The organism is Bradyrhizobium sp. LM2.9 (assembly GCF_054056555.1).
Genome location: NZ_JBSRYJ010000002.1, coordinates 1,091,513 through 1,149,183, shown reverse-complemented (window position 1 = coordinate 1,149,183; position 57,671 = coordinate 1,091,513). Strand labels below are relative to the sequence as shown.

Annotated in this window: 43 protein-coding genes, 10 pseudogenes and 2 riboswitches (2 of these 55 running past the window's edge); of the genes and pseudogenes, 33 read left to right on the top strand and 20 right to left on the bottom strand. The window is 64.6% G+C overall.

Features of this window, described 5'->3' with window-relative positions:
* From ACVWW3_RS06765 to ACVWW3_RS06690, 16 genes and pseudogenes are all read left to right on the top strand, one after another.
* Window positions 1-35, top strand: the 3' end of a protein-coding gene (locus ACVWW3_RS06765) for an ABC transporter ATP-binding protein (protein WP_247340943.1). 748 nt of this gene lie to the left of the window's left edge; only the last 35 of its 783 coding nucleotides appear in the window; the start codon falls outside the window, past its left edge; its stop codon occupies window positions 33-35.
* Window positions 28-2,239: pseudogene (locus ACVWW3_RS06760) on the top strand (Tm-1-like ATP-binding domain-containing protein). Before ACVWW3_RS06765 ends, ACVWW3_RS06760 begins: the two are co-directional and overlap by 8 nt.
* A 3-nt stretch (window positions 2,240-2,242) precedes the next feature.
* Window positions 2,243-3,076, top strand: a complete 834-nt coding sequence (locus ACVWW3_RS06755; protein WP_247340947.1) for a phosphoenolpyruvate hydrolase family protein — start codon at window positions 2,243-2,245, stop codon at window positions 3,074-3,076.
* A gap of 25 nt (window positions 3,077-3,101) precedes the next feature.
* Window positions 3,102-6,005: a flotillin domain-containing protein gene (locus ACVWW3_RS06750; RefSeq protein WP_456650527.1), complete on the top strand. Its 2,904-nt coding sequence runs from the start codon at window positions 3,102-3,104 to the stop codon at window positions 6,003-6,005.
* A gap of 9 nt (window positions 6,006-6,014) precedes the next feature.
* The gene (locus ACVWW3_RS06745) at window positions 6,015-6,452 is read left to right on the top strand and encodes an SRPBCC family protein (protein WP_456650528.1); all 438 of its coding nucleotides are present in this window, start codon (window positions 6,015-6,017) and stop codon (window positions 6,450-6,452) included.
* A 5-nt stretch (window positions 6,453-6,457) separates the two neighbouring features.
* Window positions 6,458-6,908: pseudogene (locus tag ACVWW3_RS06740) on the top strand (SRPBCC family protein).
* Entirely contained in the window at window positions 6,905-7,723 is an 819-nt protein-coding gene (locus tag ACVWW3_RS06735) for an FAD binding domain-containing protein (protein WP_456650530.1), read from the top strand. Before ACVWW3_RS06740 ends, ACVWW3_RS06735 begins: the two are co-directional and overlap by 4 nt.
* A gap of 5 nt (window positions 7,724-7,728) precedes the next feature.
* Window positions 7,729-8,205, top strand: coding sequence for a (2Fe-2S)-binding protein (locus tag ACVWW3_RS06730; protein ID WP_354044079.1), 477 nt, complete (start codon window positions 7,729-7,731; stop codon window positions 8,203-8,205).
* A gap of 11 nt (window positions 8,206-8,216) precedes the next feature.
* Window positions 8,217-9,806 carry a xanthine dehydrogenase family protein molybdopterin-binding subunit gene (locus ACVWW3_RS06725; RefSeq protein WP_456650531.1) on the top strand — a complete coding sequence of 530 codons (1,590 nt, stop codon included), beginning with the start codon at window positions 8,217-8,219 and terminating at the stop codon, window positions 9,804-9,806.
* 1 nt (window position 9,807) lies between these two features.
* A complete protein-coding gene (locus ACVWW3_RS06720) occupies window positions 9,808-10,830 on the top strand; it encodes a xanthine dehydrogenase family protein molybdopterin-binding subunit (protein ID WP_354044086.1) in 1,023 nt (340 codons plus the stop codon).
* 7 nt (window positions 10,831-10,837) lie between these two features.
* Window positions 10,838-11,719, top strand: a complete 882-nt coding sequence (locus ACVWW3_RS06715) for an AAA family ATPase (protein WP_456650532.1) — start codon at window positions 10,838-10,840, stop codon at window positions 11,717-11,719.
* A pseudogene (locus ACVWW3_RS06710) lies at window positions 11,716-12,839 on the top strand (vWA domain-containing protein). Before ACVWW3_RS06715 ends, ACVWW3_RS06710 begins: the two are co-directional and overlap by 4 nt.
* Window positions 12,836-13,720 carry an amidohydrolase family protein gene (locus ACVWW3_RS06705; RefSeq protein ID WP_456650534.1) on the top strand — a complete coding sequence of 295 codons (885 nt, stop codon included), beginning with the start codon at window positions 12,836-12,838 and terminating at the stop codon, window positions 13,718-13,720. The pseudogene ACVWW3_RS06710 and the gene ACVWW3_RS06705 overlap by 4 nt, the downstream one beginning before the upstream one ends.
* 42 nt (window positions 13,721-13,762) lie before the next feature.
* A pseudogene (locus ACVWW3_RS06700) lies at window positions 13,763-14,612 on the top strand (MBL fold metallo-hydrolase).
* A gap of 17 nt (window positions 14,613-14,629) precedes the next feature.
* Window positions 14,630-16,205, top strand: a pseudogene (locus ACVWW3_RS06695) (isochorismatase family protein).
* Between the two features lie 3 nt (window positions 16,206-16,208).
* Window positions 16,209-16,835, top strand: a complete 627-nt coding sequence (locus tag ACVWW3_RS06690; protein ID WP_456650537.1) for an FMN-dependent NADH-azoreductase — start codon at window positions 16,209-16,211, stop codon at window positions 16,833-16,835.
* Window positions 16,836-17,009: 174 nt separating this feature from the next.
* Here ACVWW3_RS06690 and ACVWW3_RS06685 read toward each other — a convergent pair.
* From ACVWW3_RS06685 to ACVWW3_RS06675, 3 genes and pseudogenes are all read right to left on the bottom strand, one after another.
* Window positions 17,010-18,160 (bottom strand): annotated as a pseudogene (locus tag ACVWW3_RS06685) (ABC transporter substrate-binding protein).
* A 983-nt stretch (window positions 18,161-19,143) separates the two neighbouring features.
* Entirely contained in the window at window positions 19,144-20,169 is a 1,026-nt protein-coding gene (locus tag ACVWW3_RS06680) for a glycoside hydrolase family 5 protein (RefSeq protein ID WP_456650538.1), read from the bottom strand.
* Window positions 20,166-21,476 (bottom strand): O-antigen ligase family protein, encoded by a 1,311-nt coding sequence (locus ACVWW3_RS06675; protein WP_456650539.1) that lies wholly within the window; start codon window positions 21,474-21,476, stop codon window positions 20,166-20,168. The genes ACVWW3_RS06680 and ACVWW3_RS06675 overlap by 4 nt, the downstream gene beginning before the upstream one ends.
* A 223-nt stretch (window positions 21,477-21,699) precedes the next feature.
* On the opposite strand from ACVWW3_RS06675, the gene ACVWW3_RS06670 reads away from it, so the two are divergent.
* Window positions 21,700-22,839 carry a GNAT family N-acetyltransferase gene (locus ACVWW3_RS06670; protein WP_456671910.1) on the top strand — a complete coding sequence of 380 codons (1,140 nt, stop codon included), beginning with the start codon at window positions 21,700-21,702 and terminating at the stop codon, window positions 22,837-22,839.
* A gap of 30 nt (window positions 22,840-22,869) precedes the next feature.
* Here the strand turns inward: ACVWW3_RS06670 and ACVWW3_RS06665 are convergent, their stop codons facing one another.
* Window positions 22,870-24,093: an FAD-dependent oxidoreductase gene (locus ACVWW3_RS06665; RefSeq protein ID WP_456650541.1), complete on the bottom strand. Its 1,224-nt coding sequence runs from the start codon at window positions 24,091-24,093 to the stop codon at window positions 22,870-22,872.
* 463 nt (window positions 24,094-24,556) lie between these two features.
* On the opposite strand from ACVWW3_RS06665, the pseudogene ACVWW3_RS06660 reads away from it, so the two are divergent.
* Window positions 24,557-25,904: pseudogene (locus ACVWW3_RS06660) on the top strand (lipopolysaccharide biosynthesis protein).
* A 54-nt stretch (window positions 25,905-25,958) separates the two neighbouring features.
* On the opposite strand, the gene ACVWW3_RS06655 reads toward ACVWW3_RS06660, so the two are convergent.
* Entirely contained in the window at window positions 25,959-28,052 is a 2,094-nt protein-coding gene (locus ACVWW3_RS06655; RefSeq protein WP_456650542.1) for a Wzz/FepE/Etk N-terminal domain-containing protein, read from the bottom strand.
* A 283-nt stretch (window positions 28,053-28,335) separates the two neighbouring features.
* On the opposite strand from ACVWW3_RS06655, the gene ACVWW3_RS06650 reads away from it, so the two are divergent.
* Both ACVWW3_RS06650 and ACVWW3_RS06645 read left to right on the top strand, forming a co-directional pair.
* On the top strand, window positions 28,336-29,511 hold the full coding sequence (locus tag ACVWW3_RS06650) for a glycosyltransferase family 4 protein (protein ID WP_456650543.1): 1,176 nt from the start codon (window positions 28,336-28,338) through the stop codon (window positions 29,509-29,511).
* A 30-nt stretch (window positions 29,512-29,541) separates the two neighbouring features.
* Window positions 29,542-31,077 carry a glucosamine inositolphosphorylceramide transferase family protein gene (locus ACVWW3_RS06645; protein ID WP_456650544.1) on the top strand — a complete coding sequence of 512 codons (1,536 nt, stop codon included), beginning with the start codon at window positions 29,542-29,544 and terminating at the stop codon, window positions 31,075-31,077.
* Between the two features lie 58 nt (window positions 31,078-31,135).
* Here ACVWW3_RS06645 and ACVWW3_RS06640 read toward each other — a convergent pair whose 3' ends face one another.
* Window positions 31,136-32,059, bottom strand: a complete 924-nt coding sequence (locus ACVWW3_RS06640; protein WP_456650545.1) for a LysR substrate-binding domain-containing protein — start codon at window positions 32,057-32,059, stop codon at window positions 31,136-31,138.
* A 108-nt stretch (window positions 32,060-32,167) separates the two neighbouring features.
* On the opposite strand from ACVWW3_RS06640, the pseudogene ACVWW3_RS06635 reads away from it, so the two are divergent.
* The 11 genes and pseudogenes from ACVWW3_RS06635 (at window position 32,168) to ACVWW3_RS06585 (ending at window position 43,049) form a co-directional block, all read left to right on the top strand.
* Window positions 32,168-32,493: pseudogene (locus ACVWW3_RS06635) on the top strand (Dabb family protein).
* On the top strand, window positions 32,490-33,569 hold the full coding sequence (locus ACVWW3_RS06630) for a maleylacetate reductase (protein WP_456650546.1): 1,080 nt from the start codon (window positions 32,490-32,492) through the stop codon (window positions 33,567-33,569). Before ACVWW3_RS06635 ends, ACVWW3_RS06630 begins: the two are co-directional and overlap by 4 nt.
* Window positions 33,570-33,573: 4 nt before the next feature.
* Window positions 33,574-34,938 carry an amidohydrolase family protein gene (locus tag ACVWW3_RS06625; protein ID WP_456650547.1) on the top strand — a complete coding sequence of 455 codons (1,365 nt, stop codon included), beginning with the start codon at window positions 33,574-33,576 and terminating at the stop codon, window positions 34,936-34,938.
* A 20-nt stretch (window positions 34,939-34,958) separates the two neighbouring features.
* Window positions 34,959-35,861 (top strand): NAD(P)-dependent oxidoreductase, encoded by a 903-nt coding sequence (locus ACVWW3_RS06620; RefSeq protein WP_456650548.1) that lies wholly within the window; start codon window positions 34,959-34,961, stop codon window positions 35,859-35,861.
* Window positions 35,862-35,876: 15 nt separating this feature from the next.
* A complete protein-coding gene (locus ACVWW3_RS06615) occupies window positions 35,877-36,761 on the top strand; it encodes an intradiol ring-cleavage dioxygenase (RefSeq protein ID WP_456650549.1) in 885 nt (294 codons plus the stop codon).
* 57 nt (window positions 36,762-36,818) lie between these two features.
* Complete coding sequence (locus ACVWW3_RS06610) at window positions 36,819-38,216, top strand: FAD-linked oxidase C-terminal domain-containing protein (protein WP_456671909.1); 1,398 nt, start codon at window positions 36,819-36,821, stop codon at window positions 38,214-38,216.
* Window positions 38,213-39,739: a sugar ABC transporter ATP-binding protein gene (locus tag ACVWW3_RS06605; protein WP_456650551.1), complete on the top strand. Its 1,527-nt coding sequence runs from the start codon at window positions 38,213-38,215 to the stop codon at window positions 39,737-39,739. The genes ACVWW3_RS06610 and ACVWW3_RS06605 overlap by 4 nt, the downstream gene beginning before the upstream one ends.
* On the top strand, window positions 39,732-40,682 hold the full coding sequence (locus ACVWW3_RS06600; protein WP_456650552.1) for an ABC transporter permease: 951 nt from the start codon (window positions 39,732-39,734) through the stop codon (window positions 40,680-40,682). The genes ACVWW3_RS06605 and ACVWW3_RS06600 overlap by 8 nt, the downstream gene beginning before the upstream one ends.
* Window positions 40,679-41,658, top strand: a pseudogene (locus ACVWW3_RS06595) (ABC transporter permease). The gene ACVWW3_RS06600 and the pseudogene ACVWW3_RS06595 overlap by 4 nt, the downstream one beginning before the upstream one ends.
* A 41-nt stretch (window positions 41,659-41,699) precedes the next feature.
* Window positions 41,700-42,686, top strand: coding sequence for a sugar ABC transporter substrate-binding protein (locus tag ACVWW3_RS06590; protein ID WP_456650553.1), 987 nt, complete (start codon window positions 41,700-41,702; stop codon window positions 42,684-42,686).
* Between the two features lie 75 nt (window positions 42,687-42,761).
* Window positions 42,762-43,049 carry a YciI family protein gene (locus ACVWW3_RS06585; RefSeq protein WP_456650554.1) on the top strand — a complete coding sequence of 96 codons (288 nt, stop codon included), beginning with the start codon at window positions 42,762-42,764 and terminating at the stop codon, window positions 43,047-43,049.
* On the opposite strand, the gene ACVWW3_RS06580 is transcribed toward ACVWW3_RS06585, so the two are convergent.
* The 3 genes and pseudogenes from ACVWW3_RS06580 to ACVWW3_RS06570 all read right to left on the bottom strand — a co-directional run bounded on the left by ACVWW3_RS06580 (window position 43,021) and on the right by ACVWW3_RS06570 (window position 47,254).
* Window positions 43,021-43,308 (bottom strand): hypothetical protein, encoded by a 288-nt coding sequence (locus ACVWW3_RS06580; protein WP_456652140.1) that lies wholly within the window; start codon window positions 43,306-43,308, stop codon window positions 43,021-43,023. The two genes, ACVWW3_RS06585 and ACVWW3_RS06580, sit on opposite strands and share 29 nt — an antisense overlap.
* Before the next feature lie 118 nt (window positions 43,309-43,426).
* A complete protein-coding gene (locus tag ACVWW3_RS06575) occupies window positions 43,427-44,896 on the bottom strand; it encodes a PepSY domain-containing protein (RefSeq protein WP_456650555.1) in 1,470 nt (489 codons plus the stop codon).
* 11 nt (window positions 44,897-44,907) lie between these two features.
* A pseudogene (locus tag ACVWW3_RS06570) lies at window positions 44,908-47,254 on the bottom strand (TonB-dependent receptor).
* Window positions 47,255-47,367: 113 nt separating this feature from the next.
* Window positions 47,368-47,569, bottom strand: a riboswitch (cobalamin riboswitch).
* Between the two features lie 70 nt (window positions 47,570-47,639).
* Between ACVWW3_RS06570 and ACVWW3_RS06565 the strand changes: the two are divergent.
* Entirely contained in the window at window positions 47,640-48,212 is a 573-nt protein-coding gene (locus tag ACVWW3_RS06565) for a histidine phosphatase family protein (RefSeq protein ID WP_354105830.1), read from the top strand.
* Here ACVWW3_RS06565 and cobT read toward each other — a convergent pair whose 3' ends face one another.
* The 8 genes from cobT to cbiE all read right to left on the bottom strand — a co-directional run bounded on the left by cobT (window position 48,213) and on the right by cbiE (window position 55,429).
* A complete protein-coding gene (cobT, locus tag ACVWW3_RS06560) occupies window positions 48,213-49,265 on the bottom strand; it encodes a nicotinate-nucleotide--dimethylbenzimidazole phosphoribosyltransferase (protein WP_247350189.1) in 1,053 nt (350 codons plus the stop codon).
* Window positions 49,266-49,280: 15 nt separating this feature from the next.
* Complete coding sequence (cobF, locus tag ACVWW3_RS06555; protein ID WP_456650557.1) at window positions 49,281-50,039, bottom strand: precorrin-6A synthase (deacetylating); 759 nt, start codon at window positions 50,037-50,039, stop codon at window positions 49,281-49,283.
* A gap of 46 nt (window positions 50,040-50,085) precedes the next feature.
* Window positions 50,086-50,763: an energy-coupling factor ABC transporter permease gene (locus ACVWW3_RS06550; protein ID WP_247350185.1), complete on the bottom strand. Its 678-nt coding sequence runs from the start codon at window positions 50,761-50,763 to the stop codon at window positions 50,086-50,088.
* 37 nt (window positions 50,764-50,800) lie between these two features.
* A riboswitch (cobalamin riboswitch) is annotated at window positions 50,801-51,020 on the bottom strand.
* Between the two features lie 45 nt (window positions 51,021-51,065).
* Window positions 51,066-51,797, bottom strand: coding sequence for a uroporphyrinogen-III C-methyltransferase (gene cobA, locus ACVWW3_RS06545; RefSeq protein ID WP_456650558.1), 732 nt, complete (start codon window positions 51,795-51,797; stop codon window positions 51,066-51,068).
* Entirely contained in the window at window positions 51,794-53,104 is a 1,311-nt protein-coding gene (locus ACVWW3_RS06540) for a cobyrinate a,c-diamide synthase (protein ID WP_456671908.1), read from the bottom strand. Before ACVWW3_RS06540 ends, cobA begins: the two co-directional genes overlap by 4 nt.
* Window positions 53,104-53,886 (bottom strand): precorrin-4 C(11)-methyltransferase, encoded by a 783-nt coding sequence (cobM, locus tag ACVWW3_RS06535; protein ID WP_247350180.1) that lies wholly within the window; start codon window positions 53,884-53,886, stop codon window positions 53,104-53,106. The genes ACVWW3_RS06540 and cobM overlap by 1 nt, the downstream gene beginning before the upstream one ends.
* Window positions 53,883-54,251, bottom strand: a complete 369-nt coding sequence (locus ACVWW3_RS06530; protein WP_456650559.1) for a cobalamin biosynthesis protein — start codon at window positions 54,249-54,251, stop codon at window positions 53,883-53,885. Before ACVWW3_RS06530 ends, cobM begins: the two co-directional genes overlap by 4 nt.
* Window positions 54,248-55,429, bottom strand: coding sequence for a precorrin-6y C5,15-methyltransferase (decarboxylating) subunit CbiE (gene cbiE, locus ACVWW3_RS06525; protein ID WP_456650560.1), 1,182 nt, complete (start codon window positions 55,427-55,429; stop codon window positions 54,248-54,250). The genes ACVWW3_RS06530 and cbiE overlap by 4 nt, the downstream gene beginning before the upstream one ends.
* Between cbiE and ACVWW3_RS06520 the strand changes: the two genes are divergently transcribed.
* Window positions 55,428-56,174 carry a cobalt-precorrin-6A reductase gene (locus tag ACVWW3_RS06520; protein ID WP_456650561.1) on the top strand — a complete coding sequence of 249 codons (747 nt, stop codon included), beginning with the start codon at window positions 55,428-55,430 and terminating at the stop codon, window positions 56,172-56,174. The two genes, cbiE and ACVWW3_RS06520, sit on opposite strands and share 2 nt — an antisense overlap.
* On the opposite strand, the gene cobJ is transcribed toward ACVWW3_RS06520, so the two are convergent.
* The 3 genes in view from cobJ to ACVWW3_RS06505 are tightly spaced (at most 2 nt apart) and all read right to left on the bottom strand, a layout consistent with a single transcriptional unit that may run on beyond the window.
* Window positions 56,150-56,884, bottom strand: coding sequence for a precorrin-3B C(17)-methyltransferase (cobJ, locus tag ACVWW3_RS06515; protein WP_456650562.1), 735 nt, complete (start codon window positions 56,882-56,884; stop codon window positions 56,150-56,152). The two genes, ACVWW3_RS06520 and cobJ, sit on opposite strands and share 25 nt — an antisense overlap.
* Window positions 56,881-57,612, bottom strand: a complete 732-nt coding sequence (locus ACVWW3_RS06510; RefSeq protein ID WP_456650563.1) for a precorrin-2 C(20)-methyltransferase — start codon at window positions 57,610-57,612, stop codon at window positions 56,881-56,883. The genes cobJ and ACVWW3_RS06510 overlap by 4 nt, the downstream gene beginning before the upstream one ends.
* Before the next feature lie 2 nt (window positions 57,613-57,614).
* On the bottom strand, window positions 57,615-57,671 hold the end of the coding sequence (locus tag ACVWW3_RS06505; RefSeq protein WP_456650564.1) for a precorrin-8X methylmutase. It continues 573 nt past the right edge of the window; the window shows 57 of its 630 coding nt (coding positions 574-630); its start codon lies off the right edge, out of view — the gene reads right to left on this strand; the stop codon is at window positions 57,615-57,617.

Here is a 57,671-nt window from a genome sequence, read left to right as displayed (position 1 = left end):
TGCAGGAGCTTTACCTCGGAGGCGGCCATGAGTGAGGCCCGCCGATCCGCAGCCGCGCTCGAAGTCCGCGGCCTGGACATCTACTACGGCCATTCGCATGCGCTGCAGGGCGTGGACCTGACGCTCGAGGCCGGCGTGTTCTCGGTCGTCGGCCGCAACGGCATGGGCAAGACCACTCTGTGCAAGGCCATCATGGGGCTGGCGCCGGTCAGCGGCGGCTCGATCCGAGTCCGCGGCGATGATATCACCCGGCGGCCGCCCGCCCACATAGCCCGACTCGGCGTCGGCTACGTCCCGCAAGGACGGCGCCTGTGGCGTTCGCTCAGCGTCGACGAGCATCTGCAGCTTGCTGCAGGCTTGCGCCGCGGCGCCTGGACAGTCGAGCGCATCTACGAGACGTTTCCGCGATTGGCCGAGCGCAAGAATCACGGCGGCGGCCAACTCTCCGGCGGCGAGCAACAGATGCTCGCGATCTCGCGCGCATTGCTCACCAACCCGCGGCTCCTGATCATGGACGAGCCCACCGAGGGGCTTGCGCCTGTTATCGTCGCCCAGGTCGAGGAGATGCTGCTACAGCTTGGCGAGGACGGCGACATGTCCGTCCTCGTGATCGAGCAGAATATTGGCGTGGCGACCGCCGTGTCGCGCAACGTCGCCATCATGGTCAACGGTCGCGTCAACCGCATCATCGATTCGGCGCGGCTGGCCGCCGACCGCGAACTGCAGCAGCGCCTGCTCGGCGTCGGATTGCACGCCGAGCTCGAGCTCGACCTCGACGTGCCCGCGGGTACGGAGGCGAAGCCCGCCCCGCGGCAAGCGCGCCCAGGCGGCGCGATCCGCATCTACATGTCGAACCCGACGCCGCCGACGCGCTGGTCGCAGCCGGTGCCGATCGCTCACATCGAGGCGGCCGCCCGTACGTTCTCGACACAGGCGATACGTCTCGACGAGACGGCACGGCGCAGGCGCGAACCGGTCGCGGCGCAAACGCAGGGCCACCCGGTCGTGCTCGTCGTCGGTACGCTCGACACCAAGGGCACGGAGCTCCGCTTCGTCCGCGACATCATCACCGGGGCCGGCCTGCGCACGCGATTGGTCGATGTCTCCACCAGCGGCAGGCACGCGGCCAGCGACGTCTCCGCTCAGGAGATCGCCTTGAATCATGGTCGGGGCGGATCGGCGGTGTTCGGATCCGGACCGCGGCGCCGCCGTCACCGCGATGGCCGAGGCCTTCGCCAGCTGGCTGCGGCGCCAGAGCAATGTTGCCGGCGTGATTTCGGCGGGCGGCTCGGGCGCGGCCTCACTGGTCGCACCGGGTATGCGGACTCTTCCTGTCGGGGTGCCGAAGCTGATCATCTCGTCCGTCGCCTCCGGCGACGTCGGGCCCTATGTCGGCGCCGCGGACATCACCATGATGCATTCGGTCGCCGACGTGCAGGGCCTCAACTCGATTTCACGCGCCGTGCTCGCCAATGGCGCCAACGCGCTGGCCGGCATGGTCAAGGCGCGCCTCGAACAGCATGCACGCAAGGATCGCGGCGACAGCGGATTGCCGTCGGTCGGCATCACCATGTTCGGTGTCACGACGCCGGCGGTACAGAAGATCGCGGCCGGCCTCGGCGGGGATTTCGAGTGCATCGTCTTCCACGCCACCGGCGTTGGCGGCCGCTCAATGGAGAAGCTCGTCGATTCCGGACAGCTCGCGGGCGTCATCGACCTCACGACCACGGAGGTCGGCGATCTCCTGATGGGCGGCGTGTTCCCGGCAACCGACGACCGCTTTGGCGCCATCATCCGCAGCCGGGTGCCTTTCATCGGCTCGGTTGGCGCACTGGACATGGTGAATTTCGGTGCCCCCGAGACCATCCCGGAGCGCTACCGCGGCAGGAAATTCCACGTCCACAACCCGCAGGTCACCCTGATGCGGACCACGGCGGAGGAGAACGAGCGCATGGGGCAATGGGTCGCCGATCGGCTCAACCGGATGGACGGCCCGGTGCGCTTCTTCCTGCCCGAGGGCGGCGTCTCCGCGCTCGACGCGAGAGGACAGCCATTCTGGGATCCGGACGCCGATGCGGCGCTGTTCCGCGCGCTGGAGCGGAACGTGCGGCAGACCGCCAACCGTCAGCTCATCCGCGTCTCCAAAAACATCAACGATCCCGAGTTCGCCTCCACCATTGTCGGCGCGTTCCGAACATTGTTCGGCCGCACCGGGGCGCGCCGGAGACTAGCGAGGTGACCGATGGCCCGGTTTGAACGCGCAGCACTGTTGAAACGATTCCGCGACATGGCCAGGCGCGGCGAGCCCATCGTCGGCGGCGGCGCAGGCACCGGCCTGTCGGCCAAATGCGAGGAGGCCGGCGGTGTCGACCTCATCGTCATCTACAATTCCGGTCGCTACCGCATGGCCGGCCGCGGCTCGCTCGCGGGATTGATGGCTTACGGCGACGCCAACGCAATCGTGCTGGAAATGGCCGGCGAAGTGCTGCCCGTCGTAACCAGGACGCCAGTGCTCGCAGGCGTCAACGGAACCGATCCGTTCCGCGACATGGATCTTTTCCTGGATCAGTTGAAGGCGCTCGGCTTCGCCGGCGTGCAGAACTTTCCGACCGTCGGCCTCATCGACGGTGTGTTCCGTGCCAACCTCGAAGAGACCGGCATGTCCTATGCGCTGGAGATCGACATGATCGCAAAGGCGCGTGAGAAGGATCTGCTGACGACACCCTACGTCTTCAGCGAGAAGGAAGCCGCCGCGATGGCGATCGCGGGCGCAGATATCATCGTCTGTCATCTAGGCCTGACGACCGGGGGCACCATCGGCGCGCAGACCGCGCTCAAGCTGAAGGATTGCCCAGCGCACATCGACACCTGGGCCTCCGCCGCGCTCAGCGTCAATCCAGACATTCTGGTGCTCGCTCATGGCGGACCGATTGCCGATCCGGACGATGCCGATTTCATCATGAGGAACACGCGCCACTGCCACGGCTTCTACGGCGCCTCCTCGATGGAGCGGCTGCCGGTCGAGCGGGCGCTGACGGATCAGGTGCGCAAATTCAAGGCGATCGGCGCGCGATAACGCCGGAAGGACGAGGGAGAGAAACATGTCAGGGACTTTAGTCGGTGAATTGATCCTCTGGCTGATCGTCGCGGTCGTGGTGATCGTGGTCGGCGTCTACATCGTGAACTGGCTCTATCACCGCTCGTCCAAGGAGACCTCATTCGTCCGGACCGGCCTGCTCGGTGAGCGCGTCGTGATCAACGGCGGCGCGTTCGTGCTGCCTTTCATTCACGACTACACGCCGGTCAACATGAACGTGCAGCCGATGGGCATCGTGCGCTCCCGGCAGGACGCTGTGATCACCCGTGACCGCATGCGCGTCGACATCGAGGCCGATTTCTATGTCCGCGTCCAGGCGACCCGCGAAGCCGTGTCCATCGCGGCCGCCACGCTCGGCCGCCGCACCATGGAACCCGAACAGCTCCACGCCCTCCTTGCCGGAAAATTCATCTCAGCTATTCGTTCCGTTGCCTCGGAGATGACCCTCGAACAGATGCACGAGCAGCGCGGTGAGTACGTCGCCCGCCTCAAGGCGAACGCGGCAGAGGCCCTCGCCCAGAACGGACTCGAGCTGGAATCGGTCGCGATCACCGATCTCGACCAGACCGATCTCGAATTCTTCAACCCCTCGAACCGCTTCGACGCCGAAGGTCTGACACGCCTGATGGAGGACATCGAGGCGAAGCGCAAGCTGCGCAACGACATCGAGCAGGATTCGATGATCAAGATCCGCTCCCGAAATTTGGAGGCAGAGCGGCAGGCCCTTGAGATCGAGCGCGAAAGCGAAACGGCGCGCCTCGAGCAGGAGCGCGACATCGAGATGCGCCGCGCCCTGCAACGCACCGAGGTCGCGCGTGAGCGGGCCCTGCGCGAGACCGAAGCCGAGCAGGCGCAGATTTCCGCCCGCGAGACTATCGAGAAGGCGCGCATCGCCAACGACCAGGCGATCGCCGAAGCCCGCATCGCCTCGGAGCGTGAGACCCGTCAGCGGGAGATCGAGCGCACACGCACCATCGAAGAGAAGGAGTTGCTCGCACGGGAGGAGATCGAGAAGACCCGGATCGCCAACCAGCGCTCGATCGATACCAGCCGCATCGCCTCCGAGCGCGAGGTGCGCCAGCGCGAAATCGAGCGGATGCGGACCATCGAGGAAGCCGAGATAGCCGCCCGCGAGGCGATCGAGAAAGCGCGTATCCAGCAAGACCGCGTGGTGACCGACGCCCGCATCGCCAACGAGGAGGAGACCCGGCGCCGCGAGATCGAGCGGACCCGCGCGGTGGACGAAGCCGAGATCGCCGCCCGCGAGGCGACCGAAAAGGCCCGCATCGCCCAGACCATGATCGTCAATGTCGAGCGTATCGCATCTGATGAGCGCACCCGCGCGTTGGAGATCCAGCAGGTGCGTATTATCCAGGAAGCCGAGATTGAGGCGCAGCGCGCCGTCGAGAGCGCGCGCATCACCCGTGAGCACAGGCTCGCCGCCGAGCGCATCGCGGCCGAGCAGAATACCCGTCAGTTGGAGATCGAACGCAACCAGACGCTGGAAGTCGCAGGGGTTGCAGCGCGCGAAGCGACGGAAGCTGCCCGCATCACCCAGGAAGAACGTGTTCGTTCCCTGGAGATCGCCCGCAACCGCGTCGTCGAGGAAGCCGACATTGCCTCCCGCGAAGCCATCGAGGCCGCCCGGATTGCGCAGGAGAAGTCCGTTGCAGCCGAGCGTATTCAGGCCGAGCGTGACACGCGCACGCTCGAGATCGAGCGCACCGCCGTGCTCGAGGCCGCCGAGTTGAAGCGTCGCGACGCCATCGAGCGACAGCGCATCGGCGTCGATCTCGCGCTCGAAGCCGAGCGGATCACTTCCTCCAGGAAACGCGAGGTGCTCAATATCGAGCATAAGAAGGCGATCGAGATCGCGGATGAGGACCGCGTCATTGCGCTCTCGACCAAGAAGTCCGAGCGCATCGACGCCGACCGCCAAGTTAAGCAGGCCGAGATCGTCGCACGCAAGGAGCTCGAGACCACGGACGTCTCGCGCGAGCAAGCGCTGGAGGCGGCGCGGATCGAACGCCGCCGTTCGATCGAACAGCTCGAGGTCGCCCGCGTCCAGTCGCTCCAGGAGTCCGAGATTGCCGCGCGCGAAGAGGTCGAGCGCGCCCGCATCGCATCCGATCGCGGCCTGGACGAGGCCCGCATCGGCCGCGAGCGCGAGCTGCGCAAACTCGAAATCAATCGCGAGAAGGAGGTCGAGACCGTTTTGATGGAGAAGGCGATTGCGATCCACCTGAAGTCGTTGGAGGAATCCGCGGCCAAAACCTCGGCCGAGGAGGCGCGTGTGCATGCGACCGAAGCCACCGAGCGCGTCATCACCGCGCGCGAGAGCGAGATCGCGAAGCGCCGGAAGACCGTGGAGATCCTGATCGCCGAGAAGCAGGCTGAGGAAACGCGAATTGCCGCGGAAGCCGAGCGCATCCGCGCCGCGGTCGAGGCCGAGGCGCAGCGTATGCTCAACGAGGCCGAAAATGTACTGACCGACCAGGCACGCTACTCGCTGTTCCGCAGAAAGCTGCTCGACCGCATCGAGGGCATCGTCCGCGAGAGTGTCAAGCCCATGGAGAAGATCGAGGGCATCCGCATCCTTCAGGTCGATGGCCTCAACGGCAACGGCCATGGCGGCAATGGCGGCCGCAGCGCCACCGACGAGGTGATCGACTCGGCGCTGCGTTACCGCGTCCAGGCGCCGCTGATCGACTCGCTTCTGGCGGACATCGGCGTCGAAGGCGGCAGCCTCGCCAAGATGCCAGGCTTGATCCGGGAAGCGCGCGACATGCAGGGCATCAAGGAGTCCGCGCGCAAAGGCGGCGGTGGCGGCGAGAAGCCGGCTGCTGCGCCCTCGCCTTCGGCCGACGGCGAGCCGCCCGCCGAGCGCAGCCCCCGGAAGAAGGGCTGAGGTCGCACCATGGCCCGCGTCTACGTCTCAACCGTCGTCAACGCGCGCAACGACCGCGTCTGGGCGCGGGTGCGCGACTTCAACGGTCTGCCGAACTGGCATCCCGCGATTGCGGAAAGTCGCATCGAGGGCGGCGAGCCCTCCGACAAGATCGGCTGCGTCAGGGATTTTCGCCTGCGCAACGGCGATCGTATCCGGGAAAAGCTGCTCGGCCTGTCCGATTACGACATGTTCTGCACCTACTCGATCCTCGAATCCCCGATGGGGGTCGAGAACTACGTCGCGACGCTACGGCTGACGCCGGTCACGGATGGCGACCAGACTTTCATGGAATGGACCGCCGAGTTCGACTGCGCACCCGAGCGGGAGGCGGAACTCGTCGGAAATATCGGCGGCGGCGTGTTCCAGGGCGGCTTCGACGCCCTCAAGCGCCAGTTCGGAGGGTGAGCGCCGTGCCGCATGTCGTCAAGAGCACGGTCCTGGATGCGCCGACCGCCTCCGTGTGGGCCGTGCTGCGCGATTTCAACGGGCACGATCGCTGGCATCCGGCGGTCGCGGCCTCCACGATCGAGCGTGCGCAGGCCTCGGACAAGATCGGCTGTGTCAGGCGCTTCAAGCTGCAGGACGGCTCGGAGCTGCGCGAGCAGTTGCTGACGCTGTCGGATCTGGAGCAGACCTTCAGCTATTGCCCTGCTCGATACGCCGGTCCCGATGTTCAACTACGTGGCCCATGTCCGCCTGCTGCCCGTGACGGACGGCGACCGCACCTTCTGGCACTGGGAATCCCGCTTCTCGACGCGGCCGGAAGACAAGGACCGCATCACCCACATGGTCGCGGAAGACATCTACCAGGCGGGATTCGAAGCGATCCGCCGGCACCTCAAGGAGGCTGTGTCAACATGACTGTGACGGTGAAGACCTTCACGAGTTCAAGCGAGGCCGCCGCCGCGCTGTCGTCCGATCGCAACGCGCGCTATCTCGGCGGCGGCACGCTCGTGATGCGCGCACTGAACGAAGGCGACATCTCGCTCTCGACCGTCGTGCGCGCCAATGACCAAGCCTTGACGCGCATCGAGCCATCCGGCCCGCGGATCACCCTGGGTGCTGGCGTAACTTTCGCCCGGATTCTGGGCGAGCGCGACCTCGCTTTCCTACACGCCCCTGCCCGCTCGATTGGTGGCCCGGCGGTCCGCAACATGGGTACGGTGGGTGGCAATCTGTTCGCGCCCAATCCCTATGGTGATTTCACCGTCGCCCTGCTTGCACTCGATGCCACGGTGACCCTGCAAGGCGGCTTCGGATCGCGCGACATTCCGATTGAGGAGTTTTTGCAATCGCGCGAGAGGCAGGCGGGCACGCTCGTCTTGTCGGTATCCTGCACGCGGCCGACAAGCGCAGAAGCTTTTCACTACCGCAAGATCGCACGGATCAAGCCCAAAGGCGGCTCGATCATCACGCTCGCCGCACATCTGCCGATCAGTGGCGGACGGATCGCCGGGGCGCGCATTGCATTGGGATCGATGGCGCCGACGCAAATACGTGCGCGGACGGCCGAACGCGCGCTGGAAGGCCGCTCGCTCGACGCCGCGACTGTCGAGGCCGCAGCCGCTGCAGCCGCGGAAGGGACATCGCCGTCTGACAACGCGCTCAGTAGCGCCTGGTACCGCCGCGAGATCGTCGGCGTGCATCTGCGTCGTCTTCTCTTGGGTCAGGAATAGATCGTATGGCCAAGACTGCCCTGCAATTTCGTCACAACAGCAGCGATGTCGCCATTTTCGTTGATGGCGGAACCAACCTGCTCGTGGCGCTTCGCGAATTGATCGGCGACATGACGCCGAAGTTCGGCTGCGGACAAGGGGGCTGCGGCACGTGCAGTGTCCTGATCGACGGCGAGCTCCATCTCTCCTGTCTGACGCTGGCCGAGACCGTCGCCGGCCGCTCCGTCGAGACGCTGGATAGCCTGAAGCAGGGACCCAACCTCCATCCGCTGCAACGCGCCTTCGCCGAGAATTTTGCCGCCCAGTGCGGCTATTGCACGCCGGGCATGCTGATGGCGGCCAAGGCGTTGCTCGACCGCAATCCCTCTCCGAGTCGCGCCGAAGTCGTCGAGGCGATCTCCGGCAACATCTGCCGCTGCACCGGCTACGAGCCGATCATCAACGCCATCCTCGCCGCCTCCGGCGGCCGGGCAAGCGCCTAAGGGACCAGACCATGCTGGAATTGCGCAAGGATATTTTCGCCGACGAGCGCGACGACAATCTCAAGGAGATCGGCAAGGGCACCCAGCGCCAGGACATGCTCGGCCATGTCACGGGCACGTCGAGCTATTTCAACGACCACAAGCTCCAGGGCATGCTGCACCTGAAAGTCGTCCGCTCGACCCATTCGCATGCAAGAATCCGGAGAATCGACACCGCGGACGCCGAGCGCTCAGCCGGCGTGCGCCGGATCATCCGTGGCTCCGACGTGCCCCGCAATCTCAACACGCTCTTGAGCCTGATCAATTTCGGCAAGGACGACGAACCGTCGCTGGCCATCGACAAGGTCCGCTACAAGGGTGAACCGATCCTGGCCATCGTCGCCGACAGCGAGCGCGAGGCCTTCGAGGCGATCGCGAAGGTGCGGATCGACTATGAGCCCCTGCCGGCCGTGTTCGACGTCGAAGATGCGCTGAAGGCCGGCGCGCCGATCGTCAACGATACTTATCCGAAGAATGCCTTCATTTACCACGACGTTTATGACCACCAGAAACTCCGCTTCGGCGACGCCGATGCCGCCCTCGCGACCGCCGATCACGTGCTCGAACAGCGCTACCAGATGTCGCCTATCGAGCACGCGCCGACCGAAACCAACGGATCGATCGCGGCGCCCGACACCAACGGCCGCTATGTCGTCTATACGTCGACGCAGGCGCTGTTCTTCTCGGTTGACACCTGCGCCAAGATCCTCGACGTCCCCTCCAACACTTTTCATTTCATTGGCGGCACCGTCGGCGGCGGCTTTGGCGGCAAGGTGGACACGCTCACCGAACCTTTATGCATCCTGGGCGCGATGCTGACGGGACGTCCCGTGCGCTACGTGTTCGGACGCGAAGAAGAGATGCAATATGGCCCGCCGCGCGGCGCCGAGCGCATCTACATCAAGGACGGCGTGATGCGCGACGGCCGTGTCGTCGCTCGCAAGATCCGGGCATATTTCGACAGCGGCGCATATACGCGGCTCTCGAGCTATGCCGCGGTGAAATGCGCAGCCCACCTGCCCGGGCCCTACACCATCCCGAACGTCTATGGCGACGTCTACTGCGTCTTCACCAACCGCACGCCGGCGACCGCAATGCGCGGCTTCGGCGTCACTGCAATGGATTTTGCGATCGAGTGCCAGATGGACAAGCTGGCGCATCTCGTCAGCATGGACCCGATGGAGTTCCGCATCCTCAACGCCTATCGCGACGGCGACATGAAGGCCCATCGGCGCGAGGCCAAGAACACGGCGCTGATCGAGTGCGTCCAGGTCGCGGCCGAGAAAGCCAAATGGCCGATCCGCGACGAGTTCAAGCGCGCCTCCTCCCGCAAGGACGGTGGCGGCAGCCGCGCCGCCATCCCGCGGACGCCTGCCGACACCAACGCGGGGACAACCGCGCCGGCGCAGCAGCGCACGAGCTATGATCGCCTGCCAACGGCCGCGTCGCGCGAACCACCGCGCGAGCCGCCACCACCCGCACCGCCGCCGTCACCGCGACCGGCGTCGCCCTCGCATGGGGCGGGCCGCTTCTCATCCGTGTTCGGCACCAGGAGACGTTGAGATGACCCGACATCGCGGACGCGGCATCGCATCGATCAATTATCCCATCGGCATGAACCTCGGCGGCGATCCCAGCCAGGCCCTGGTCCATTCCAATCCAAGCGGCAAGTTCACCGTGGCGCTGTCGTCGATCGACCTCGGCCAGGGCATGAAGTCGGTGACGCGGCAGATCTGCGCAGAGACGCTCGGCGTGCCCGTCGAGGACGTCTATGTCGACACCGCCGATTCCGACACGGGCCCGCATTGCATGGGCTCGTTCGCCTCGCGCGGCACCCATCGCGTCGGCAATGCCGTGATGGCGGCGGCGCGCGAGGCGCGCGGCGTGATGATGGAGGCCGCCGCCGAGGAGCTCGAGGTCAATGCCGCCGATCTCGAAACCGACGGGCGTGGCAACATCCACGTCAAGGGCGCACCGCACCGCTCGATCTCCACCAAGGACGTCGCCATCGCCGCGCAGTTCAAACAGGGCAAGACCATCGCGGGCCGTGGCATCTTCCTGGTGCCTCTATCCAACGTCGATCCCGAGACTGGCGAGATGTCGCCGGCGACCTGCTACGCCCATGCCTGTCTTGTCGCCGAGGTCGAGGTTGACGACGAGACCGGCGAGGTCACGATGATACGCATGGATTCTGCCTACGAGCTCGGCCGTGCGCTCAATCCGCGCCTGGTCGAGCAACAGCTTGTCGGCGGCGCCTGGATGGGCGTCAGTCACGCGCTCTACGAGACGCCCGAACCCTATTATCCCGACCCAATCCACGGCCCTCGCGACTTCGTCGAATATGTCATGCCTGGCCCCGGCGACATCTGCCCGCACGACATCGCCGTGTTGGAACGCCCCGCTCCCGATGGCCCCTTCGGCGCCAAGGGCCCCGGCGAAATGTGCGCGAATCCGGTATTGCCGGCCGTCGCGAACGCCATCTTCAACGCCGTCGGCGTCCGCATCGACGACCTGCCGATTACGCCGGAGAAAGTGCTGCGCGCGATCAAGGCCGAGGGCGGCGCACGCCCTCAGGCGCGGCGCTGAGGTTTTGATGGCCGTCCGCAGCAACATCGTCGGCATCGATAGCCCCGAGGCACTGGAGAAGGCGCTTCGGGCGGCCTATTACCTCGCCGACGAGGGGCTGGCGACCGCAGCCTATCTCGGTCTGGCACTCGGCAAGCCATTACTGCTCGAAGGTGCGCCGGGCGTCGGCAAGACCGAGGCCGCCAAAGCCATTGCCGCTGTCCTCGGCCGCCGGCTGATCCGCCTGCAATGCTACGAAGGCATCGACGCGTCCGCCGCGCTGTACGAATGGAACTATCCGCGCCAGATGCTCGCCATCCGCCAGGCCGGCGATGAGAGCATCGATATCTACGGAGAAGCGTTTCTGATCGAACGGCCGATGCTGGCGACGCTGCGCGCGCCCGACTCGACTGTGCTGCTGATCGACGAAATCGATCGCGCCGACCAGGAGTTCGAAGCCTTCCTGCTCGAGTTTCTGTCCGACTTCCAGATCTCGATCCCGGAGCGCGGTACGGTACGCGCCTCGGAGCGCCCGGTCGTCGTCCTGACCTCAAACCGCACGCGGGATCTTCATGAGGCCTTGCGGAGACGCTGCGTCTATCACTGGATCGACTATCCTTCCGCCGAGCGCGAAGCACGCATCGTGATGATGCGGGCCTCCAGCGTCGCCGAGGGGACCGCGCGGGCCGTCGTCGCAGCCGTTGAGAAGCTGCGGCGCGAGCCGCTCAGCAAGGCGCCGGGGATCGCCGAGGCCGTCGACTGGGCTGAAGCCGCCACGCTGCTGCACAAGAGCGGCGCGCGCTGGCCCGATGCCTTCAGGCGCTCGATCGGCGTTGCGCTGAAAGACGAGGAGGATCTGCACTTCATTTCGCCGCGCCTCGATGCCCTGCTGGCGGAGGCCTCTGCATGAGCACCGAACCCGAACTGCCGCGCGCTGCGCGTGTCTTCATCTCCTTCGTAGGGCTGTTGCGAACGAACAGGTTTGCCGTCGCACCGGAACAGACGACCTCGTTCCTGGCCGCGATCCAGCTGCTCGGCCCACGCAGCCTCGAAGACATTCGGCAGGCAGCCCTCGCAACACTGGCGCCTCCGCCGGAGCGTCGTGCCACGTTCGACCGGCTTTTCGATCTGCACTTTCGCGGAAACGAGGCAATCGAGCGCGTCGACGACGGGGAGGACGACGAGACTGTTCGGCTGCAAGAGGAGGCCCGTGGAGACGATGAGCCGTTGTTGTCGGACGAGGCCAACGAGTCCGGTCTCGCAGCAGCGCGCGCGGAAGCCCTGGTCGAGCGCCGCTTTGCGCAGCTCTCGACCACTGATGCGCTGCGCCGGCTGTCCCGTGAGGCGCCCAGGCGCCTGCCGAAGCGGCGCGGCCATCGCCGCATGCGAGCCCGCCGGGGGCCCTACGCCGATTTGCGCCGCACCCTGCGTGACTCTGTACGCAGCGACGGCGAAATCCTTCGGCTGGGGCGTTTGAAGCGTCGGCAGCGCCCACGCAAGGTGCTGCTCCTGATCGACGTCTCCGGCTCGATGAAGACCCGCACCGAAGAGAATATGAAGCTCGCGCACACGCTGGTGCAGGCGGCGCCCAATGTCGAGGTCTTCACCTTCGGCACGCGGCTGACCCGTATCACCCGCCCGTTACGTCTCAGGCGCCGCGAGCAGGCGCTCAACGCCGCAGCCTATCTGGTCAGCGACTGGGACGGCGGCACCCGAATCGGCGACGCGCTTCAGGCCTTTCTCGCTATACCCCGCTTCGGCGGATATGCGCGCGGCGCCGCCGTGATCATCATTTCCGACGGTCTGGAGCGGGGCGAACTCGATGCGCTGCGCGATGCGGTAGCGAAACTGTCGCGCCGTGCGTGGCGCGTGAGCTGGCTGACGCCCCGCTCGCGGCCGGTCCCGGCTTTCGTCCGCAGACCGAAGCGCTGGTCGCAATCGAACGGTTCGTCGACGACCTCGTCGACGGCGGATCGAGCGCGTCGATCGTCGCGCATGTGCTGGCGCTGGGACAAAGGAGAGTTGCGTGACCGACATCGTCGATGGGCACCATCATATCTGGCGCCAGGCCGACCTGCCCTGGCTGGTCGGCTCGATGCAGCCGCGCATCTTCGGTCCATACGAGCCGATCCGACGCGATTACCCGATCGAGGAATATCTCGGCGACCTCAAAGGCAGCGGCGTCACCCGCTCGGTCTATGTCCAGACCAACTGGTCCAATGACCGCTTCGAGGACGAGGCCGCTTGGGTGCAGCAGACCGCCGAGGAGCACGGCTGGCCGCATGCTATCGTGGCTTATGCCGATTTCTCAGTGGACGACGTGCGTCCGCAACTCGACCGCCTGAAGCGCTATTCCCTCGTACGCGGCGTCCGCATGCAACTTCATTGGCACGAGAACCCGCTTTATCGCTTTGCGGCCCGCCCCGATCTCTGCACCGATCCCGTGGTACGGCGCAACATCGCCCGCCTTGCGGATTATGCCTTGAGTTTTGACCTCCAGGTGTTCACGCCGCAGATGCCGGACGCCGCACACCTTGCGGAAGCTTGTCCCAAAGTGACCTTTATTCTCCAGCACGCCGGCATGCTGGAGGACCTTTCACCCTCAGGTCGCGCGGCGTGGCGCGCCGGGATGGCCCGCCTCGCCGCCTGCCCGAACGTCGTGTCGAAACTGTCGGGGCTCGGAACCTTCATCCACCGCAACGACCCCGCACATATCGCATCCGTCCTGACCGACACGATTGCGATCTTCGGCGCCGAACGCTGCCTGTTCGGCTCTAATTTTCCAATCGAGAAATTGTGGACCAGTTATCGCGAGCTGATCGACGCGTTCCGTGCCGCCGCAGCGCCGCTGCGAGATGATCAGCGCGAAGCCATTTTCAAGACCACCGCCGTGCGCGTCTATCGGCTCTGAGCGCTGAGGAAACGAACGAGAACGGACACAGGGAGGGACGGAATGCCGCTGGAAATCAAGATCCTGGACTATGGCGATATCGAGCTGGAATCGAGCTTTCTGGTTCTCGGCCACGACTGCGGCCGCACCCGCCGTGTCCTCACCCTCGGGTTCCTGATCCTCGGCGGCAAATATCCGGTCGTGGTAGATACGGGTTACCGCTCCAACCAGATCATGGAAACGCTGGGGATGCGCGGCCTGCAGTATCACGAGCACATGATCGAGAACCAGCTTGCGCGGCACGGCGTGCGCATGGGCGATGTGCGCTTCGTCTGCCACACCCATCTGCATATCGACCACGCCGGCAAGGACGATCTGTTCCCGATGAACACGACCGTCGTCGTCAACCGCCGCGAGCTCGAGTATTCCGTGTCCGGCCTGATGCATCCGCAATATCCGGCGCCGGATATCAAGCATCTGATCGACCGGCTGCACACCTAAGAGCGCGCTGCGCCTTCTCGACCTCGAGATCACGGGTCCCATCGAGCTGATGCCGGGCGTCTACTGCGACGCAGCGAATGCGCACACCGAGGGCTCGATGAACATCATCGTCGAGACCGCCGACGGCATTGCCACCATCTGCGGCGACGTCATCTATGATTTCAACGACCAGATCGTGACGCCCTTCAACGAGATCCACGACTGGGAGCCGCGCACCACCGGCAACCACGGCACCACCAAGCGCGCCGAGAAGGCCGCCATCAAAAAGCTGCTCAGCAATTCGCGCTATCTCCTGCCGGTCCACGACCGTCCCGCCAAGATCGAAGGCGGCAACGTCGTCGGCCGGCTACACGACCAGGTCCCCGGACCGATCGTGCAATCTGTGCCCCAGCGCAACTGGTTTCCGGCCTAGACACCAGAGGATGGACGATGACGCACGTCACCTTGCGCTCCGAATTCGAGACCCTGATCGACCCCTACGCGCCGGTCGCGCAGGTCCGGCACCGGTTTTGACTTCACGGAGGGACCGATCTGGCATCCGGTCGATCATTATCTGCTGTTCTCGGACATGCCGGGGGACGTGCGCCGGCGCTGGGATGCGCGGCGCGGCGTCGCCGAAGTCAAACGGCCGTCGAACAAATGCAACGGCATGACCTATGACGCCGAGCTCAATTTGATCGTTTGCGAGCACGCGACATCGTCGTTGATCCGCGAGCGGCCGGACGGACGGCGCGAGGTGCTGGCCTCGCACTTTGGGGGACAGGAGCTCAACAGCCCCAACGACGTCTGCGTGCACTCCTCCGGCGCGATCTATTTCTCTGATCCCTGGTATGGCCGCATGCCGGTCTATGGCGTCGAGCGGCCGAGGCAGCTCGGCTTCCAGGGCGTTTATCGCGTCGTGCCCGGCGCCGACCCGAAGTTGGTCGTTGACCGCAATCTATTCGACCAGCCGAACGGGCTGTGCTTCTCGCCCGACGAGAAACTGCTCTATGTCAACGACACCGTGCAGGCACTGATCCGCGTATTCGACGTCAACGGCGACGGCTCGCTGTCTGGTGCGCGTGTGTTCGCGAGCGGCATCCGCTCCGAGCTCGAGCCCGGCTTGCCCGACGGCATGAAGTGCGACCAGCACGGCAATGTCTGGGTCACTGCACCCGGCGGGATCTGGGTCTATTCGCCGCGGAGCGAGCTGCTCGGCAAACTCCGCGTGCCTGAACTGGCCGCCAACCTCGCCTGGGGCGGGCCGGATTTCCGCACCCTCTATCTGACTTCGACGCATTCGGTCTACGCGATCCCGACCAAGGTCGGCCCGCGTCATGAGCCCTATATGAGCGGACGGCGGAGTGGCAGCGGTACAGGCACTGGCACCGCGCCAGCAGCCCCGATCGTGGCCGACGGCGAGATGCAGCTCGACCCGCGACGCTGTGCCATGATCATCCAGGATCTCCAGAACGACGTCATCATGGACGGCGGCGCATTCGCCGATTCCGGCGCACCAGGTCACGCGAAGCAGCAGCAAGTCGTCGAAAACGTCCGGCGTCTTGCGGAAGCTGCGCGGGCCCGCGGCGTCGCCATCATCCATGTCTGGTTCGTGGTCGAAGCGGGCGCGCCCGGCGTGACGCTGAATGCGCCGCTGTTCGAGGGTCTCGTCGACAGCAAGGCGATGGTGCGCGGAAGCTGGGGGGCCGCGCCGGTGTCAGGTCTCGAGCCACGGCCCGGCGATTTCGTGGTCGAGAAGGTGCGAATGAGCGCCTGGGAGGGCACACGGCTCGAAACGATCCTGAAAGCCACCGGCCGCGACATGATCATCAACACCGGCGCCTGGACCAACATGTCGGTCGAGCACACAGCACGGACCGGTGCCGACAAGGGTTACTTCATGGTAGTTCCTGAGGATTGCTGCTCCACCATGAACGCCGATTGGCACGCCGCATCGATCAACTTCGCCATGCAAAACGTTGCCGTCGTGACCAAGGCCGATGCAGTCATCAAAGCGCTGGGATGAGCGGTGGCAAAGCTCCTGCACCTGTCCTGCTCGCCCCGCAGCGACTCCTGGTCGAGCGCCAGCGCACACGTCTTCGTTGACGGCTTTCGCCGAGCCCGGCCCGATTGGGACGTCGATGTCATGGATCTCTGGCGGGAGCGGCTGCCGGAATTTTCGGGCCCTATCGTCGAGGCCAAATATGCACGGATGAAGGCGGAAGCCTTCAACGACGCGCAACGGGACAGCTTTGCGGAGGCCGAGCGTGTGGCGCTCCGCTTGGCGCTTGCCGATCGGGTGCTGATCTCGACTCCCATGTGGAACTTCAGCATTCCCTATAAGCTCAAGCAATGGTTCGACGTTATCGTCCAGCCCGGGCTCACCTTCCGGTTCGACCCATCCCTGGGATATATCCCGTTGCTGAAGGACCGGCCGACCATCGTCATCATCGCCAGTGGCAGCGATTTCGCCACCGGAATGAACCGCGGTCGCATCGACATGGCAACGCCGTACCTGCGCGAAATTTTGCGTTTTGTCGGGATCAGCAATGTCCGTTTCGTACCGATCGGGCCAACCATCGGACCGCTACAGCCCATCGAGGCTTCCCGCGAACGAGCCCATCAACGCCTGGCCGCAATGGCCGCGAGCTTCTGATGCACTCCGCAAGCGACTCTAAGTCAGGGCAGATTGTCGCGCAGGAAAATATCGATGCGGATACGCTCCTGATCGGGGCTGATGTTCATTAGTGCGACCGCCAAATGGCGAAAGATCATCAAGGCCGCCAGAATCGAACCGCAATAATCCGGCGAAGGTTCCGTCCGGGCGCCGCTACTTTGCCAGCCGGAATTTCCCGCCTTCGACCTTGATCAGAAAGGCGGAGCGTTCGTCGTAGCCGTTGTGATCGGCCTTGCTCATGTTCGACAGCCCATTGTTGAGATAGATGTTCTGCCCGCGCTCGAGCGCGTCCCGCAGAGCCGCGCGAAATTCGGTTGTGCCGGGCTTTGCCGTCTTCAGCGCATCCGGTGCAGCTCTTCCAATCAGCGCGACGACATCCCAAAGGTGGGCAGCGAACATGTTGGGCTTTTGCCCGTTCGCCGCTTCATACGCGGTCACGAATTCCTCCGTCGAGCGACGGAACGGATCTCCTGTGGGAAGATCGGCGGCAATGGTAAAGGCCTCGCCTGCAAATACGGCACCTTCGACGTTCGCGCCCCCGAGCTTGATGAACTCCTCACTGGCCACGCCGTGTGTTTGAAATATCTTCCCAGCGTATCCGCGCTCGCGGAGCGCCTGCTGCGGCAAGACCGCCGGAGTTCCTGCGGAAGCAATGAAGACGGCATCGGGATTGGTCAACATCACCTTGAGCGCCTGACCGGTGACGCTCGTGTCTGCGCGCGCATAGACCTCATGTGTGGTCACGGTCAGACCCAGAGCGGGCGCGAGGCGGCTCACCTCCTTGTAGTAGCCTTCGCCGTACCCATCCGAAACGCCGATATAGCCGAGCGTCTTCACGCCCCCGATTTCGCGATATGCTTGAGGATGGCGGCCGCCATGAGGTCATCATTGGGAACGACCTTGAAGGCCCAGGCGCGCTTCTCGTCCATCGGTTGAACTATCGCGGTAGCGGCGGCGAGCGACAGCAGCGGCGTCTTCGATTCGAGCGCGATATCCAGCATCGGCATGGTCACCGGGGTCAGCGAGGAGCCGACCAGCACGTCGACCTTGTCCTGGATCACGAGGCGGCGTGCGTTCTGAACCCCTTTGGTCGAATCTGATTCGTCGTCCAGGGTGATATAGGTGACCTTCTCTCCAGCGATCTCTTTCGGAAGAGCTGCAACCGTCTTGAGCTGCGGCTGCCCCAGCGCGGATCCCGGGCCGCTTGCCGAGATCACAACTCCAATTTTAATCTCCGCGTTCGCCGTATTTCCATAAAGGACGCATGCCACAAGAATCGAAGCTCGCGCGAAACCGATCTTCATGTCCTGTCTCCTCCTCGTCCGCTTTCGTCCGACATACGCGCTTGCTCCTGCGGTCCTGAGCAACCGGGCGGACCACCGTAAGCGGACCGGAGGAACGTGTCTGTCCCTAGCGTTAGGGACAAGACATCGGTGCCCGAGCGTCTGCGCAGGCTTCGGACGCACGGCTGCCTTCTCGCGACGCATGCCGCCCGAGCTTTGCGTTGTCGCTCCACCCTCTTGTCCAGGAGGGCGCAGGGAAGGCCGGGTGCCGGCTGGCACCCACGGTCCGCTGCGCGAAAGGTAGCGCAAGGAAACCGCACAGCAGCATACAGGTGAAGCCCAACACACGGCCTTCCCTGCGCAGTGGCTTTACGGCTTATGCCGTGCTCTCCCGGGAGCCGAGTTCCTGTTGGCCTCCCTCGTCTTCACGAAAGTCGCGGACACCGCGCCGGTTGACGCGAATGCCGCATCCGCAAAGGCTTGACCGTAGCAACGACGGCCAGGACCACACGGTTTTGCCGTACGCACGGCTCGCCTGTCGCCACCGGTTTCGACGGCGTTGTGCACGTTGCCGCCGACCTGATGACGAGACGAACCTGACAGCGCCGCTCGTCGGCACGAAGCCTCGGGCTCACGGAGAGCAATCCGCCCTGCCCACGCCTCTCGCACCCGACGCTGTCGCGTCCACCGCAAGCCCGGCTCTACGACCATCACGACACATGGTCGCCCCTCAAGGGTGAGCCGGGATGGGCGACACATACGCCAATTCCGAATTTCGGTAAAGTGGAATATTTTTGTCGGAAGGGATTGACGGGGTGCTGAGTGTTTTGCCCGACGGGTCTCAGCGCGACAATCCTTCCGCGAGGTGAATTGGTTCCGCTTGACGCAACCCACCTCGCCGAGCTGACTTTCTCACTGTCGCCTGAAGGCAATCGCGATCTGGCTGATATTTGCGGCAAGCTCGGAGGTGCAGCAAACTGTGCAGAAGAATCGGGCGCGCGATTTCAACGTGTTGGCGGCATCAGGGCGCGCAGGATGCCCGGCTTCCAGGCCTGACGTGCGCTGTCGAAGGCCGCGAAGTCGTGATCGAATTGCCAGTAGGCCCATGCCCAGCCAAGTCTGTCGGCGCTTCTCGCCACGAACGACAAATAGCGCTCGCGACTGTCGGATGGCGCACGCTCGTACACTCCGAACTCACCGAGATAAACCGGACGCTTCTCTTTCACCGCCCATACGCTCATCTTCTTGAAATCGGCGGCCGCCTTCGCTTCGTCGTCCGGGCTGCCCCAATCCAGGGGCCCGATCCGCGAAAACGTCGGAGACCAGGGCGCGCCCTGATGGGTGAACCGTATCGGCGCGTAATAATGGAACGTGACGATGAGATGCCTGTCGTCGGCCGGCAGAGCCAGTTCGTCGACCGGGATCTCATCCGTGTTGAGGACGGCGGCAATGACCGGCCGTTCGGGATTGGTGCGGCGGATGATGCCGAGACATTCGTTGAGGAGCGAATTCCAGCTGGCGGACGTCATTTCTCCACCAGGCTCATTCAAGACCTCGAAGACGAGCGCCGGATACTTTCCGGCATAGCGCTCGGCGATCTGCCGCCAGAACGCTCTGAGCTTCTCGCCGCATTCGGAAACGTCGCGTTGGCAAAGGTGGGTATCGTGCTCATCGACGATGGGAACGAGTTTCCTTGCAAGGACGTCCTCGATCACGGCGTCGAGCCGCCTCAGGACGATCTCGTCCAGGACGTTCCCTGGGCCCATGAACTTGAAGCCGAAAAAATTGATCCTGACGTGCGAGAACCCGGCCTTCTTGATTGCGGTCAAATTGTTCAGGCGAAATGGCGCGTTTTGGCCACCTTCCCAGATTCCATCGTAGCCGAGAATGTTGATGCCGCGACCCAGTTTTGGCATATCGCGGGAGGCGGGCTGCTCGGCCCCATGGGCGTGGGACAACAGCGAAGCAAAGAAAAATGCCGTTGCTGCGAGATTGAAGCTTCTCGGCCAACGAGCGCGTACGGCGGTCATCCTGCATCCATTGGTAAAGACTGCAATTCCGTCGATCGCACCGGTCTGCACGTCGCGAAGAAAAACCCCACCAGGAGCACCGATGTGAACATCGTCGAGCGAAGGAATGTCGTCTCCGTGAAATTGGTCTGAAAGCTGAGGACGACGAATCCGATGATGAGAGCACAGTGCGATCGGTCGATCGTGCGTGCGGAAATGAGATGGAGGATCTTGTGCGAGAACAGCAGGACGCCCGCGGCGAACAGCGTGTACCCCAGAAATCCCGTTTCCATCAGGATCGCGATGTAGCCGCTGTGATAATTGTCGAGCACCCAGCCGTGGTTCTGTTCGAAATAATCGTAGATCGACGGGATCGTCCAGAAGCCGTTGATGCCGAAGCCGAGCAACGGCGCATCGTCAAAATGGCTTATCGCGTAGTGCCAGATGAAGGTCCGCTCGGTAAAATCGACACTCGCGTCGCCGATATGGATGGCGTCATATCCCGTCGCATAAAAATACAGGATCAGTAATCCGGCCAGAATGCACATGACGAAGGGCAGGAGCGCATAGAGCCTCATGCAGCCGACCGACCACATCGAGGTCACGAGCATTGCGCAAGCAGCCAGGGCGACAGCACCGGCGCCGCGCGATTCCGACGCGAGGACGCATGTTGACGCCAGCAGGAATATAACGAGGAAGGCTAGCCACCCCTGGCCCGTCATCTTCCGGTAGCAGGCAAGGAACATCAGATAGGCACCCACGAAACCAAGTGTCTGCTTGGATTCGTAGACGCCCTGCCATTGACCATTGTGCATCCAGCTGTGGTCGACCCCGATGTCGGGCACGGCGATCGCGCAGAAAGCCGATGCGGCGACCAGTATGAAAAGCCCATTGGCCGTGGTCCTCACGACCTCGTCCAGATCGACGCGCGTGACGAGACAAAATGCGCCGAACGTCGTCATCGCAAGCGCAGCGCTCTTCATGATCGCTGCGACGTTCAGACTGGACCAGAACACCGAGACAACGGCGAAGCTGTAGAATGCGACCAGCGCCACCAGATCGGGATTGACCTGTAACCGCAGACGCGGCTGCACGAATGCACTAGCGTAGATCAGGACACCCCACATCAGAATGGCTATGGCCTGCTGCAGAAAGCTCAGCTCCGCCGGCAGCAGCCCGGCGTTGAAGATGCCCATCGATGCGACCACGTTGACGGTGATCGACCAGCTGATCGCCGCCCCGGCAATCCTCTCAGCGCCAACGCTGCGCGTCTTCCAGATCGCGCTCCCGGATGCCCCGGAATCCACCTCGGTGTACAGGCTGGCCATGAAACGACCTTCCTTAAGCGCGGTTAATTATTTGCTAGCGCAGGTCGATCTCCGCGCCACGAGGCCGCTCGGGCGCGAAATTTAAGGATTTGGTAACGATACGAACGTTGCTCGAAGCATTAATGCAAATCACACGCCGCCGGTGTCTCACCCGTAACGACCCTGCTATAAAGCACAGATCCGGCTCGATCGTCCCGAGCTATCTGGTTTTCCCCGGCTGCGCATGAACAGACCTAGCAACACGTTCGACATCGCCATCGAGCAGGGATTCGACTTCCTGTCGCCGGACTATGCGAAGCTGTTTGAAAACTCGGCCGCCACCGCGTTCCAGCATCCGCTCTGGCTGGATACCCTCTACACCAGGCTCGCGTCTCATGCAGGCGCAACTCCCCTGGTTGTCGCGGTCCGCCACCGCCCGACGGGCACCCTTGCGATGGTGCTGCCCTTGCTGCGGGTCCGGCGCGGCCCGATACGGACCGTCGAATTCGCCGACCTCCGCGTCTCCGACTATCTGGCGCCGGTGTGCAGCCCGCAGGTATTTTCCGAGCTGCTCAAGGACGAGAGTGCCTGCGCAGAAATCCGCTGCCTCATCCGCCCGTTCGATCTGCTGCGAATGGCCAAGCTGCCAGACGGACGGCTTCCGATCGAGAACCTCCTGGCTACGCCCCGCCGCGTCGCGATGGACTCCAATGCCTACGCGAGCGTTCTGGTTGCGCCGTTCGAGCAATGGCGCGCCAGTGCGATGGATCGCTCCTATCAGAAGGAGCTCGCAAAAAAGTCCAGGCAGCTCCAGAAGAAGGGCGACTTGAGTTTTTCATGCTGCAACGACGGCGCCTCCGTGATCGAGGCGCTGGACGTGATGAGAAAATTGCGCGGTCCGCGCTTTCAGGCACAAGGCGACGGAGACCTGCTCCAGCGCCCGGAATATTACGGATTCTATTCCGAAATGGCGCTCCGCGGTCTCGGCTCCTTTGTCCGGCTTTATGCCATGAAGATGGACGGCGACGTGATCGCCGCCGTGCTCGGACTCTGCCATCAAGGCAGCTTCCTTGTCATCATGAGCGCCTTCGACATTGCCGGATACAAGAGCCAGTCCTTGGGCGCGCTGATGTTCGAGCAAGTGGCGAGGGATTGCATCGAGCGCGGGGATCGGATGCTCGATTTCACCATCGGTGACGAACCCTACAAGAAACTGTTCGGCGCGCAGCCTTCGCCGATGTGCGGGGCGGTCACACAGGCGGGCAGCACCGTGGGCGCCATATCCTTGTTCGCCCTGAAACAGGCGCCCTGGCTGAAACTCGCCGCCAAGCGAATGTCGGAGTTCAGGCTCCTGCCGACCCGCACCTCGACGCCCACGCGCTGACCAGCGCGAGGTGCCGACAGGGTGCGGCTCTCAGGCGCGTAGCGCGCTTCGAACATGCGCGAGCCAGCCCGGCCGCATTTGATCGACCCGGTGGGTGAGACTGCGGCGCAGGAAGTGCAGCCGCCGCCGCACGTCCCAACCGATATCGTTGCGGGACGTCAGGGCCTGGCGGAAGCGCGCCATCTTCAGTGACTGCTGGTCCGCCGCGACCTTGTCGGGATCGGAATAGAACTCCGAAATCTTCTCGTTGCTCATGCCCTCGGTCTTGAGCCAACGCGGCGCATATTCGGTGCACAGGCGATCGACGTCCACCAGCAGCCGGGCAACGCCCGTGCCGGCGGCGGGGCAATTGGTCTGGAACGCATCGCCGATGAGCACGACGCCGGGCTGGAGATGTCCTTCCACGATGGACAAGTCCATCACCCAATTCTGCACCCGGTCGGTCACATGGAAATCGCCAAGGTAAGGCCGCAATCCCGGCAGCAGGCGCAATACCGTCGCTTCCGGTTCGCGGCGTAGCTCGCGCATGATCGGATCGGCCGGGTCGCGGAACATGAAAAGGTTTGCGCGCATACCGGCACGCACGGGAAACAGGCTGAGATAATCGATGCCGTCCGCCGTGCGCTCGCCGTAACAGGTCAGCGCATCGAAATCGAACGGCGCATCGTCCCGGCGGGCGATCGTGAAGCCGAACGAAACCGAACGGCGCTCGGCCAGCACGCGCCGCTTGATGCCGAGCTTGTGGCCGAGAACGCCCGCCATGCCCGTAGCCAGAACGACGAGACGCGCGTCGAGGCGCCTTCCGGAAGCGAGCTCGATATGCTGGATATCGTCGCTACAATTGACTGCAGTGACTTCGTCGACGATCAGGCTGGACGGATCAGGCAGTTGGCTGCGCGCCATGGCAACGAGATCGGCGTAGGGAAGCCCGTAAGCTTGGCCGACGCTGACATCGACCACCTTGCCTTCCCTGATATTGAGCACCTGATCATATCGGCAGGCCACGCGGTCGAGCGCATCGAGGAAACCCAGCTTGCGCAACATGACCAGCTGATGGCCGCCGATTTTCTCGACCCGAAACTCGTCCGGATAGACCGCGCGCTTGTCGACGAGAGCGACACGATGCCCTGCCCGCGCGAGCACCGCTGCCGCAAGCGATCCCGCCAGGCCGCCGCCGACGATCGCGATGTCGGCGACGATCGTCGCGGTCGCAGATCCAGCGCTCGGCTCGGTCAACTTGCTATCCAGCGTCATGGTCCAGGCTCCCACGGTCAACGATGGTTGCACGTGCAATTCTCTCGCCTGATGTCGCATCACAGGACCAAACGCGATCATTTCTCGATATCTCGGTTAATGAAGCAGAGGGCTGCCCGGCTTGACGATATCCGGCACGCGCCTTGCTGAGGATGCCCTGCAACCTTCGGTCTCCGGCAACTCGGCGTCCATTCCAGGCGAGCCAGTCCGCATTCAAACGGCTCATCTCGCCTTCATTGACCGTCGATGCGGCGCTATGCCGCCACGCGATCGGGCCGGGCTTTGCTTGATCTGGGACAGTGGGGTCAGCGATGTTCCATAGTGAAGCAGCCGGCATAGCCGCGACATCGCCGCGGCCGGCACGCGCATCGAGCCGCCCATTAACACTCGCGGTTTTTCGGCATGCTAGGCTGTCGGCTGTATCGGAAATGTCTCTCCAGGGGGAGTTACCCCTTAAATTCCCATGATCGATTCCATCGTCCAGTTCATGCGGCGCGACGTGACGCGCGGTGTTGCCGGAACCATCCTCCTCAAGGTTGGTAGCGGTGCGCTTGCGTTTGCGTTGTTCTCGCTGGCGGCACGAACGATGTCGCCCGATGGGTTCGGCATCTTTGCGACCTGGCTTTCGGTGGCCCAGATGGCGGCCGTCGTCGGGCTGGTCGGCCAGGAATCGCTGCTGGTGCGATTTCTGAACGAGTATCGGGTGGGAAATCAGCCCGATCTCACCAAAGGCGTTCTGCTATCGAGCCTCAGGATTTCCTCCGTCGCAATGCTGATTGCGATCGGCGCAACCGCGATCGGCGCGAACATCAGAGGCGATTCGTGGCTGCTGATCATCGCGGTGTCGGCCTACATCGCCGTCAATGCGGGACTGATGCTTGGCAGCCAGATCGCTCGCTCGCTGGTCAGCATTCTCATGGGAGAAGGAAACAGGGAGTTCTTCTGGCGCGTCAGCGTCGTGCTGTTTCTGCTCGCAATCATGTCCGGCCATCGGCAGCTCGATCCCGCCGAATTGATCGCCGTGATGACGATTGCCATGTCGGTCGGGCTGGTCGCGCAGACCATCGCGATTGCGCGAGTTCTGCCGGATTTCCGCGGCACGGCGGGTGCGCTCCGAGACGTCGCGCTGGAGATCGAGCGCGCTCCATTTCTGGGTTGCGTCCATCCTGGAAGCAGCGAACCAGTATTTCGACGTCATTCTGGTCTACTGGATGCTGGACCCGGCAACCGCCGGAATTTATTTCGCCGCTTCGCGCCTGGCCAACATGTTCGCCATGCTGTCCGCCGCATTGTACAGTTTTGGCGCGCGGCGGCTCCCGTCACTGTACTTCAGCAAGAACCACGAGGAATTCGAGCGAACCTTGCGGCTCATGGCGGAAGTGACCGCGCTGTGCGTGGTCAGCGGACTTCTCCTGATCTGGGTTGGCGGTCCCCATCTTCTCAACCTGTTCGGGCCGCATTTTGCCGCGCAGCACTGGGTCCTGATCGTGCTCGCGATCGGGACGGCCTTCCAGGCAGCGGGCGGTCCATCTGCGGCGATCTTGCAGCTGACCGGCCACGAGCGCGAGTATGTCCCTGTCGTTGCCGCCAACGTGGCGTTGCGGCTGATCGGATTTCTCGTCCTCATTCCCTGGCTCGGCGTTCTTGGCGCAGCGATCTCGGCCACTGTGTCGCTGGCGCTCGCGACCATCGCCCTCAACATCCTCTGTCGGCGGCGAACCGGGGTCGATCCTTCGGTTCTGGGACTTTTGCGCTTCTCGGCATCGAAGCGCGGCGCCTACGCGGTCCGCGGCGCGGAACCCGGCGAATAGACGTCTTCTCAGTCAGGGCATTGCATGGCTCGGCAATCAGTTGCCGGCGTGGCGTCAACCAGCCAGCCCCCGCACTTCGCCGCGACGGGACGCCGACGGGCCCGCCGGCACACGGTTGACGACGATGCCGGTCGGCACACCGACAAACCGGGAGAGCGCAGCAATAGCCCTGCGCATTGCGGCTGAATCGACCGCGTCTTCGCGAGCGACCAGGATGACAAGATCGGCGTGAGCCGCCAGCGCCGCCGCCTCCGGCTGCAAGGCCAGAGAGGTGGCGTGGACGACGATCAGATCGAACTCCGAACGAATATCGTCCGCGGGCTGTGGCTCGGGCCTCTTGCCGGCGCCCAGGAGCTCGTCGACGCTGCCAAAGTCCGCGGTGGTCATGCCGTCGGCCTGGCCGTTGGCGAGGCCAGCCCCGGCACCGCCGAGGTCCGGCTCGACCCGGATCAGGACGCTCAGCTTCCCCGTGTTCACGGCCCATCGGTTCAGCGACCGCGCGACGGTGTTGCCGCCGGCCCGCTTGCCGACCGAGATCACGAGGACGACCTTGCCACGAGGTCCCGGCACCTTCTCCAGCCGCTCCAGCAACGGACGCAGATGGGGACTGAGATCGAGTTCGGTGGTCGCGGACACCGGCCCTTGCCAGATGTTTCTAGGGATTTCGCCGGGCGTCAGGTCGGGAATGCGGGCCCACACGGGCGGACGTGACCAGGTCGCGGGCTGGCGCGGAGCCGGTTCGGGGTCGCGGATATCAGGAGCGGATTTGTCCGATCCGCGTCCCGTGGCGGCGACGACCGCCGTCGATGTCAGCAGCGAACCGATCGCGAGAGCGGCGAGCAGCAAAGACAGCGGTGGCAGGGTCGAGCGCAGCGGCGGAATGGCGGACGATGCAATCTTGGTCTGAGAGCTCTGCAAGAGGCGCTGCTCGTTCGTCGTCTTGGAGCGCGAGAGGAACTGCTCGTAGATGTTTCTGTTGGCCTCGGCGTCGCGCTGCAGCTCCTGGAGCCGGACCAGAGCCTGACCGTCGACCAGAAGCTGCGATTCCGCCGCCTTCATCTGGCCTTCCAGCGCCTTCTGCTGCTCACGCTGGGCCTCGTATTCCGATTTTGCGGTGTCGACGCCCTTGGTCCGCTCGACCTCGATCTGCCTGTTCAGATCGGTCAACTGGCTGTACGACATGACGAGGTCGGGATGGCGATCGCCGAACACCGCCCGCTTCTGCGCAATCTGGTCATTGAGCGCCGACCGCTGTGCGCGCAGAGCGCTCAGGAGATCCTGCTTGACGGGGCTCTCGACATTCGCCTTCACGTCGCGCTGCGCCTGCTCGTAGCGGGCCTTCGCCTCTTCGGTTCGGGCGCGCGCAGCGGCAACCTGCTGCGACAGTTCAGTAACCCGCAATTGCTGGGTGGTGGAATCCTTGCCCGCGTTGACGATCCTGTGCTCGAGCTTGAACGTGGCCACGGCGTCCTCTGACGTCTTCAACCGTTCGTTCAATGATTTGAGCCGGCCACTGAGCCAGTCGGCGGCCTCGTCGGTCGCATCGGTGCGGCTGCGGCCCTGGCTGGCGACGAACGCCTCGGCGATCGCATTGGCGTAGTAGGCCGCCCGCTCCGGCCGGCTCGAGGTGAAGCGGATGGCGATGACATAGGTCAGTCCGCGACGGGAAATGTCGAGGCGGTTGCGGAATCTCTCGAGCAGGCGCGCGGAGTCGGTGTGTCCCCCGGAAATGTCTTCGTCGTCGCGAATCTTGAGCTGCTCGATCAGCGGCTTCAGAAAGCCGTCGGACTTCGCCACTTCGACCAGGCTTTGCAGCGCGGCGCTATCCTGCCCGATACCCGGCAGAACGTCCTGCTCCGTGGTCACGCGTTGCTCGCGGGGATCGACCACGACCAGCGCGGTCGCTGCGTACCGAACCGGAATCACCAGGAGAACGACGACGCCAAGGGCAAAAATCGCGACTGCGAACGTCAGGATGCGGCGAGCGTTGTCCCGCAAGAAGGAGAGCGCACCCGCGGCCGTGAGCGCACCGCCAGAGCGTGCGGCGGTTTCACGAGCCTCGCCGTTCGACGCATTCCGAGGCTGCCACGACGCGGCGACACCGGTCGATCCGGAACTTGTCGGGTCTGCACGGCGACCGAACGTCATGGATTTTACTCGGATTCAACTGGCGAACACTGTTCAGTGGCCTCCTCCAACGTAAATATCTATGGTTAATCCGCGGTTACCCGCGCCTCATCCGACCATGACCAATTGGTTAACGCGCTCGCTTCATTTGGTTGGGAACCAGCGGAATTCTCGCGCGAACGGTGCCCTTCCGGCAGGCCGCGCATTAACTCCGTTTATTGCTAGTCGGTGTCCGCGCGATGCCCGCATGGTAGCTACGGAGTCAAGAAGGTGAACATTTCGTTTCATCAATGGATCCGGATCCGTGCTCCATTACCAGCCAAATAAGGAGTTGGGCGAGACGGCTGCGACAGCACTCCCGCCGCCCGAGGGCAGCGGACGAAAGCTGCACGTGCTTCTCGTACAGACCCAGGCCGAGAACGCCGGTGCGCAGGAGATCTCGCGACTGCTTGGCGCCGGGCTGACCGCGCGGGGCTACCGGGTCACCAATCTGTTTTTCTTCCGCAAGTCGGATTCGTTCGATGAGCCGCCTGATACGGTCTATTGCGCATCGCACCGGCCGGGACATCCGCTGGCACTGCTGCAACTGCTGTGGACGCTCGGCCGCCATATCAGAGCCACCAGGCCCGACGCCGTTCTGACGTTTCAGCACTTCGGCAATGTCATCGGCGCCGGCGTGGCGCGCCTCGTCTGCCGCGCGCCCGTTATCGCCAATCAGGTTTCATCGGCGCTGTCGATGAGCTGGCCGGTCCGTGCGGCCGACATCGTCATGGGCAGCCTCGGCTTCTTCGACCGCATCACGCTCAACTCGCTGGACATGCAGCGCGAGTATTCGCGCTACCCGAGGGCTTATCGGTCGCGCATGGTGCATGTCCCGCACGGCTTCGACGACAAGGCCCTCACCCTGTCGAAGCAAGCTGCGCGACAGAAATTCAATCTGCCACCGGATGCCATCCTGCTCGGCTGCGCAGCAAGATTGCACCCGCACAAGCGGCTCGATGCCGCGATACGCCTGTTGCCGGATCAACCATCCTGGCACCTCGCACTCGCCGGTCAGGGAGCCGACGAGGCGCGGCTGAGGCAGTTGGCGGATGAGTTGAAAGTCTCGGACAGGCTGCATCTGCTCGGCGAAATCACCCCGCGGCAGATGGCGGAGTTTCTCGCCGCTCTCGACGTGTTTGTATTTCCGACCCAGGCAGAGACCTTCGGTCTGGCCGCTGTGGAGGCCGCGAACGCAGGCGTTCCCTCGGTCGTCACCGATCTTCCGGTCTTGCGCGAAGTGTTGTCCGTCGAAGGAAAGCCGACAGCGCTGTTCGTTGATGCCTCCGATCACACGAAGCTGTCGGCAGCCGTCTCCAGGCTGCTGACGGACCAACAACTGAGCGACGAACTGCGACAAAACGCCAAAGGCCTGAAGCTGCGCTATTCAGTGGATGCCATGGTGGAGGAATACGTTCGAATTCTCGGCCAGGTCATTTGACCGGGTCGCATTGAAATGGATTGGCTCGACATGATCATCGAGTTTCGCTGTGAAACTGAGCATGCGCGGCGGTGGATGTGCCGCGAGACGCTGTCGGTCGACGGCCGGGATGTACCGGTTCAGATCGCATGGACGGCAACGGCCGAGCCGCGCCCCACCGGTCTCGACGCGCTGTTCGAGCTCGAACGTTTGGTGTTGCACAAGGGCAAGCACAGCGGCGCCGACAGGCTGAAGATCAGTCCGGAACGGATGCAGGCTCGCGCCGGCACGGCCGACATAATCGTCGATTTCACCGGCGCCGCGCGGGATCCGAACTGCTCCGCCCGGCAGTATCTCCGCCCGCTGTTCAACGGAGCCGCAGGCGAAAACGCAGCCCTTGCCGCCATTCTCGCCGGCGACCTGCCGGTGATCGAAATCGTGGACGAGGTCGACGGTGCAATCCTCGATCGCGGCCATCCCTCCGCCGAAATCGCGGCCGGTCTGAGCGGCGGCCTAGAAACGGTCATGGCGCGAACCCTGACCATGGTGGCGGCCATCCTGTCGGGAAGGCCGCGCATCGTGCCGCAGCTGGCACGCCCGGCCCGAGCCGGCAACGGCCGCCCGCCAGCGGCGTACGTCGCGCGCGGCCTCGCCGTATCGATTGCCAAGGAGATCTATCGCCTCTGCTGCTACGCCCCGCATTGGCATGTCGGATGGCGCTTCAATGATGGCGCAGGCGTCTGGCAGACCGGAGATCTCTCCGGCCCAGGCTGGAACGTCCTTGCAGATCCCGGAAACCACTTCTACGCCGATCCCTTCCCGATCACCTGGCAGGGCCGAACATTCGTCTTCTTTGAAGATCTCGACCACCGGGTTGGAAAAGGCATCGTGTCGGCGATCGAGTTCAACGACGCCGGCCCGGTCGGAGAGGTCGTCCCCGTGCTGGAGGAGCCTTGGCACCTCTCCTATCCGTTCCTCATCGAGGACGATGGTGCGTTGTGGATGATCCCGGAGAGTTCGACCAATGGGGACGTCGCCATCTATAAATGCGTTCGGTTTCCGGACAAATGGGAGCGGCACGCAACGCTGCTTTCGGGCTTCGAACTGGCCGATGCGACGATCACGCGGCACAACGGCTTGAACTATCTGTTCGGGGCCTGGCGCGACGGCACCGGCGGGTATTCGGATTCGCTGGCGATCTATTACGCCGAGCACCTCATGGGCCCGTGGTTGCCGCATGCCAGCAACCCCGTCCTGATCGACCGCGCGAGCACGCGACCTGCGGGGAATTTCATTACCGTCAATGACCGATTGTGGCGACCGGTCCAGGATTGTGCTGGCGGATACGGGGCAGCGCTCGCCTTGGCGGAAATTGTCGAGTTGTCACCGACGACGTTCAAGCAGATCGTCCGCCACTCCCTGAGGCCCGGACCGGCATGGCCCGGCAGGAAGCTGCACACCTTGAACCGCTGCGGCCGGCTCGAGGTGATCGACGGATCGCGTGTCCAACCCAAGACCCGCGCCTTCACGAGCAAATTTCCGTCGCGCGTTTTGTCGCCGCGGACCAGCGCAAACTCGGCACACTGATCAATCGGCCCGCCAATCAACTGCCGGATCATGGCAGTCGAAACTCAAAGCGTTCGTCTCACTTCGCCGCGTCGATCCAGATCCCCGGCAGCGAATGCTCGCGGATGTGAGCGACCAGGAAGTCGGAAAAGACCCTGATCTTGGCGGGGAGTCCGGCACGGTTCTGATAGGCGATGTTCATCGTCAGCAGGGGTAGCTCCCAGTCCATCAGAACCGGAACGAGACGACCCGCCGCGATATCGCTTTGCACGATATAGAGCGGCTGGATGAGAATGCCGAGCCCTGCCAGTGCGGCGCCGCGGATGACCTGGCCGTCATTGCTGTCGAGCGTCGGCGTGATGCGGACAGTCTGCGCGCCGTTGCCCTTGCGCAGGCGCAGCGAATAAGGATCGTTGGCGAGATTGTAGACCAGCATGTTATGGCGCGCGAGATCGACGGGCTGTTCCGGCTCGCCACAGCTTGCGAGATACGAGGGCGCAGCAGCAAGCACGCGCCGCATCTGGCCGATGCGGCGGACGATGATGTTCGAATCCGGCTCCTGCTCGCGCGTCCTGATCGCCACGTCGATTCCGGCCTCGATGAAATCGGAGTACCGATTGGCGGTGGTGATCTGCATGTTGAGCTTCGGATAGCGCGCGCGGAAGGCCGGCAGCATCGGCGCCAGATAGATCACAGCAAAGGACAGCGAGCTCGTGACCCGCAGTGTGCCTTGCGGCGACAGCGCGCGATCGCTGACGATGTCCTCGGCCTCCGCCAATTCGCTCAAGACCCGGCTGGAGCGCTCCAGCAGCTCCTGGCCCGCCTCCGTCAACCACAGCCGGCGGGTGTTGCGCTCGATCAGCCGGACCGCAAGCCGCTCCTCGAGCGCGCTGAGGTGGCGGCTCGCGGCAGCATTCGACATGCGCAGGGCTTCGGCAGCTTTGGACAGGCTGCCGAGTTCGGCCGTCTTGGCAAACACTTCGAGTTGGAGCAAGCGGTCCATTTTTTCGCAAATAGAAAAAGAGACTTGCGATTATTGGTCTTTATTTCCGCATCCCGCAAGTCAAAATGGCGCCAACACAAGCAAGATAGCAGGCGAGGAAACAGGGAAATGTCGGGCCCGATCAGGCACATCGTGATGTATGGCGGCTGCGCGGGGAGACGCCAGCGGAGCGTTCCGCCGCCCGGATCAAGGTCAAAACCCTGTTCGAGGGGTTGCGCGGCAGGATCGACGGCCTCACCCATATCGAGGTCGGCGTGGATGTCAGCGATGTCGACTACGCCTGCGACGTCGTCCTGTTCTCCGAATTCACCGACCACGCCTCGCTCCAGGCCTACGCCACCCACCCGGAACATTTGCGGGTGCGCGAGGCGCTGGGCGACTTGCGGATCGGGCGCTTCCAGGTCGATTATCCCATCAAAGAGACCGGCGCATGATCGGTACGTTCACCTTTGAAAACCTGCCCTGCCGCGTCGTGTTCGGCAGCGGAACGCTGGCCTCGGCCAAAGCCGAGGTCGAGCGGCTCGGCGGCAAGCGCGCGCTGGTGCTGACGACGCCGCAGCAAGAGGCGCAAGGCAAGAGTCTGGGCGCGGCACTCGGCTCGCTCTATGCCGGCATCTTTCCGGGCGCGACCATGCATACGCCGGTCGAAGTCACGGAGCGGGCGCTCGCCGAGATGAAGGCATGCGAGGCCGACTGCGTCGTTTCGCTCGGCGGCGGATCGACCACGGGCCTCGGCAAGGCGCTCGCCTTGCGCACGGGTGTGAACCAGCTCTGCATTCCCACAACCTATGCAGGTTCGGAGATGACACCGATCGTCGGCCAGACCGAGAACGGCCTGAAGACCACCGTACGCGACGCCGCCATCCTGCCGGAGACCGTGATCTACGATGTCGATCTCACTTTGACGCTGCCGGCGAGCCTGGCTGCGACCTCGGGCATCAACGCGGTCGCACATGCAGTCGAGGCGCTCTATGCGCGCGACACCAATCCGGTCACGTCGCTGATGGCGGAAGAAGGCATTCGCGCGCTGGCACGTGCCCTGCCCGCCATCGCCGCCAAGAGTGACGACCGCGAGGCCCGCACCGAAGCGCTCTATGGCGCGTGGCTATGCGGCGTCTGTCTCGGCACCGTCGGCATGGCGCTTCATCACAAGCTCTGCCACACGCTCGGCGGCACCTTCGATTTGCCGCATGCCGAAACCCACACCATCGTGCTGCCGCATGCGCTGGCCTACAACGCGCCGGCCGTGCCCGATGCGATGGCACGCATCTCGCGCGCGATCGGTACTGCCGATGCGTCGCGCGGGCTCTACGATCTCGCAAAGCGGCTAGGTGCAAAGCTGGCACTACGCGACATCGGCATGCCCGAAGGCGGCATCGACAAGGCTGCCGACCTGGCCGTCACCAACGCCTACTGGAACCCGCGGCCGCTCGAGCGCAACGCCATCCGCGACCTGATCGCACGCGCCTGGGCCGGCGAGCCGCCCGCCGACGTCAAAGCGGTGGCTTGATTCCATGCGCCGCACGCTGATCAAATCCGCGGTCATCATCAGCATGGATGATGCGATCGGCGATTTCAGCACTGGCGACGTGCTGATCGAACGCAACCGCATCGTCGACGTGCGTCCATCGATCGACGTCGGCAGCGACACCGAGATCGTCGAGGCCGAGGGGCGCATCGTCATCCCCGGCCTGATCAACGCGCATATGCACACCTGGCAGACGGCGCTGCGCGGCTATGCCGCCAACTGGACGCTGCTGGAATATTTCCGCCGCATGCATGCCGGGCTCGCAACGGTCTTCCGGCCCGAGGACATTTATATCGCGACCTTGGTCGGCGCGTTGAACCAGATCAACCAAGGCGCCACCACGCTGGTCGACTGGTGCCACAACAATCCGACGCCTGATCACACCGACGCTGCCGTGCGCGGCCTGATCGAGAGCGGCATCCGCGCTGCCTTCTTCCACGGTTCGCCAAAGCCCGAGCCGAAACCGGGCGAGCGGCACTTCTCGGAGGTGCCGCATCCACGCCGCGAGGTCGAGCGGCTGCTGGCGGGGCCCCTCGCCGATCGCGACGGCCTCGTCACGCTTGGGCTCGCGATCCTCGGCCCGCATTATTCGACGCTCGACGTCGCCATGCACGATTTCCGCATGGCGCGGGAGCTCAACCTGATCGCATCGATGCATCAGGGCGGCGGTCCCGCGAAGACGCCTGATGGCTGGGAGAAGCTGACCGAGGCCGGCCTCGTCGGCGCCGGAATCAACATCGTCCATGGCAACGATCTGCCGGACGATCTGCTGGACCGGATGGTCGACCTCGGCGTGTCCTTCTCGGTGACGCCGGAGAACGAGATGATCCAAGGCCATGGCTTTCCGATCACTGGACGGCTGCTCAAGCGCGGGGTGCGGCCGACCATCGGCATCGATCTGGAATCCGTGCTTGCCGGCGATCTCTTCTCCGCTGCGCGCGTTGCGCTCTCGACGCAGCGATCGCTCGACAACGCCGAGTCGCGAAAGGCCAGCGGCACCATTCCGGCGACGACCACGATCCCCGTCCGCGAGGCGCTACGCTGGATCACGACGGAAGGCGCGCGCATGCTCGGCCGCGAGAACCAGATCGGCTCGCTGACGCCGGGCAAGCTCGCCGACCTCGTCATCATCAATGCCAGCGATCTCAACCTCGTCCCGGTGCACGATCCCGTCGCAGCGGTCGTGATGCAGACGAGCCTTGCCAATATCGAGGCCGTGATGATCGGCGGCGTGTGGAAGAAGCGGAATGGGCGGCTGCTGGCCGACGGTCTGGAGGCGAAAAAGCAACTGCTCGTGCAATCCGGCCGGCGGCTGGTGCACGACATCGAACGACAGGGACACGCCGCCTGAGGGCGTCAAGGACAACAACAATGACAGACGCGCTAGAGAACATCGCTTTTATCGGGATCGGCAAGATGGGCCTGCCGATGTCGGTGCTCGTCGCCAAGGCCGGTTACGCCGTGACCGCGTTCGACCGGAGCGACGCACGGCTCAGCGAGGCGCGCGCGCAAGGCATCTCGATTGCCGCTTCACCGGCCGAGGCCGTGCGCGGCAAGGCCGCGATCGTCACGTCGCTGCCGGACGACACGGCGTTGCGCGGCGCGATGCTCGGCCCGACCGGCCTCATCGCCGCAATGGCGCCGGCAGCCGTATTGATCGAGACCAGCACCGTGAGCGTCGAAGCCTCCACGGAAGTTGCAATCGCCGCGCAGGCGCGCGGCGTTGCCTATCTGCGGGCGCCGGTCTCGGGCAACGCCAGCATCGTTCACACCGGCGCGCTGAGCTGCTTCGTCTCTGGTCCGAATGACGCCTACGAGAACGCAAAGCCGCTGTTCGCCGCCTTCACCCGCGCGCAGACCTATCTAGGGCCCGGCGAGGAAGCGCGATATGCGAAGCTTGCGGTCAATTTGATGATCGCGGTGTCGGCCGCCATGATGGCGGAGAGCCTGGCGCTGGCGCGCAAGGGCGGCATCGGCTGGCAGGACATTCTGAAAGTTCTCGATGACAGCGCGGTCGCCTCACCGATGGTGAAGTACAAGACCGCGCCGTTGCGTAACCGCGATTTCGACTCGACTTTCTCCTGCAAGCAGATGGCCAAGGATCTCGACTTGATCCTCGGCGCCGGCCATGCCGTCGGCGTTCCGCTTCAGCTCGCGGCTCAAGTGCGCGAAACCTATGGCTCGCTGGTGGCGCAGGGCGACGGCGACACTGATTTCATCGCGACCGTCAAGCACCTGGAACGGCTGTCCGGGCTTGGCGAACCCAAACTCTGATCGGCGGAGGCACACATGCGTAACTTCGACGAGAACACGATCACCGACGCAGTGCTGGAGCGGATCGCAGGCGCGACCGATCCGCGGATCAAGCAGGTCAGCGAGGCGCTGGTGCGCCACCTTCATGCCTTCGTCCGCGACGTGCGACCGACTCAGAAGGAATGGGAATACGGCATCGACTTCCTGACCCGCACCGGCCACATGTGCGACGACAAACGCCAGGAGTTCATCCTGCTGTCGGACGCGCTCGGCGTCTCCATGCTAGTCGACGCCATCAACCATCCGGTGCCGGAAGGCGCAACCGAAACCACGGTACTCGGCCCGTTCTTCGTGCAGGCCTCGCCCGAAAAAAACAACGGCGCTGACATCTCCGGTCCGATGGAGGGCGATCCGATGCTGGTCACCGGCTCGGTCTCGACCGTCGACGGACGTCCGCTCGCCGGCGCCGTCGTGGACGTCTGGCATTCCGACGATGATGGCTATTACGACGTGCAGCAGCTCGACAAGATCGGCGAACTTGCGATGCGCGCCCGCTTCCACACCGACCAGAACGGTCGCTTCAATTTCTGGTCGATCAAGCCGGCTGCCTATCCGATCCCGCATGACGGCCCGGTCGGCGATATGCTGGAGGTCCAGGGCCGCCATCCCTGGCGTCCCGCGCACGTGCATTTCATGATCTCGGCGCCCGGCTTCGAGCAGCTCGTGACCCATGTGTTCGTCGCCGGCGACCAATATCTCGACTCTGACGTGGTGTTCGGCGTCAAGGACAGCCTGATCCGGGAATTTGTGCGCTGCCCACCCGGCCGTGCGCCGGATGGTCGCATGGTGGACAGCGAGTATTTTCATCTCAACTATGATTTCGGCCTGAAGCAGGTCGCGAGCAGCGCAAGAGCCGCTTAAGCTGAACGACGGCGGACCAGACAAGAGTCCGGCAACAGGCGCAGACAGGGAGCAAGGATGGGACCGCGGGTCAGCACGAGCATATTGGCCGATCGCCTCACGGGCATGATCGGCCTGCGCGCGAGCGTCGCGCGTGGCGTGCTCGATCAGCATGGGCAGAGCGAGTCGCATTATCGCAACCTGCCGCCCGACATCGTCGTCTTCCCTGAAACCACGCAGGAAGTCGCCGAAATCGTCAAGCTGTGCGCCGGTGCGAATATGCCCATCGTGCCGTTCGGCGCCGGGACCTCGCTCGAAGGCAATGCGGCCGCGGTCGCCGGCGGCGTCTGCTTCGACTTCGCGCGCATGAACAAGGTGCTGACGGTGCACGAGAGCGACATGGATGTCGTGGTGCAGCCGGGAATCACCCGGAAGCAGCTCAATGCGGAACTGCGCGGCACTGGACTTTTCTTTCCGATCGATCCCGGTGCCGACGCTTCGATCGGCGGCATGACGTCCACGCGCGCCTCCGGCACCATGGCGGTGCGCTACAACACCATGAAGGACAACGTCATGGCGCTGGAGGTGGTGCTCGCCGACGGCCGCGTGATCCGGACCGCCAGGCGCGCGCGCAAGTCGGCCGCCGGCTATGATCTGACGCGGATGTTCGTCGGCGCCGAGGGCACGCTCGGAATCATCACCGAGATCACGCTGAAGGTGCATCCGGTGCCGCAGGCGATCTCGGCCGCGGTGTGCAGCTTCGACACCCTGCACAATGCCGTCGACACCGCAATCTCCGTGATCCAGTCGGCGATCCCCGTGGCGCGCATCGAGCTGCTCGACGACGTCATGATGCGCGGTATCAACGCCTACGCAAAACTCGGCTATCGCGAAGCCCCGACCCTGTTCTTCGAATTCCACGGCTCCGAGACGTCCGTCGCCGAGCAGGCCGAGGCCGCGCAGGCCATTGCCTCCGACCATGGCGGCCATGGTTTTGCCTGGGCGAAAGCGCCGGAGGATCGCAGCCGGCTCTGGCACGCCCGCGACAACACGCTCTATGCGGGCCTCGGCTTACGCCCCGGCGCGCGTGCTGTGATCACGGATGTCTGCGTGCCGATCTCGCGGCTGGCGGAATGCCTGACCGAGACCCGGCGCGACGCGGACGAGCACGGTTTTACGGCACCCATCGTCGGCCACGTCGGCGACGGCAATTTCCACATGCTGATCCTGATCGACCCGGCAAAGCCGGAGGAAGTCGAAGGCGCCAAAGCGCTGCAGGCCCGCATGGTCGCCCGCGCCATCGCCATGGACGGCACCTGCACCGGCGAACACGGCATCGGGCTCGGCAAGATCGACTATCTCGCTGACGAACTCGGCGAGGCCGTCGACGTGATGCGGTCGATCAAGCAGGCACTCGACCCCAACGGCCTGATGAATCCCGGAAAGATCTTCGCAAGGGTCGGAGCGCGCGCATGAGCACCGCCGCATTGGCCATTGAACCTGCCTCACCTGCCCCGCTGCTGGAGCTGCGCGGCATCAGCAAGGAATTTCCCGGCGTCAAGGCACTCGACGACGTGTCCTTTGCCGTCTTCCCCGGGGAAGTCCATATGTTGCTTGGCGAAAACGGCGCCGGCAAGTCGAGCCTGATGAAGGTGCTGTGCGGCGCCTACCGCGCCGATGCCGGCGAGTTCTTCTACAAGGGCGAGCCGGTCACGATCAGCTCGACCGCGGATGCGCAGACGCTCGGCATTGCCGTGATCTTCCAGGAATTCTCGCTCGTCCCCCATCTCGACATCGCCCAGAATATCTTCCTCGGCCGCGAGCCGCGGGGGCGCATCCCCGGCACGATCGATCGACGCAAGATCCTCGCCGACGCCAAGCACGTACTTGGTATGATCGGGTTTGAGATCAATCCCTCCACCATTGTCGACAAGTTAGGGGTGGCGCAGCAGCAGATGGTCGAGATCGCGAAAGCGATCAGCCAGAACGCCCGCATCCTCGTGATGGACGAGCCGACCGCGGCGCTGTCAGACCGCGAGACCGAGTTGCTGTTCGCGCTGATCGCGCGGCTGAAGGCCGACGGCGTCTCCATCGTCTACATCTCGCACCGCATGGCCGAGGTGTTCGCGCTCGGCGACCGCATCACGGTGCTGCGCGATGGCCGCCGCATCGACGGCGTTCGCCCTGCCGACGTCACGCCGGACCAGCTCGTCCGCATGATGGTCGGTCGCAACGTGGACATGACCTATCCGCGTAATTTTTCCGACAAGCCCGGCGAGCTGCTGCTCGAGGTCAAGGGGCTGAGCGCCTCTACCGGTATCTCGGACATCAATATCGAGGTGCGCCGGGGCGAGATCGTCGGCCTGTGCGGCCTGGTCGGCTCGGGCCGCAGCGAGGTCGCGCGCGCCATCTTCGGCGCCGATCCCGTGAGCTCAGGCGAGATCCTCTTCGACGGCAAGGCTATGTCCGGCGAACCGGATCTTGCCGCCCGCCGCGGCATCGCGCTGATCCCGGAGAGCCGCAAGAGCGAGGGCCTCGCGCTGCTGCGGTCGGTCAGTGACAATCTGGTGGTATCGGCGCTGCGAAAGCTGTTCCCGAGCGGCCTGTTCGACCAGCGTGGCGCGCAGCGCACCTCCGACGGCTTGATCCGGCAGCTGCGCATCGCGACGCCAAGCGCACGCCAGACCGTCGGCCTTCTTTCCGGCGGCAACCAGCAGAAGGTCGTGATAGGCAAATGGCTGGCTGCGGGATCAAAGCTCTTCATCTTCGACGAGCCGACCCGGGGCATCGACATCGGGGCCAAGTCTGAAATCTTTGCCCTGATCGATCGCCTTGTCGCGGAAGGCGCGGCGGCGCTGATGATCTCGTCCGAGCAGGTCGAGATCTGCCATGTCTGCGATCGCGCCTATGTGATGCGCGAGGGGCGCATCGCCGGGCACCTGACGCGCAGCGAGCTCACCGAGGAGAACATCGTGCGACTGGGGATGCATCATGCGTGAGGCCGCGGTCGTTTCACAGTCCAATCCACTGCAACGCATTCCCGGCGTCGCCATCGTGCTGGTGCTTCTGATCGCGGTGTTCGGCGCCATCGCGCCCGGCTTCCTGTCCGTCGCCAACCTCTCCAACGTGCTGGTGCAGTCGACCATCCTGACCATGCTCGCGCTGCCGATGACGCTGATCATCATGACCGAGGGGCTGGACCTGTCGATGGGCGCGGTGCTGACGCTGACCTCGCTCTGCGTCGCCATCGTTTCGCTCGCGACCCACTCGATGCTGCTGGGCCTCGGCGCCGGCCTGCTGGTCGGCGCGGCCTTTGGCACGATCAATGGCTGGCTGGTCGCCATCCTCGGCATCCCGCCCTTCGTCGCGACGCTCGGCACGCTCGGCATGGCGCAAGGCCTGTCGCTGATCGTCAGTGACGGCCAGAGCGTGGTCGGCATTCCCCACAGCGTGCGCGACATCTATTCGGCGACGCTGCTGGGCATTCCCGTGCCGATCGTGATGGCGCTGGTGACCTATGCGGCATTCCACGGCCTGCTCTATCACACCCGCTTCGGCACCTACATCTTCGCACTCGGCGGCAACCGGGAGGCGCTGCGCTATGCCGGCCTCTCGCCGAACCGGCTGCTGATCGCGGTCTACGCGATCGGCGGCGCCATGGCCGGCATCGCCGGCCTGCTGATGACTGCGCGGATGAACTCGGGTCACCCGACCGCGGGCCTCGGTCTCGAATTCGATGCGATCGCCGCCGTTGCGGTCGGCGGCACCTCGTTCGAGCGCGGCAATGGCTGGCTGCTCGGCACGGTGCTCGGTGTCGTCTCGGTTGGTGTCTTACGCAACGGGCTGAATCTGATCTCGATGCCGTCCTCGGTGCAGGTCGCAAGCGTTGGCGTGCTCGTCATCGTCGCGCTGTTTCTGGATGGCCTGCGGAGCCGCGCATGACCGACATCAGCAAAGACGCGCCATCGCGCCGCCGCGCTCGTTCCTGTCGCAGGACGCGATCCAGGTATTCTATCGCCTGCTCGCGGCGCTGCTGATCTGCGCGGTGCTGGCGGTGCTTAGCGATTCCTTCCTGAGCCTCGGCAACATCCTTAATGTGCTCAGGCAGGCGAGCCTGACCTTCTTCATCGCTTCGGGTTTGACGCTGGTGGTGCTGACTGCCGGTCTCGATCTCTCCGTCGGCGCCAATGTCGCGCTGTCGGCCTGCATCGCCGGCACCGTGATCCACAAGACCGGCTCGCCCGCGCTCGGCATCCTCACCGGGCTTGCCTGCGGCGGCATCGTTGGGCTCCTCAACGGAATCATGGTCACGGCGCTGCGCATCCCCTCCTTCATCGCCACCTACGGCATGCTCTGGGTGCTGAACGGTCTCACCTATTGGTACATGGCGGGCGAGACGCTGCACGGCTTTCCGGCGGGCTTCCGCCAGATCGGCAGCGGCTATCTGTTCGGCCTACCGATCCCGGTCTACCTGCTGCTGGTGTTCCTCGGGATCGGAACGCTGTTTGCGCAGCGAACGATCTGGGGTCAGGAGATCTATGCGATCGGCGCCAATCCGGTCGCGGCACGGCTCTCCGGCATTCCGGTCGCGCGCCGCCTGCTGCTGGTCTACGCGGTATCAGGCACCATGGCGGGGCTCGCCTCGATCATCTTCCTGTCGCGGCTCAATTCGGCCGAGGCCGACATCGGCGAAAGCCTGACACTGCCCGCGATCGCAGCGGTGCTGATCGGCGGCACCTCGCTGTTCGGCGGCGTCGGCACAGTCTTCGGCACCTTTATCGGCGCGCTGATCCTGACGCTGGTGCTGAACGGCATGAACCTGTTGTCGGTCAGCGCCAACTGGCAGCCGCTCGTCACCGGCATCATCGTCATTCTCGCGGTCTGGCTCGACATGAAGACCCGCCGCCGCGCGCAATGAGTTCTGGAGTTCCAACAAGCAAAATGAGGGATGGAGACAACATGAATAAGAAACTGGGTTACCTGTCGTGTTATTTGGCGCTGCCGCTGCTGATGGCGGCCGCACTCACCACCGAGGTTCGCGCCGACGGCGAGACCATTGCCGTCTTCACCAAGAACCAGACCAACCCGTTCTTCCAGACGGTGCGGGTCGGCGCCGATAACATGGCGAAGACGCTGAACGCGAAGACGCTGCAGTACATTCCGACCAAGCCCGACAGCATTCCCGAGCAGCTCAGCCAGATCGAAGACGTCGTGGTGAAGAAGCCGAGCGCCATCGTCTTCACGCCGGTCGACTACAAGGCAATGGTGCCGGGTGTCGAGAAGATCAACGAAGCCAAGATCCCCGTTATCAACATCACCGACCGCTCCGCCGGCGGCAAGTTCGTCTCCTTCGTCGGCGCCGACGATTACAGCCTCGGCCTCGAGACCGCGCGCTTCCTGCTCAAGACGTTGGGCGGCAAGGGCAACATCGTCATCATCGAGGGCGTCAAGGGCTCGCTGACCAATGTCGACCGCGTCCGCGGTTTCAACGACGCGCTGAAGGAAAACGCCGGCGCAAAACTGCTGGCCTCGCAGCCCGGCAACTATCAGCGGCTCCAGGCGCTCCAGGTGATGGAGAATTTGATGCAGTCGAACGCGCAGATCGACGGCGTGCTCGCCGCCAACGACGCCATGGCGGTCGGCGCGATCGAGGCGCTCGACGGCGCCAACCGCAAGGCGCAGGTGATCGGCATCAATGGCACCAAGGAAGCGATCGACGCGATCAAGTCCGGCAAATTGCTCGCGAGCGGCGACTACAACGGATTTTTCCAAGGCTGCCTCGGCACCATGATGGCGATCCGATCCCTGCGCAACCAGCCCGTCATCGCCGAAATCGTGCTGAAGCCGACCGTCATCACCAAGGACAATTACCAGCCGTTCGACGTGCCGCTGGAGCAGCGCAACTGCCCGACTTTCGAAGAAGCCGGCAAGCTCGGCGGCAAGTAAGCGTATCCATCAAGACAAACATGGACGGCCGCCGTCGCGGCCGTCCCAAGAATCCGAGCAGGAAACGGAGACATCATGCAATTCGCCATTCACGCCATCGACCGCACTGGCGCGCTGCCGACGCGGCTCGCCAACTACGACGCCCATAAATCGTTCCTGAGCGACACCTCGCGCTTCGGCGTCAAGATCGTGATGTCAGGGCCGCTCGTCTCCGACGACGGCGAGAGGATGATCGGCAGCCTGTTCCTGATCGAGGCGCCCGGCCGCAGCGAAGTCGAAGCCTTCAACCGAGCCGATCCGTTTGCGGCGGCCGGCATCTGGGAAAAGGTCACGATCACCGGCTTCCTGCGCCGCCAGGGCTGAGGGCGGGCAAAACCAAAAACGCGAAAACAACCCCATGCACAGTAGAACGAGGTTGTTTTTGCTTGCCAAGCCCACCGGCCGGCTCGTGGCGGACATGGATCCGGAACGAAATTTTGGAGCAAAACTGCTGTGATGGTGGATCGCCGTCGACCTTGAGCCGGTCGTAGGTCATGAAAATCTTGATTGATCCATGCCCCTGCTTCACCAGCGCCGGAATATGCTCCTCGACCGTTTCCTTGGTGGCATCGGCGATGATCATATGAAATGCGTAGATGGCGACGTCGGCTTCAAAAGACGTCGGTCAGCTGCGTCACAGGGGTCTCCGTCACATGATGGCCCCGCGTTTCGAGAATTCGGCCGGACGCGCAAGTCCCCGGCTATGCGTTTCGGCCGCTGCGGCCCGGCCCAATCGCTCGGACTGACAATGAGAACCGCAACCGGCGCCAGCCGATGACGATCCCGGTGACCGAGAACACCAGTCCCAACATACACAGTCCGACAATCAGGACTTCGCGCAGACGTGGATGCGCCATCAGGGCTGGAAAATCCAGCGTGTGCAGCGCGCCGTAGAACCAGCGATAAGCCCGCCGCGACGAATCCAGCCTTTGCAGCAAATTGCCGTCGACGCCGTCGATGTCGAACCAGAGGTCGCCGCAGCGCGAGCGGTAGACCGGGGCACCCGGGACGGTGGACTGCGCGGGATAGTCGTCGCTGTCGGCAAGTACGGACGGTACGGCGCAGCCGGCCGCGAGGCGCGCGGTCAGCCCCTGGAGCTCGTGCGCATCCAGAAATCCCGTTGATCTATCGCGGGGCGCATCGCCTGCCTCGATCAAGGTCTGGGCGGCAAGGCCCATCCGTTCCCGCCGATAGAGATTGCCGTTGACGGCAAACCATTCGATTTCACGGGCCGACAGCGATATTGGCTGCCGATCGAGCGATGCGGCCGCCGTCCAATTCGGTGAAGCGTTCATCACGCCGGCTTCTGCCGAGGTCAGTTGCCCGCGCGAGAACAGCCGCCCGTGATCCATGGAGAGCCAGCCACTGAAAATCCATGTCAGCACGAAGACCGTCGCCGCGAGACCGATGAGATGATGCAGGGCACGCCAGCCACGATAGGGTGAGCCGATCAGACCTCCGCGAAGCTTGATCCGCGTAAGGCCGAGCACAGCGCCAAGCAAAGCTGCGATCAGGGCCAGCAGCGACAAGGTCCAGACCACGCGATCCCACAGCCACCAGTTGCTTCGCAGGATCGTTGGATAGATCCAGTGCAGCACGCTGCCGACGAGATTCCAGCCGCGCTCGCTGCGCGTCGTATCCAAAACGATCTCGCCAGTGAGCGAGGAGACGTAGACCTCCGTTGCGGCGGCGTCGCCGAGAGCAATGCGAAACAAGGGCCGATGGCGGTCAAAGCCGTTCGGCACGCTCCATTGGTCATAGCCCGCGCGCGCGACAATCGCGGCCCGCGCGGCATCGAGTCCGCGGCTGCGTGCATGATCTCGCGCAATAGCCAGTGCAATGTCGGAAGACGTGACCGACGCGTCACCCCCATCGGCGGCACGGACTGCGCCTGCACGCGATGGCGCCGAGACGATATAGACAGGTCCGTCGCTGCGCTGGATCAGGCGAACGCGCGTCGCATCCCCGATTCCGCTCGCGGTCACCGCATCGGCAACCGCGATCCTCACCTCTGCGCGATCCACCGGCGCCAGTCCGGCAAAGCGTTCCGCTTCCGTCAGGGACGGAAACGGAACGAAGTGCATCACGATTCCCGTCGCGAACCACATCGCAAACAGCAGGCAGAACGCGATCCCGAGCCAGCGATGCAGCAGAACGATCGCGCTCATCATCGGTCAGCATCCTACCATTTGAACGCAGCCGAGATCTCATAGGTGCGCGGCGCGCCCAGGAGGATCTGGTCGGGATAGAACGGATCGCCCCAGATCGCATAACGCTTGTCGGCGATGTTGCGCACGCGGAAGGTCAGGCGGGCCTGGTCGACCGCATCGAACACCGTTTTGGGAATGTCGACGAAGGCGTAGACGTCCGCGACGGTGTAGGCCTTCATCGTCACGACGTTGGCATCGGTGTTGTAGCGGTCGCCGACATGGCGGCCGGTGATGCCGAGCTCCACCGGCCAGGGCGTGAAGAGGCGCCAGGAGGCGCCGGCGTTCGCGACGATGCGCGGCACATTCGGCGGCGTATTGCCGGAGAACGAGCCACCGACAAAATTGTAATCGGCATAGCGCGCATCGACATAGGCGATGTTGCCCCAGAGACGCAGAGGCTCGATCGGCCGCACGGATGCAGCCAGCTCCACACCCTTCGACTCCTGCCGCCCGGCGAGGTTGAGCTGCATGCCGCCGGCCGCGGCATAGACGTTCTTGCGCAGGATGTCATATGCCGAGAACGACCACTCTGCCCGGCTGTCCCAGAACAGGTGCTTGACGCCGGTCTCATAGGTGCGCGCAGTGGTCAGGTTGAGCGGATCGGTCGGATTGAGCAGGAAGATGTTGTTGGCTGCGATGTCGGCGCCGGTGGCGTACTGGCTGAAGAAGGTCAGACCCGGAACGGCTTCCCACGTGTAACCGATACGCCCCGTTGTCGGGACCCAGGATTTCGAGAACGGGAAGTTCGCGTTCTCCAGCCCGGTCTTGTCGGTCGAGTTGCGGTCGAGCCCGATATGCTCGACGCGGAGGCCGCCGACCAGCGCGAAGCTGCGCGTCAACTTCAGCCGGTCCTCGAACGACAGTGCCTCGTTGTCGATGCGGGCGGTCTGCTGCTTGGTCGTGAGCAGGCCGTAATAGCCGCGGTCGGGATTGACCAGCGAGACATCGTCGTTCGGGAAGTTTGCCGCGCCCGGCCTGACGAAGTCGAGATAACTCGACGAAAGCGTCGTGACCAAGCGGTTGTCGAAGCCGGCGATGTTGGCATCCCAGATCAAGTCGGTGATGTTGCCGACAAGGCGCTGGCTGTGCGCGACATAGAAGCGCTCGCGATACACCCTGTTCGTCGTGGAGTCGAACGCCTCAACTTCATTGTTGAACCAGGTGCGTTCTGCACCATAACCATAGGCCTGGCTTTTCAGCGTCAGGTCAGGCGCAAGCCTCAGCTCGAAGCCACCGCGCAGCCACACCTCCTGCGCCACGTTTCGGATTGTCGAGGACGTTGTAGTTGGTGTTGAAAGTGCGGTCGTCGATGGTGACAGCCCCAAGATCAGTCCTGTTGAAGTAATTGCCCGAAACGATCCCCGTCGTCGCATGCGAGCCGCTGAAGGCGATCGGCACCAGCGGTGCACCCCAATAGGCTTTCGAACGGTCTTCCCGATACTCGATCGCGCCCCAGATCTTGAGACTGTCCGAAATGCGGTAGTTGAGCTGGCCGGAGACGTCGAGCGTCTTGGTGTTGGTGTCGTCGGCAAAGCCGTTGAGCGAAGCACGGCTGACATCGAAGCGATAGTCGAGTCCCGCTACGTTGGTGCTGCCGCCCGAACCGTAATGCGCGCCGAACGAGTTCAGCGAGTCCCAGGAGAAATCGGCTTCGTTCCGGATTGGTCCGGTGTGCGGCTGCTTGGTGACGGTGTTGATCGCGCCACCGGCGGCACCTTCGCCCGAGATCAGCGAGGCCGGGCCTTTCAGGAATTCCACTGCTTCGAGATTGGCCGTGTCCATGATCCGCGAAGTCATGTTCTGCGGGCCGATCTTGATGCCGTTGTAGAGCGTGTTGATCTGGCTATTGGTGAAGCCGCGCATCGAGAACGCCGCAGGCTCGGCCGGGTTATCCCCTGAGGTGACGCCGACGGCGCCCTGCGCAACCTCGGAAACAGTGCGATAGCCCTGCTCGCGCATAGTTTTCGCTGAAATCACCTCGACGGTGGCGGGGATCTCCCGCACGGTTAGACCAAGACGCGAGGCGCTCTCGGGGACAGCATTGGTGTTGAGCGGCGTTTGCGCCGCTGCGGTCGGTACGACAGGCTTGGGCGCTACGGATGCAGTCGCAGGCCGGCGCGCTGCTGCGCGGCGTGGGCTCTGCGCTTCCCGGGCGGCCGGCCTGGCCAGCTTCCGGGGACGAGCGGGCGATATCTCGACGGGCGGCAGAGGTTCGCGAACCTGCTGCGCCATCGCAGCGGGCAGATCAAGGACGGCAAGGGATGTGAGCGCAGCGGACGCAAGGAAATTGCGCAGCCGGATGGCATGGACGGAAAACATGGTTCAGACCTCGGTATGACGTCAGTGGCACGTCACAGCGAACGAGGTCTCACCTTGGCTTGTCAGCCTTCCGATGAAGCCGAATGTCTGTACTCCCCGACCGACATCTTCGCGTGTGACCACGGCTGACGGCAGGTCTCCTGGCTCGCGGGTCACTACCTTGCGTCGCCTTCCCGGGACCGAGATACCCAGTGGCTCGTGACGCAAGATTCGCCGCTTACAGTTGCGGGGGCAGCCACGGCATTGGGGACAAAGTCCCCGCACCGCATTCCCTTTTCATCCCCTCTCGGGGAAACCGTCACGAGCATCTAGGATTACGATCCAGACAGAGTCAATGTGCCAGCAGGCGTTATTGCCACAACGACCAACTTCCTTGGAGATAAGCATGGAAGGCGAGACCTTCCTCTGGCTGATACGGCATGCGCCCGTCGACGGGATCGCCGGGACGATCCATGCAGCCGATGCGCCGGCCGATCTCGGCGGTCGCGCGCAGTTGGAGGCGCTGCGGCAGCGTCTGCCGCAGAACGCCACGAGCTTTGCGAGCCCGTCGCGGCGCACGGTCGAGACGGCCCGCGTGCTGGGGCTAGAACCCGAGTTGGTGGGCGAATTCAGCGAGCAGGATTTCGGTGCCTGGACCGGTCGTCGGCATGACGATCTCGCAGCGACCGGAGGAGGCGCCTATGCGCAGTTCTGGAACGATCCGGCGCACGGACGGCCGCCGGGCGGCGAAAGCTTTGAGGATCAGGTCACGCGCGTCCGGCTGGGGCTCTCGCGGATCGGAGCCGGATCGGCCACGCTCGTCGTGCATTCCGGCACCATCCGCGCGGCGCTGTGCATTTCGCTGGATCTGACGCCTCAAGCGGCCCTGCGCTTTGTCATCGATCCGCTGTCGCTGACCCGGATCGACCGGCTCACGACCGGCTGGCGCGTCGTCTCCGTCAACCAGCGGATGCTTTGATCAGGCCGGACGATCCGGCACATTGGCCTGCGCAAAGGTCGCCATGCCGTTGTGGAGAGCGCAGGCGGATCGCACCAATGGCAGCGCGATGGCCCCGCCCGATCCTTCGCCGAGCCTGAGATCGAGGCTGATCAGCGGTTGCACGTTCAGCGCGCGCAGCACCAGCCGGTGCCCCTGCTCCGCCGATTGATGCGATGACAACAAGAATGGCTGGCAAGAGGGGTTGAGCCGCGTCGCCGCCAGCGCCGCCACCGACACGATGAAGCCATCGAGCAGCACAGGGATGCGGCGCTGCGCAGCCGCAATGATGGCGCCGCAGATGGCTGCGATTTCGAGGCCGCCGACGGCGCACAAGATTTTCTCGGGCGAAGCGCCCGCAACGCCATGGTGTGCAATCGCAGCGTTGATCACCCGCGCCTTGTGCGCACGGCCGGCCGCGTCGACGCCGGTTCCGCTGCCCGCGATCTCCTCGGCACCCATGCCGAGCAGGCTCGCCGCAATCGCCGCCGATGTCGTGGTATTGCCGATGCCCATCTCACCGAAGATCAGGAGATCGGGCTTGCTGGCCGCGGCGCGAGCAACTGCGCGCTGACCGGCTTCGAAGGCAAACGCCAGCTCCGCGGGGGTGAGCGCAGCTTCGACGCTGAAATCCCGCGTGCCGCTACGCGGCTTGTCGGTAACGATTCCCGCCATCTCCTGCTGCGCCAGCGTGCCGGCGTCGACGACCTCCAGGTTTGATCCCAGTTCACGCGCAAGCACCGAGATCGCGGCGCCGCCGGAGGCAAAATTCGCCAGCATCGCGATGGTCACTTGTTGCGGATAGGCCGAGACGCCCTGCGCGACAATGCCGTGATCGCCGGCGAAGATGATGATCGGCACCCGCGCCGCGCGCGGCTGCTCAGTTGCTTGCAGGCCCGCAAGCTCGATCGCGAGCTGCTCGAGCCGTCCGAGCGCGCCGGCCGGTTTCGTCAATTGCGCCTGCCGCGCGACCGCCGCCTCGCGATGGACTGCCGAAATATCGGGGCACTGTTGGTAGACCCATTCGGGGAGCATGTTGCCTCGCTTGCCTTACGGCCTGCGCTTGAGGATGTAACTGTCCATGATCCAGCCATGCCGCTCGCGCGCCTCTTGCCGCACGGCGACGATACGCGGGCCGATCTCGGCCAGCACGCCGGACATGATGACCTGATCCGGCATGCCGAGATAGGCGCCCCACCAGATGTGAAGCCCTTCCGGATCGAGCGACTGGAACGCCGTGCCGCCGTCGAGCATCACCACCACGGTATCGACACCTTGCGGCCAGCCGCCATCGCGCAAGCGGCGGCCCGTCGTCACCAGGAATGGCTCGCCGATATCATTGAGCGGTAGCGCATGCGCCGCGCACAGCGCCTGGATCGAGGTGATGCCGGGCACGACCTCGATCTCAGGCAAGGGATTGAGCCGCCGCGCAATGCGCAGCGAAGAATCATAAAGCGATGGATCGCCCCAGATCAGCAGCGCGACCTTGCCGTCAGCTTCGAGATGATCTGCGATGGCCTGCGACCAGGTCTCGGCCACGGCATCGTGCCAATCGTCCACGCCCTTGCGGTAGTCCGCTTCAGCCGCATCGCGCACGGGAAGATCGAACTCGGCGATGCGCGTCGTGTCGCTGGTGAGCACATCCGCGCAGATCGTCCGCCTGAGATCGGCGAGATCGGCGAGATCGGATTTTGCGGTCCCCTTGCGGGGGATCAGGACGAGATCGGCCGCGTTGATCGCAGCGATCGCGGCGCGCGTCAGCTGCTCGGGATTGCCGGGACCGATGCCTATCAGGGAGAGCGTGAACATCGAGGCTGCGAAGGGCGACCATGACAGCCGCCCATTCGCTTGTCTCTCAGGCCGCGCTATGCAAACGCGGGGTGACGAGGCCGGGCGCGGTGACGCCGCGCAACGACTTTGCCAGCGCCAGCACGCCGAGATCGGCGAGCGGCTCGATCACGATGACCAGCGCGTAGGACGCCGCGAACGTCGCGATGTTGGCGAGGTTGGTCGCGCCGAAGCCGGAGCCATAGAGCGCCCAGAACGCCACCCAGGCGATGACGCCGAACTGATACGTCGTCGAAAGCGCCAGTGCCTGGCGGTACTTCAGATCGACATAGGCGGTGTTGCGCGAAATGATCCGCGTGGCGATCGCCTGGATCGCGAACAGCGGCACCAGGAGCGTGGTGACGTTCATGCCATATTGCGGCAGGTCGGGCGGCTCGAAGAAGATGCCCTGGAACAGCAGGCCGAACGCGAGGCCGAAGGCCGCTGGCGCAGCACCGAACAGCAGGAACAGGGTCGAGCCGAGGATGAAGTGCACTTCGGACACGCCGACCGGGAAGTGCGGCAGGATCTCGAAGAAGACGAACACGAGGCCCGTGGTGGCGAGCGTGCGCGCCGCGAACGACGTGATACCCTGCTCGCGCACGGTCTCGACCGCGAGCTTCAACGCAACGCCGCCGACGGCGATGCCGGTTGCGTAGCTCAACACGAGCTTGGCGTCCGAGACTAGTCCGGGTTCGATATGCATGGCTCAGATCCTTCTTGCCGTCACACCCGACGGCCTTGGCCTAAAAACGTGCAGGGCCGGTCTCCTGGCTCGCGGTTCACTGGGAGTCTCCGGCCTTCCCGAACCTTGCGGCCCAGTGGCTGATCGAAGTCCCTCACCGCTTACAGTCGCGGGGGCGGCTGGGGTTTTGGGCGCCGCAACTGGGTCCGCCCATCCCCATTCCCGATTATGCTCCGGCGCTTTGCGCCGCGTCGAGCACCATGCGTCTCCTGTGTGCCCCTTTCGCAAGCCGGGCGTCAAGGGGCGAAGGGCGGCCGAGGCCGTCATGAGGGATAATCCCCCGCCAGCGCGCCGAACAGGATCACGGCCGCCGTGGAGGCCGCCCCGCCCCGGGCAAGCTGCTCGGCAAGCTCCAAAATGGTGGTGCGGACCAATCGTTCATCGGGACGGCCGAGGGATTCTGCGAACAACGCCGGCGTGGTTGGGGAGAGCCCGTGCTCGATCAATTTTGCGACAAGCACCGGAAACGTGCGGCGGCCCATATAGACCACGGTCGTCGCCTCCGGATCGGCCAGCGCCGCCCAGTTGAGGTCTGGCGGCAGCTCGCCCGTGACGTCCGCGCCGGTAATGAACTGCACCCGGCGCGAGGTATGGCGCCGGGTCAGGGGAATCCCGGCCTGGGCCGCAGCGACGCAGGCCGTGGTGACACCCGGAATGATCTCATAGCCGATGCCCGCTTCGCGCAGCGTCTCGAGCTCCTCCTCGAGCCGGCCAAAGATACCGGCATCGCCCGACTTCAGGCGAACTACGCGCACACCGGTTGCGGCGTAGTCGACCAGGAGGCGGTTAACGTGGTGCTGCTTGGTCGAGGGCCGCCTTGCCCGCTTTCCCACCGCGACGAGATTGGCGCCGGGACGGGCCAGATCGAGGATCGCGCCCGAAGCAAGATCATCATAGAGCACGACATCGGCCTCGCGCAGCCGCGCGGCACCCTTGAGCGTGAGGAGCTCGGGATCGCCGGGGCCGGCGGAGACGAAGGAGACAAAACCGCTCACCGGTCCTCCGCGATCAGATGAAAGAACGTGCCGGTGGCTTGTCCCCGCCGCGAGCCGGTCTCGGTGATGACCGCACCTGTCGCGTCGTGCACGACCGCCAGCGGCGTGTCGGGCTGCGCGAGGATCGTCGAATAGTGGAATTCATGCCCACGTAGGCGTGCACCCGCCTGATGACCCGGCATCGGCGCTGTGAGTTCGGCCAAGCGATAGCCCAGATGCATGCGGCGTTTGGCAAAGCTCGTCTCCAGGCCGAGCAAGCCCGTCATCTCGTGACGGATACCGTCGGCATCGGTCAAAGCGGTACCCAGCACCATATAGCCTCCGCATTCGCCGTGCACCGGCCGCGTCTCTGCGAAGGCGCGTAATCCGCTGCGGAAGCGCGCATTGCCGGCGATCTTCCCGGCTTGGAGCTCAGGATAACCGCCGGGCAGCCAGCACACATCGGCGCCCGGATCAGGACCTTCGTCAGCCAGCGGCGAGAATGTCGATATCTCCGCACCCGCCGCGCGCCACGCTTCCAGCATATGCGGATAGACGAAGGAGAACGCAGCGTCACGGGCAAGCGCAATGCGCTGGCCGGGCGGCGTCACGTTCACGCCGCCTGCGGCAGGTTGCGGCGACCAGCTGGCAGCCGATTGCAGCACCGCATCGAGATCGACATGCTCGGCGACGAAGCGGGCGGCCTCGTCGATCAACTTGCCGATCTCCGCTTGCTCCTCGGCCTGCACCAGTCCGAGATGCCGCTTCGGCAGGCTGATCTCGGCATGGCGCGGCAGCGCGCCGAACACGGCAATGCCGGCATCCAGCAGCGCACGCCGCACGAGGGCTTCATGGCGCGGGCTGGCAACGCGATTGAGCACGACGCCTGCAAGGCGCACGCCGGGACGATAGTCGCGAAGGCCTGCGGCGATCGCTGCCGCCGTCTGTGCCTGTCCCGAGGGATCGATCACCAGCAGCACCGGCCAGTCCAGCATCTCTGCAATGTCGGCGGTCGCCCCGGTACCGCAGACGCCCCGCGCGGCGACGCCGTCGAACAGGCCCATCGAGCCTTCGGCCAGCACGACATCGGCGTCAGTGCCGCGGCTGACGAGATGCGAGATCGTCCCGCGATCCATCGCCCAGCTGTCGACATTGACGGAGGCGCGTCCCGTGGCGGCGGCATGAAACGCAGGATCGATATAGTCAGGGCCGCTCTTGAAGCACTGCACCCGCAATCCGCTATTGCGCCAGGCGCGAGCGAGCGCCAGCGTCAGCGTCGTCTTGCCGACGCCCGAGGCCGGCGCGGAGATGACGAGCCCTGCCGCCATCACGACACCTCCGGAAAGCGCGGCTCTGCGCCCACGGGGCGATAGCGGCGGTCATAGTCGGCAGCATAAAGGCGGCTCTCGGAAAAATCCGCCGAGCCCAGCGTCTTGCCGACCAGGATAAGCGCGGTGCGCTCCATCTCGCCGCCGACAGCAGCGTCGAGTGTTGCGAGCGTGGCGCGGACGATGCGCTGGTCGGGCCAGCTCGCACGCCAGACGATCGCGACCGGGCAATCCGCGCCGTAATGCGGCGTCAGCTCGGCGACGATCTTGTCGAGCAAATGGATCGACAAATGGATCGCGAGCACCGCGCCGGTGGCGGCGAACGCGGCGAGCTTCTCACCTTCGGGCATCGCGCTGGCGCGGCCCGGGGTGCGCGTCAAAACCACGGTCTGGGCAAGGCCGGGCAGCGTCAGCTCGGCCTCCAATGCGGCTGCGGCGGCCGAGAAGGACGGCACGCCGGGCGTGACGGTGTAGGGAATGCCGAGCGCGCGCAGGCGGCGGAGCTGCTCACCCATCGCCGACCAGATCGAGAGGTCGCCCGAATGCAGCCGCGCGATGTCCTTGCCGTCGGCATGCGCGGCAGCGATCTCCGCGACGATTTCGTCGAGCGACAGCGGCGCGGTGTTGACGATGCGCGCGCCGGGCGGGCAATGCGCCAGCACGCCCTCCGGCACCAGCGAGCCGGCATAGAGGCAGACCGGGCACGTGGCGATCAGATCGCGGCCGCGCAGTGTCAGCAAATCGGGAGCGCCCGGTCCGGCGCCGATGAAATGCACCGTCATGCGCCGTCTCCTTCCGCGATCGCCGCGGTCGCGGTGCGATCCTGCGAGACCACTCGCGTCGCGATCAGTCGCGCGCGAGGTCCGGCTGCCGCGAGCGCTGCGGCCTCGGCGACCGATCCCGTCCCGAACTTTTCCGCAACGAGTTCTGACTGTGTCGGCGTATCGATGCCGGCCAGCATTTCGGCGGCGATCGCCTTGATCGGCACGCCGCATTCGTGCGCGAGCTGCTTGAGGGCTTCTGCCTCGGCTTTGTCACTCACAGTCGCGATTGCCGCGAGGCGTTCGGAACCACCGGCCGCCAGCAGCGCCTCACGCAGCGACGCCAGCGTGACATCCTTTTTGAATCCGAGCCCGGCGACCTTCATCGGACCGCGCTCCATTGCACCACGGGCCGCACCGCCTCCCAGGACCGGTAGCGGCCGAGCGGAGTGGCGTGCGCAATCTCCACCCGCATCAATTCGCCGCCGTGGCGCTGGTGCAGCTCACCGAGCAGCGCTTCCGTCTCCAGCGTCACCGCATGCGCAACGAGCCGCGTTCCGGGCACGAGGCGCGACCAGGCGGCGTCGAACATCGCGACGTCGAGACCGCCGCCGATGAAGACAGCATCCGGCACTTCCAGCGCAACCAGAGCTTCGGGCGCTTTTCCCGCGATGACTGTGATCCGATGTGCCAACCCGAACGCCGCAGCATTGTTGCGAATGTTCGCGGCACGATCCTCGCGCGCCTCGACCGCGATCACCGTACCGCCGCACAGCGCCCACTCGACCGAGATCGAGCCCGAACCGGCGCCGATGTCCCACAGCCGTTCACCGGGACGCGGCGCCAGCGCCGAAAGCGCGAGCGCACGGACCGGACGCTTGGTGATCTGGCCGTCATGGACGAAGAGATCGTCTGATAATCCCGAGCTGCGAGGAAGGCCCTGCATGCCCGCCGCCTCAACGGCCACTGCAACCAGGCTCTCGGCAAGATCACCCGCAAAGCTATCGGCGCGATGCTCGTTGATATCTTCGCGCGGCCCGCCGAGCGCGGCGAGCGTCCAGAATGACGAGGCACCCCAACCGCGCGCCGTCAGCCATTTCGCGAGATCGCCGGCCGCCTTGCTGTCGCGTACGAGGCAAATAATGCGCGCACCTCGCGCCAGATGCGGCACGAGACGCTCGAATGGCGCGGCGTGGAGACCGAGACAGGCAATTGCTTCGACGCGCCAGCCGAGCCGTGCGGCGGCGAGCGAAAACGTTGACGGGGCCGGATGCGCGACCCACTCGCCGGCGTCCAGCTTCTCGGCGAGGCCCGCGCCAGCGCCGTACCAGAACGGATCGCCGGAGGCGAGCACCGCCGTCGGGCGGCCGCGGCGGCTCAGCACGACATCTGCATCGAACGGCACGGGCCATGGGCGACCCCGGCTGGTCACACCGGCAAGCGCGAGGTGCCGTTCCCCGCCGAAGACGGTTTCAGCATTGGCAAGCGCCTTTCGGCTTGCTTCGGACAGCCCGGCAAGGCCATCTTCGCCGATACCGATAATGGTCAGCCAGGGATCAGCCATGACGCGCGCCCTCATTCTGGGCGGAACGGCCGACGCAAACCTGCTCGCGGCGGAGATCGCGCGCGCAGGCATCGATGCCGTGTATTCCTATGGCGGCCGCACCCGTGCGCCTGCCAATCAGCCGCTGCCGACCCGCATCGGCGGTTTTGGCGGCGTCAGCGGACTTGCTGACTACATTCGCCGTGAAGGCATCACGCATGTGGTCGATGCGACGCACCCCTTCGCGGCCGAGATGAGCCGCAACGTGATCGAGGCGTGCGCGGAAACCGGAACGCCGCTGATCGCTCTTGAGCGTGCGCCATGGACCAAAGCGTCCGGCGATAGCTGGATCGAGGTCGCAGACGTCAACGCTGCCGTCGCCGCGCTGCCCGAGGCGGCGGAAAATGTGTTCCTCGCCATCGGCCGCCAACACATCGCGCCATTCGCGGCCAAGCCGCAGCACGCCTATACGCTGAGATTCGTTGATCCGCCCGAAGCGCCGCTGCCCTTCGCCGCGGACGTCATCGTGTTGCGTGGGCCGTTCACGCTTGAGGGCGAGCTGGAAATGATGCGCGCGCGAGGTATCACCCGGATCGTCGCCCGCAATTCCGGCGGCGACGGCGCGCGCGCCAAAATCGACGCGGCCCGCAGGCTCGGGCTGCCCGTGATCATGATCTCGCGACCGCACCTGCCGGAACGATTGCGGGTCGAGAGCGTGGCCGAGATCATGCAGTGGCTCGGTCATCGGACCTGCCTCGGCGCATAGACCCAGCGGCCGACGCGGCGGGTCTGCGAATTACCGACGATCACCAGCGTGCGCATGTCGGCCATCTCCGGCGTCGCCTCGTTCAGCCTGACGGTCTCGATCCTTTCATCGGCGGCGCTGATCGCGCGCGCGAAGATCACGAGGCGCCCGCCGCAGCCGGCCTCGTTCAGCACCGCAAGCGCACGGCCAAACCCTTCCGGCCGGCTCGCCGAGCGCGGATTATACATCGCAATGGCAAAGTCGGCTTCCGCGGCGAGCCGCAGGCGCTTCTCGATCACCGCCCACGGCTTGAGATTGTCCGACAGGTTGATCGCGCAGAAATCATGGCCAAGCGGCGCGCCGGCGCGCGCGGCAGCCGCCAGCATCGCGGTGATGCCGGGCAGCACACGGATCGGCAGCTCTTGCCATTGCGGCGCCTGTTCGAGCGCCTCGAATACGGCAGACGCCATCGCGAAGACACCGGGGTCGCCGGAGGACACGACGACGACCTGGCCGCCTTCGGCCGCGAGCCGCAAGGCCTCGCTCGCACGCTGCAGCTCTTCGCGATTGTCGGAGGGATGCAAAATTAGCCCTGCCCGCGGCGGCACCCGCGCGACATAGGGCGCATAGCCCAGAATGTCAGTCGCGGCGGCAAGCGCGGCGGAGACCTCGGGCGTCACCAGCGCATCGCTGCCCGGCCCGAGGCCCGCGATGGTCAGCGTACCCGTCATTCGGCCGCGTCCAGTTGCCGGCCCTTGCCGTGCACGAGCACGATCGCAAAATAGGGACAGTCGGCGGCATCGATCTCCGCGAGCCGCACCACGCGCTCGCCCGGCATGGTGCCGCGCTCGACCAGCCAGGCATCGTCCAGCCGTCCGGCGGCAGCGAGCGCGCGGCGCACCTTTGCGAGATTGCGCCCGGTCTTCATGATCACAAGTGCATCGGAATCGCGCATGCGGCGTGCAAGCTCGTCCTCGGCGAGCGTGCCCATCAGCACCGTCGTCACGTCGTCGCCGAGCGCGATCGGCTGTCCGACGCCATTCCAGCAACCGACCATGCCGGGAATGCCCGCGATCACCTCGATCTCGACGCGGGTTTGCAGGCGCGTGTGTAGATGCATGAAAGAGCCGTAGAAGTAAGGATCGCCCTCGCAGAGCACGACGACATCGACCCCGCGCGCCAGCCGCGCCAGGCGTTCCGCCCATTCGTCGTAGAAACCGGAAAGCAGCTGGACGTATTCAGGCGTGTCGAAGGCGATCTCGATCGTAACAGGATATTCCATGGGATATTCGGTGACGTCGGCAGCCAGCATGCCCTCGACGATGCGGCGCGCCTGGCCGGGCCGGCCCTTCTTGCGGAAATAGGCAACGTGCTTCGCGCCGCGTACCGTGCGGTCGGCGCGCACGCTCATCAGATCGGGATCACCGGGGCCGAGACCGCAGCAGATGATGCGTCCCATCCCTATTCGCTCCGGCTCGCCAGCGCGTTCACGGCGGCGACCGTGATCGCGGAACCGCC

Coding starts and splice junctions, on each gene's coding strand:
- ACVWW3_RS06550 (WP_247350185.1), bottom strand. CDS start 50,763: ATGCATATCGAACCCGGACTAGTCTCGGACGCCAAGCTCGTGTTGAGC.
- ACVWW3_RS06665 (WP_456650541.1), bottom strand. CDS start 24,093: ATGACGCTGGATAGCAAGTTGACCGAGCCGAGCGCTGGATCTGCGACC.
- ACVWW3_RS06755 (WP_247340947.1), top strand. CDS start 2,243: ATGGCCCGGTTTGAACGCGCAGCACTGTTGAAACGATTCCGCGACATG.
- ACVWW3_RS06730 (WP_354044079.1), top strand. CDS start 7,729: ATGGCCAAGACTGCCCTGCAATTTCGTCACAACAGCAGCGATGTCGCC.
- ACVWW3_RS06625 (WP_456650547.1), top strand. CDS start 33,574: ATGCGCCGCACGCTGATCAAATCCGCGGTCATCATCAGCATGGATGAT.
- cobF (WP_456650557.1), bottom strand. CDS start 50,039: ATGTTCACGCTCTCCCTGATAGGCATCGGTCCCGGCAATCCCGAGCAG.
- ACVWW3_RS06620 (WP_456650548.1), top strand. CDS start 34,959: ATGACAGACGCGCTAGAGAACATCGCTTTTATCGGGATCGGCAAGATG.
- ACVWW3_RS06565 (WP_354105830.1), top strand. CDS start 47,640: ATGGAAGGCGAGACCTTCCTCTGGCTGATACGGCATGCGCCCGTCGAC.
- ACVWW3_RS06530 (WP_456650559.1), bottom strand. CDS start 54,251: ATGAAGGTCGCCGGGCTCGGATTCAAAAAGGATGTCACGCTGGCGTCG.
- cbiE (WP_456650560.1), bottom strand. CDS start 55,429: ATGGCTGATCCCTGGCTGACCATTATCGGTATCGGCGAAGATGGCCTT.
- ACVWW3_RS06510 (WP_456650563.1), bottom strand. CDS start 57,612: ATGGGACGCATCATCTGCTGCGGTCTCGGCCCCGGTGATCCCGATCTG.
- ACVWW3_RS06725 (WP_456650531.1), top strand. CDS start 8,217: ATGCTGGAATTGCGCAAGGATATTTTCGCCGACGAGCGCGACGACAAT.
- ACVWW3_RS06645 (WP_456650544.1), top strand. CDS start 29,542: ATGATCATCGAGTTTCGCTGTGAAACTGAGCATGCGCGGCGGTGGATG.
- ACVWW3_RS06720 (WP_354044086.1), top strand. CDS start 9,808: ATGACCCGACATCGCGGACGCGGCATCGCATCGATCAATTATCCCATC.
- ACVWW3_RS06615 (WP_456650549.1), top strand. CDS start 35,877: ATGCGTAACTTCGACGAGAACACGATCACCGACGCAGTGCTGGAGCGG.
- ACVWW3_RS06640 (WP_456650545.1), bottom strand. CDS start 32,059: ATGGACCGCTTGCTCCAACTCGAAGTGTTTGCCAAGACGGCCGAACTC.
- ACVWW3_RS06750 (WP_456650527.1), top strand. CDS start 3,102: ATGTCAGGGACTTTAGTCGGTGAATTGATCCTCTGGCTGATCGTCGCG.
- ACVWW3_RS06745 (WP_456650528.1), top strand. CDS start 6,015: ATGGCCCGCGTCTACGTCTCAACCGTCGTCAACGCGCGCAACGACCGC.
- cobT (WP_247350189.1), bottom strand. CDS start 49,265: ATGCTCCCCGAATGGGTCTACCAACAGTGCCCCGATATTTCGGCAGTC.
- ACVWW3_RS06600 (WP_456650552.1), top strand. CDS start 39,732: ATGCGTGAGGCCGCGGTCGTTTCACAGTCCAATCCACTGCAACGCATT.
- ACVWW3_RS06610 (WP_456671909.1), top strand. CDS start 36,819: ATGGGACCGCGGGTCAGCACGAGCATATTGGCCGATCGCCTCACGGGC.
- ACVWW3_RS06585 (WP_456650554.1), top strand. CDS start 42,762: ATGCAATTCGCCATTCACGCCATCGACCGCACTGGCGCGCTGCCGACG.
- ACVWW3_RS06575 (WP_456650555.1), bottom strand. CDS start 44,896: ATGATGAGCGCGATCGTTCTGCTGCATCGCTGGCTCGGGATCGCGTTC.
- ACVWW3_RS06630 (WP_456650546.1), top strand. CDS start 32,490: ATGATCGGTACGTTCACCTTTGAAAACCTGCCCTGCCGCGTCGTGTTC.
- cobJ (WP_456650562.1), bottom strand. CDS start 56,884: ATGACGGGTACGCTGACCATCGCGGGCCTCGGGCCGGGCAGCGATGCG.
- ACVWW3_RS06590 (WP_456650553.1), top strand. CDS start 41,700: ATGAATAAGAAACTGGGTTACCTGTCGTGTTATTTGGCGCTGCCGCTG.
- ACVWW3_RS06735 (WP_456650530.1), top strand. CDS start 6,905: ATGACTGTGACGGTGAAGACCTTCACGAGTTCAAGCGAGGCCGCCGCC.
- ACVWW3_RS06680 (WP_456650538.1), bottom strand. CDS start 20,169: ATGACCGCCGTACGCGCTCGTTGGCCGAGAAGCTTCAATCTCGCAGCA.
- ACVWW3_RS06605 (WP_456650551.1), top strand. CDS start 38,213: ATGAGCACCGCCGCATTGGCCATTGAACCTGCCTCACCTGCCCCGCTG.
- ACVWW3_RS06540 (WP_456671908.1), bottom strand. CDS start 53,104: ATGGCGGCAGGGCTCGTCATCTCCGCGCCGGCCTCGGGCGTCGGCAAG.
- ACVWW3_RS06715 (WP_456650532.1), top strand. CDS start 10,838: ATGGCCGTCCGCAGCAACATCGTCGGCATCGATAGCCCCGAGGCACTG.
- cobM (WP_247350180.1), bottom strand. CDS start 53,886: ATGACGGTGCATTTCATCGGCGCCGGACCGGGCGCTCCCGATTTGCTG.
- ACVWW3_RS06670 (WP_456671910.1), top strand. CDS start 21,700: ATGAACAGACCTAGCAACACGTTCGACATCGCCATCGAGCAGGGATTC.
- ACVWW3_RS06580 (WP_456652140.1), bottom strand. CDS start 43,308: ATGATCATCGCCGATGCCACCAAGGAAACGGTCGAGGAGCATATTCCG.
- ACVWW3_RS06520 (WP_456650561.1), top strand. CDS start 55,428: ATGACGCGCGCCCTCATTCTGGGCGGAACGGCCGACGCAAACCTGCTC.
- ACVWW3_RS06655 (WP_456650542.1), bottom strand. CDS start 28,052: ATGACGTTCGGTCGCCGTGCAGACCCGACAAGTTCCGGATCGACCGGT.
- ACVWW3_RS06675 (WP_456650539.1), bottom strand. CDS start 21,476: ATGGCCAGCCTGTACACCGAGGTGGATTCCGGGGCATCCGGGAGCGCG.